Origin of the sequence: Rothia mucilaginosa ATCC 25296 (assembly GCF_000175615.1) — a bacterium.
Taxonomy (GTDB): domain Bacteria; phylum Actinomycetota; class Actinomycetes; order Actinomycetales; family Micrococcaceae; genus Rothia; species Rothia mucilaginosa.
The window spans coordinates 173015-230162 of sequence record NZ_ACVO01000015.1; the positions used below are offsets into that span (position 1 = coordinate 173015).

The following is a 57148-nucleotide window of genomic DNA, read 5'->3' on the forward strand; positions in this document are numbered from 1 at the left end:
CTGCTCTTTGCTGGTTTCACCTCCCTGATCTCGATTCTTGAGGTGATTATTGCCGGTATTCAGGATAAGTTCGCGACGTCCCGTCTGGCGTCTACCATTCTGGTGATTGTTCCGATGGCTCTGATTTCGCTGCTGCTGATGCCGACTACCACCGGCCTGTACGTGCTGGATATTCTCGATAACTTCGTGAACCTCTTCGGTATTCTGGCTGCCGGCCTGTGCGCCATTATCGTGGTTGCATACGTGGTGCGTGCTCTGCCCGCTCTGGCTGAGCACCTGAACCGCTACTCTTCCATCAAGGTCGGCAAGATCTGGATGGGTCTGCTGGCTGTCGTGACTCCGCTGGTTCTGGGTTACTCTCTGATTCAGAGCGTTATCAAGCTGATTGCGACCCCGTATGAGGGTTACCCTGCGGATCTGCTGGCGATTTTCGGTTGGGGTATGAGCGCACTGCTTCTGGTTGGTGCGATCGTTGTTTCTCTTCTGCCCTGGTCGAAGAAGTCTCGTGCGGCTGAAGAGCCGCCGGCACCTCCGGTGATTTCCGGTCAGGTGGAGCACGGCCACGTTGATTCGACTATTACCCGTTAGGAGCCCTCATGTCTATCTCCGCAATTGTGATGCTCATTGTGGCCATCCTGATTATCTGGGGTGGCCTGGGTTTGGCTCTGCTGAACCTGCACCGTCATCCTGATCTGGATGCTCTCGATGCTGCTGCTGAAGCTCAGGGTTCTGAGCTTTAGAGTGTGAACGCGATATAAAGTGATGCCCCGCCGGCTAACGCCTGCGGGGCATCACTGTGTTTTGTGCGGGACTGTGTTTTATCCGGGTTGGGGAGAGCTACTTGCTCTGCACGTCTTCAGCTTTTACGAGCGGGATCATGCCGGTTTCCGGGTCGGACAGCGCGGAGGCGCGGTAGGAGCGGGAGGCACGCACCGCATCCACGGTGAAAATGATGAGCGCAATCCAGATGAGGCTCAGACCCAGCACCTTATCGGCGCTCATCTGCTCGTGCAGAACGGTCAGCGCCAGAACAAACTGGATGGTCGGGCCCAGGTACTGCACCATGCCAATGACTGACAGTGGTAGAGCCTTGGTAGCCGCCGCAAAGAGCATGAGGGGCACAACGGTGACCACACCGGTGGACGTGAGAAGCCAGAAGTGCCCGGCACCTTCGCTGAAGAGGGTCATTTGTCCCTGAGCATTGAGCACAAAGAGGGCGGCAATGCCGAAGGGCGCCAGAATCAGAGTTTCGAGAGAGAGTGAAACGATGGGGCTCACGTCGTGGGCTACGCGTGCCTTGAGCAGGCCGTAGATGCCGAAGGAGAACGCCAGGCCCAGACCCGTCCAGGGCACCTGACCGTAGATGAGGCTCATCATCAGCACCGCGATACATGAAATCGCGACGGATACCCACTGCGCGGCGCGCAGGCGCTCCTGCAGGAAAATCACGCCCAGCACCACGGAGACCAGCGGGTTAATGAAATATCCCAGGGACGCATCAATCGTGTGACCGCTGGTTGTTGCCATCACGTAGATAAGCCAGTTCGCGCAGATGAGGAACGATGCCGCCGTCAGCACCAGCATGATGCGGCGGTCCTTGAGGGCACGGCGGAAGTCCGCGGTTGCCCGCACAATCGGCAGTAGCAGGGCGCAGAAAATGAGGGAGAAGACCACTCGCGCCACCACAATCTCAATCGGTCCTGCCGGCGCCATCACCACAAAATACAGGGGGAGCAGACCCCAAATGATGTAGGTTCCGATGATGGTGATAAACCCGTTGCGGGTGGTGTGCTTCTGCGTTTCTGACATGGTTTCGTCTGACCTGATTCTTGGGTTACGTTCTTCTAAGCTATTCATCGGGATGCGCCGGCTGGGTACCCACACAGGTTTCGATGCGCGCACACTACTGTACCCGATGTAGGTGCAGCATATGCTAGGGACGCCACAGGCGCGGGACCACGAGGATACCGCGCCTGAGGAGTGCTGCGTATTCGGTTTAGAGGCCGAAGAAGCGGGAGAAGAAGCCCTTCTTCTTGGGCTGCTCTGCCTCGCGGCGTGCAGTTTCTTCCTGCTCGCGGCGGGCTGCCTCTTCGTGCTCTGCCTGCAGGTCAGGAGCCGCGCCAGCGTTGCGGATGGGCTCCACGTGCTGCTCCTCGTACTCTGCTGCATCCTGCTCAACCTCGACGGGCTGCTCAGCTGCAGTCTCAGCGGCGACCGGCTCCTCAGCGTACTCTGCGGAAGCCTCAACGGTCTCGTACTCGGGCTGCTCGGCGCCGATGGACTCGTCGGTGTAGACGCGAGCCTGTTCGGTCTCTTCTGCCTCGTACTCGCCGGGCAGGGTCTCCACGGTGACCAGGCCGGGCTCTGCGTACTCTGCCGGCTCCTGATCGAAGGGAGCCTCGTCGGCGGGGTAGAGGTTCTCGGTGCTCTCGACGCCGGGTACCTCGGTCTCTGCGACCGGTGCGTGCTCGGCGATCTCGACGGCGCGCTCTGCCTCAGCCTCGGCACGTGCGGCGGCGCGTTCTGCTGCCTCCTGCTCGCGCTGTGCGTTCTGAGCGGCTGCCTCTGCGGCTGCCACGCGCTCAATCTCGGCGCGCAGTGCGGCGAGGGATTCGCGACGCTGTGCGGCAGCGGCTGCGCACTGCTCCAGAACCTCGGGGCCAACCTGAGGCTCAGCCTGCTCGATGCCGCTGATGTGACCCTCGTCGAACCACAGGCGCAGGGCACCGTCGGTTGCGGTCAGCACGGCGGTTGCCTCGGTGTCCCAGGCGATGTGGAAGCCGCGCTGCTGAGCGTAGGAGTCCACCGCCAGAACCTGGTTGTGGATTTCTTCGCTCTGCAGGGTCTTCGCAATGACGCGGCCAATACCCTTGTAAGTCGGTGCCTCGAGGGTCAGCTCGGCACCCTCCAGCAGGGTCCATGCGCGCACGCCAGCGCCCGCGGGCAGCGGGTAGTGTGCGTACAGGCCGCTGATGGTCTTGGTTGCCAGGGTCAGGCGGCGTGCCAGGGACTCGGAGAGGGGCAGCTCGTCGGTGGTCAGTTCGGCCAGGCCGTCACGCTCACCGGTTTCGCGCGCCTGAATAGCGGCGGAAACAACGGAGTCGGGGAAGTAGCCCAGCTGCTGCCAAGACCAAATCCAAGTACCGCGGTTCTCGGATTCGGTGCCCAGCAGGTGCGGCTTGAGCGAAAGCGGGGGAGTGGTCTCAAAATCCAGAGACTGGGAGGTGAAATCCACGTTCCACTCGGAGGTACCCACGAGCTCAGCGAGTCGAGCCTGGTACTCGGTGGAGATAAAGATCGATGCGTCGATAAGGTCCTGCAGAGAATTCGTCATGCTTCAAGATTATCAACCTTTTAGCGTTCACTATGCCGTGTATCCCCGGTTTTGGGGTGCGCTTTAGGCGTATTGGACGTTAAGAGGGTCGAATGGGCCGTCTAGAGAGGTACAGGGGAGAGGTAGAGCATATATCTTTCGGCGTAAACTATCTGCGTTGAGTGCCCGTGTTCGTTAGAATCGAAGAGACGGCTTCTTCCGGCACCCTGTAAGCCGACACTACGACCGAACACGGATGCCTCCAGCCGCGCCGTATTCACACTCAAGGATGTATGAACTATGACTGAACCCCGCCTTGCCGAGACGAGTAGCCGTGCCGCGCGCATCCAGGATGCGCTGAACAACATTGGAAGCTGGCTGCTGGACGTCGTTAGTGTTGACCCCGGCTGGAGCGAAATGGTGCTGGACGTCAAGCCTCTGGCAGGTCAGATTTTCGTGCGTGTGCGTGAATTCCGCGACGGTGAAGAGGTCATCGGCACTATCGGCCCGCTCAAGGACGGCTCGCCCATTATCGCGGAGGTCCGCAAGCTGCAGCGTGCCGCCTACGACGGTAACCGCGGCACCTGGTTCACCGCCTCCATCGTGGTGGCGGCAACCGGCTGGCCCAACCCGCAGTTCAGCGTGGGTGCCTCCTATAACCGTGACGATGAGCCCGCCAGCTGGAAGAATGAAGGCACCCTGACCGCAACTGACGTGCGTGAGCACCTGGCTGAGTTCCCTCGTGATGCTTCGCGTATCCCTCAGTGGGCTCGTGAGCGTATGGAGGGCCGTGCACGCCATTCTGCCGCAGAGTCACTGTCTTCGAGCGAGCATGAGATCCCGAACCCGTACCTGGTTGCTGCCTTGGAGACCTTCCGTAACGATGTGCAGGAGCGAACCCTCATTAACGTGGTCCGCACGATGCTCGGTGGTGACGTTCTACTGGATGCGACCGGTTCCCTGCTGATTCCGTCTGAGACCGACCTGATGGGCCCCGAGTCGGTGCTGACCCACCAGGTCATTCGTATGCCCGAGACCGGTATGCAGGCGCTGTGTGTGTTCTCCTCCTCCGAGCACATTGGCAAGAGCTACGTGCGTCAGGAGTCCGAGGGCGACGAGCTGATTCTGCGTGAACCGGCGATGAAGGTCTTTATCGATTTCCTCGGCAATGAGGCGCTGGACCTGATTGTGGTTGACCCCGGCACTGACCACGAGTGCTACATTGAGCGCGCTCAGGTGCAGTGGATTATCACTTCTCCCCGCAATGATGGCGCGAAAATGGCGCTGGTGCAGGACAACATGCAGATGCTGCTCGGCTCGTTGGTGTCCCCGGCGTCCGTGCTGCTGGTGGGTGTTGACCCTGCCGACCCGTCCGGTACCTCCTTCGTGTTTGATCCGGATGAGAACGGCAACCCGCAGAGCCTGCTGGTGTTCACCTCGGCCATTGAAATTGCGGCACTGGACCCGCATATTGAGGTGCGTTCGGCGAACGCCCTGGATATTCTGCGTTACGCCCTGGATATTGGTGCACCGAGCGTGAAGGTGAACGCGATTAACCCCTCCACGGTGCTGACCGCGGCGCAGATTCGCGAGCTGCTGGAGATTGTGGATTCGCAGCCCCGCATGGGTGCCTAAGTTCCTGCAGCGAATAACTTAAACCGTTGAGGCGGCGACACGAGTAGTGTCGCCGCCTCAACGGTTTAAAAGCTCTCATGACCGAGCCTGCCCGATTTCCCGAGCTCTATGGGGTTATGAAGCTAGGGCGCGTGTTGCCGCTTCCTGCTGGGTGCGGGCGAGTGCCGCCTCCTGCTCGGTCTGGCAGTCTACACATACGCCCTGGTAGAGCACGTCTGCGCTGAAGAGCGCCATGCCGTGAAAATCGCTGGGGGTCAGGCAGGGTGCGGAGCCGACCGCGCAGTCCACGTCTTCGACCTTGCCGCAGCGTACGCAGAAGGCATGGTGGTGGTTGTCGCCCGTGCGGGTTTCGTAGAGGGCGGGGGTTCCCGGCGGCTCAAATTTGCGCAGCAGATCGATATCGGTCAGGTCGGCAAGAATCACGTAGACTGACTGAACCGTAATGGCGGGGATGCGCTCGCGGACTGCCTGCACGATGATGTCGGCGGTGGAGTGCGGGTGCTCCTGTACTGCGTGGAGTACGGCGAGGCGCTGCTTGGTGACGCGGCGGCCCCTGGCGCGCAGTCCGGTGGTCCATGCTTCTTCGAGCTGTTCGGGGCTCATTGCGGAGAGCAGGGGCAGGCCGGTGGTGTGGGCGCAACCGGTATTGTGATGGTCTGGGTGCTGGGTCTTCTTCGTATCGGAGGTTGTCTTTGCGTCGGTCATAAGTTTAAGTCTACACATTATTATGAGAAATTCATCATTATTTTATGAAAAACTCATAATAAGCCGGTGGAGCGTCCCTTTCATCCACTCTGTGGCGCCCCTCCTCGTCCCGGCCTCGGGTGTGAAGAGATGCCGTACAATCAAAGAACCTAGAGTAACCCGTACCGGCGATCACCATCAAGGAGGATAGGGTCATGGTGTACGACTTCACAAACCCCATCTACATTCTGCTGATGATTCTGCTCTTCGGTGTGCCCATCGTGACCCCGGTGATTTACGGCCAGTACCGCAGTACTACCACCGGTTTTGATCTGGAGGGTCAGCTGATGCTCGGCCTGCTCTTCATCCTTTTTCTGGGCGCGTACGGCACGATTCTGCTGCTGGGTATTTTCCCCACTGCTACGGCGCAGGTGCTGGAGCAGGTGCCCCTGGTAAATATTCCGGGCGCTATTCCCTAATCCCTTTTGATCTTTCGGCGTATGGGTGACGCTCTGGGTGAATCCGCGCTCCAGAAGGTGCGCCCGCGGGTGCTTGCACGTATTCTATAGAGTCAAGTACACGCTGTACGCACTGACCTAATTGTTCAGGAGGATACCCATGCACAGCCATAACAACGGACTGAAAACTGCCCTGTTGATGGGCTCCATGGTGGGCATGATGCTGCTCATCGGTGGCCTGCTTTCGGCGACTTTCCGCACCTCCATTTTCATCTGGGTTATGGGCCTGTTTAGCTTGGGTTCGGTCGCGTACACCTACTGGAACTCCGATAAGCTCGCTCTGCGCTCCATGAACGCGTACCCGGTCAGCCGTGAAGAGGTTCCGGTGCTTTACGACATTGTGGAGGAGCTTTCCTCTCGTGCAGGTCAGCCCATGCCCGCCCTTTACGTGGCACCGACCATGACCCCGAATGCGTTTGCAACCGGTCGTAACCCGCAGAACGCGGCGGTGTGCTGCACCGAGGGTATTTTGCAGTTGCTGGATGAGCGCGAGATGCGCGGCGTGCTCGGCCACGAGCTGATGCACGTGTACAACCGCGATATCCTCACCTCTTCGGTGGCGGCGGGTATCGCCTCCATCATCGGTACGGTCGCGCAGTTCCTTTCGTTTGGCGCGATGTTCGGTGGTTCCAGTCGCGATGGTGAACGCTCGAACCCTCTTGCCATGTTTGTGATTGCGTTGCTGGCTCCTATTGCTACGCAGGTTATTCAGATGGCTATTAGCCGCACCCGCGAATTCGATGCCGACGAGGATGGTGCACGTCTGACTGGCGACCCGCTGGCTCTGGCTTCGGCACTGAACAAGCTGGAGAGCGGTGTGTCCATGTACCCGATGGATCCGAACAACCGCAATACTGAGGCGGCGAGCGCCATGATGATTGCGAACCCCTTCGGTTCGCTGAAGAATATGCTCTCTACTCACCCGCCGATGGATCAGCGTATTGCGCGTCTGCAGCAACAGGCTCGTGAGATGGGGCAGTACTAAGTCTTTTCTCTGCTGAACCATTCGGGTACGAATATGACCCCGTATAAATATGACTCAGGGTAACGATTGTGACCCGCGATGACGGGTTGGCAGACAAAAAATCCTCGGGGTGGCTACTGTGGAAGTAGTCACCCCGAGGATTTTGCATTTTGGCTTCTAACCGCCTCCCTCACCCATGGCGGGGGAGCGCCTGCGCTTAGCGGTAGTTGACGAACTGCAGGTCAACCTCAAGGTCAGCGGACTTGAGCATTGCAATAACTTCCTGCAGGTCATCGCGGGACTTGGAGGAGACGCGCAGCTCATCGCCCTGGATGTTCGCCTTCACGCCCTTGGGGCCCTCTTCGCGGATCATCTTGGAAATCTTCTTCGCCTGATCCTGCGCGATGCCTTCCTTGATGGAGCATTCGATGCGGGTTTCCTTGCCGGATGCGTAGGGCTTGCCGGAGTCCAGGGACTTCAGGGAGATGCCGCGCTTGACCAGCTTGGACTGGAAAACGTCGAGCACTGCCAGGGCGCGCTCTTCGGCGTTTGCCTTGATGAGGATCTTGTCGCCGGAGTAGTCGATTTCTGCACCTACGCCGCGGAAGTCGTAACGCTGGGAGATTTCCTTCTGCGCCTGGTGCAGTGCGTTGGAAACTTCCTGCTTGTCCACCTTGGACACAATGTCGAATGACGATTCGCTAGCCATGGGCTTTCCTTTCGTGAATGAGGTGCTACTGGCACCAGTTAGTACTAGCCTACCGGGTTGGGGCTCTTGTTCACAGCTAACTATCAGAATAACGAGCCTGTTTTACAGGCGTTACTAACCTTAAAAGAGGACAATAGAAATATGACCACTCCTAACCTGTCCGTAACGGACCTGCGCACGAGCGAGGAAGCTCGCGACCTGCAAACCCTGCTCTTCATTGACTTGCATACCTCTCTGGGTGCTGAGCCCGAGGGTATTCCTGAGGCGGAGCGTCTCAACGAATCTGACCACCACGAGATTCATCTTGATCTGCACGAGGAAGATGCTGAGCCTTCTCCCTTTGACGGTATCGGTATCACTCTGACGGAACCTTCGCTGGTGGCGCGTTTCCGTGGCGTTCGCCGTGACCTGGAGCGTGAGATTGCCGGCGACATGTGCACCGTAGAGCAGGCGCGCCGCTATCTGGAGCACCTGGAGATCGTGCTTCTGCTTGAGCAGGATGGCGATACTCCGTCCCGCTCCTTCTAAAGCTGCTGTAGGTGGTGGCTTTATTCACGGCTTTATTCATGAAGGTTTTATTCAATTAGGATGAGGGCGCGGGCGCTGCGATAGATATGGATGCGCGGTGAGCGTGTACCGGCGCTCTGATGTGACGAAAAGACGATAAATATAGCCAGATATATAACCTTCGTCACAAAACCCTGTGTGAAGTGTACAAGTCCCTAAAACTGCTGTAGAGTAGTCTCTGTTCGCTTGAGCGAGCAACTAGCACCTAGCTAGGCGGCAGGTTACCCGAGCGGCCAAAGGGGGCTGACTGTAAATCAGCTGGCACTGCCTACGGGGGTTCGAATCCCTCACCTGCCACAAATAGCCCGGTTACGAAAGTAACCGGGCTTTTGTGTATCTAAAACCAGTTTCAGGGTGGCTCCCGCAGCGGCCTTCCGTGGTTGCGCCCGTATTTTCCCGATGTCCGCGAGGGGCTTTCTTGCGGGAGGGGAGGGAGAGCTCACTCGGGGGGGCTTCGGTTGCCGAGTCGGGCGCCTCCAGCAGCAGATGCAGGGGCGTTCGTCAGGATGTTCGCGACACACCCGTGAACCGGCTGAAACTACCGTGTAAAGAGCCAACTATGACGGCAATTTGTCATATCTTTCACAATGTTTGAATCCCAGGGCGAACAATTAGCGATTGGGGTCTTGAGGGTGTAGCTTTATCTCATGGCTACTATTGAAATTACTCAGCAGAACCTGACTGCTACCGTCGAGAGCAATGACATCGTCTTCCTGGACTTCTGGGCAGATTGGTGCGGTCCCTGCAAGCAGTTCTCCCCCGTCTACGAGGCGGCTTCGGAGAAGCACAGCGACATCGTTTTCGGCAAGGTTGACACCGAGGACCAGGGCCAGCTCGCTCAGGCAGCTGGCATCACCTCCATCCCCACCATCATGGGCTTCCGTGGCGGTATCCTGGTTTACCAGCAGGCTGGCGCACTGCGCGAAGACCAGCTGGAGACCGTGATCGGTTCGATTCGCGAGCTCGACATGGACAAGGTCCGTGCAGAAATCGCAGCAGCAGAAGGCTCTGCAGAGAAGAAGTAAGCTCACCACCACAAAAGAGCTTGAACGGGGCGCACCCGCCGGCACAACCGGCAGGGGCGCCCCGTCCCCTTTTAACCTCGTGAGGGTGCGGGAGCGTTAGCGACCGCGGTGATCCTCAATGCTCATGCGTGCCCCGTAGCGCTGCTTCGAAAAGCCTGAAGCGTGCATGAGCCGCACCAGGCGCTGCCGATGCGGGCTGTAGGGCGCCAGCAGGGCGAGCATACCCGCATCATCGGTGCGCTGACCGGTGAATAACTCACCGACCGCGTGCGCCAGATGGTAGTCACCCACGCTGATGGCATCCGGGTGCCCGCACACGCGCTGTAGAGCCTCGGAAATACTCCACGGGCCCACGCCGCGCACACTGTGTAGGCTCCGTGCCAGTAGCGCGACGTCGCCTTCTGCCGCAATGTTTTTCAGAGACTCGGCGGAACGAGCGTAAGCGTACACGGCATCGTAGCGGCTTTTATCAACGCCCGCCCGATGCCAATCCCAGGTAGGAATCGTCGCCAGGGTCCGGGCTGTCGGGTAGACGCGCATCCCCTCCGGCTGATGCCCCAGGCCGGTCGAAGGGACGGGGGAGCCGTACTTTCGCAGAACCCAGCCCAGAGTTCTGAACGCTTCAGTCTGGGTGATGCGCTGCTCCACAATGGCGTTGAGCATCTGCCGATCCAGCTGCCCCGAGGCGCTGAGGCGGAGCCCCGGATTCTGCCGCCACGCCTGCTGAATACGCGGCGGAAGAGAAGCAAAAGAAGGCAGAGCGCCAAACTGCTCGGCGGGGTCGTGCAGACCCAGCCAGTACGTCATTTCCTGCGCCAACGCCTGAAGATCGGCTCGCGCCTGCATCTGCTGATCTGCGGCACTATAAGAAACCCAGGTGCGAATACGCACCGGGCGCATCAGCACACGATGCAGGGAGGGGAGAGACTCAGGAAGCTCGGCTGGCTGCGCCAAACGTTCGGCGTACAGCACCGCCGGGAACTCGTGAAACGGCGTGCGAGCCGTCACCCAGATTCGCTCGGCACCATCCGCGCGGCTCAGCGCACGATACGAAAGATCCTGAGCACCGCGGCGCAACGAACCCAAAGTCTGCGCCAACTGCACCGGAACATGCGGCTCAATTACAACCTCGCACGCCTCGGGAGCCAGAGCACCGGGAAGGGGCGAAGCGGCGGGGGATAGAGTACGAACCTGAACGCGCGGCTGGTGAAGAACGGTAGGCTCCTGAAGAACATCCGCAAGCGCCGGCGCATAGGGTACACCAGCGGCCGCCAAAGGATGCCGGGTGCGCCGTGCGCCCGCTACCGGGCGGCTACCGGGGAGTGCACCACCAGGGGGCGCGCCGCCGGGGGTTGAGGAAGGAATCGTACTCACCCCACCAGTCTATTCCCTCATCGACGACGCCTCACCAATCTACGCCCCCCAGCTAAAGCACCAGAAATACTCGGCAGGGCAGGCACGCCGCTAATGCGATACCCTAAAAGGTAGAGCGATAACGAACGCAAACTCCGCCACCGGCACAACACAGGCTATGCGTTCCGCCCGTTCACAAGGGCGCCCGTAGCCCGGACACACACCCCGAGAGAAGGACGCCTATGGCACCGGAAGCACATGACGCACCCTCGACGATTAACGCACCTGAAACGACGAGCGGCACCGCTACAGGCGCGCGCCGCCAGCGTGCCCAGAAACAGCCGCGTCAGTCCCTCACCGAGCGCGTCAAGAGCATCCGACCCCTTGAACTACTACCCGGTCTGCTGCTTGCCGCCGCCGTCATGGCGCTGTACACCTACTACTCGCTTCAGCAGATGAAGCACTGGGTGACCCCCTCCTGGGACCTGGCGATTTTCACCCAGATGGCGCAGGCGTACTCGCATTTCTCCGTGCCCATCGTGCCCATTAAGGGGCCCGACTTTAACCTCTGGGGTGACCACTTCCACCCGATTCTGGTGCTTCTGGGACCCATCTACGCGCTGTTCCCCTCGCCGACCACGCTACTGGTCGTGCAGAACGCCCTGGTCGCCTTCGCAAGCTTTGCCATTGTGCGCTTCACTCAGCGTGCCTTCGCGCTCGCCCAGAAAACTGAAGATGCACAGAAGACTGAGGACGCGCAGAAGAACGAACCTGCGCAGAATGCTCAGTCCGCAAAACTTCAGAGCGTCATCCCGACCATCACCGGTCTGCTACTCGGTGCCGGATTCGCCCTCAGCTTCGGCGTTCAGCAAGCTATCGCCGCCCAATTCCACGAAGTAGCCTTCGCCGTGCCGCTACTCGCCATGAGCCTCGGTTACCTGGTGCTCGCCTCGCGAGTGAGTGGCACCGAACGTGCCCGCTACCTCGCCTACGCCTGCTGGTGGTCCCTGCCCATCGCCTTCGTCAAAGAAGATATGGGTATTACTGTCGCAGCCATCGGCCTCATCATCTTTATCCGCACCGGCTGGCTGAGCATCGCCGTTGACATTCTGATGCCGCGCCTCTCCGCTGGTACTCCCGCTCCCATGCGCACCCGCATGCAGCAGCTCTACTCCTCGTGGGCACGCACCCCCGCCGTCGCAGAATCCACCATGGTCATGATGTGGGGTGTGTTCTGGTCGGTCGTCGCCGTCTACGTGATTCTGCCCTACTTCAATAGCGGCGGTAACTTCGATTACGCCGACAAGGTGAACTTCTCCGCAGCCCTGGGCGACCCCTTCGGCTCAGCGCTGCAGATGCTCAGCAACAACACCAAGCTGGCAACCCTCGGCCTGCTGCTCATTACCGGAGCGGTCCTCTGGGTGATCTCTCCGCTCGCGGCAATTGCCCTGCCGACCCTCGCCTGGCGTCTGCTCTCCACCATGGAATCCTACTGGGCAAGCACCTGGCACTACTCGCTCGTGCTCATGCCCGTCGTCTTCCTCGCCTTGCTGGATGCCGTCGTGCGTGTACGCTATGGCGTGGTTCCCGCCGCGATTCCGGTACGCTCGGCTGCGATTCCGGTACGCTCGGCTGCGATTCCGGTACGCTCGGCTGCGATTCCGGTACGCTCGGCTGCGCGAGTAGCCGATAGCGCCTCCGCCGAGGAGCCTCAGGCCAACACCGAGCCCGGCCGCCTCAGCGCCCTGGCACGCCGCATACCCGTATGGGCTCTGCCCGCCGTGGCGCTCTTCCTTGCGGTATCCCCGATCTTTGTGGCAGGCTCCCAGCAGCCCCTCGCATCCCTGAGTAATGCACAGTTCACCGCCTCCGCGCTGACCGCCACTGACCAGATGAAGCAGGATGCCGTGCAGAAGGTACCCGAAGGGGTGTCGGTCGCATCTGACCTGTCGATTCTGACTCAGCTGATTCCCGGTCGCACCGTCTACTGGATCGGTCACACCGGTGAGCCCGCACCCGACTACGTGGTCATCGACCGCAGGAGCAACTCCTGGGGCGGCAACCCGCCGACCAACGCCGCACAGTACGCGGCCGACCGCTACGGCCATTCCTACGCTAAGTATGCGACCGTCGGCACGATTGATATTGTGCGTCGCGTAGATTAATCCGAGGACTACGTAGGAACGATGCGTGCCCAAAAAGCGCCCGCCCTCCGGTTGTGAGGGTGGGCGCTCGCCGTTAAGAGATGAGGTTTTAAGCACCTTTTGGGGTTAAAAGGGCGCCGCTAAGGTAAACTAGGTAGAACACGGGAACCCCCGATGAAGGTCTTGTGCGCACCCGGCACCCAAGGTGGTGCTGGAATTGTAGGTGCGCCGTACTCACCATCACCGATTGATACGCCCCATAAACTTGCGGTTTACACCGTACACGCGGGCTTCTCTTAACGATCTCTGGTCCAGCGTCTTTGCTGCGTCTGCTGTAACAGACACACCACCGCCGTGTAAGCGGGAAGGCGAACCACCAGGAATACGTGACATTGCATGTGAGCATTACCCACCCTGTACACCCCTGATTCACAGGGACTACTGTGCGCCGAGCGCAGAGTACGAACGGGCGTGCGGATAATGTGCCGAGAAATTCAAGACCACCCCCAGCAAAAGCCGCTACCCGTAGCATCCGCAGAACACCTCTGCAGAATGCGCCGGTAACGGAGGACCCCTGGACGTTCTACTCCCCAGGGGATGATGTGTGGCTGGGCCGTGAAGGGGACACCCGGTAAGCGCCGAAAAGCGTGCGCTTCCACCCCTACCGTATAGAGGAAAAATTGACTGAGAATACTGCTACCCCGGCCGAACTGAACGCCGAGGCAGAGACCGTTGTGACCACCGAGAACATCGCCGAGAACACCGTTGAGAGCCCTGCTGTAGAAGCAGAAGAAACCACCGCAGAAGCTACTGCAGAAGCACCTGCCGAAGAAACCGCTGCAGAAGAAACCGCCGAGAAGGCTGAAGAAGAAGGCGTACGCTTCACCGACCTGGGCCTGGACGCCCGCGTCCTGGCAGCCCTGGAAGAGGTCGGCTACGAGAAGCCGTCCCCCATTCAGGAACAGACCATCCCGCTGCTGCTGGAAGGCCACGACGTGGTCGGTCTGGCACAGACCGGTACCGGTAAGACCGCAGCATTCGCCCTGCCGGCACTGTCCCGCATGGCTGAACTTGCTGACGTCAACGGCATCTCCCGCGACACCCAGGTTCTGGTCCTGGCACCCACCCGCGAGCTGGCTCTGCAGGTTGCAGAAGCCTTCTCCTCCTACGCAACCCACATGGAGGACTTCACCGTCCTGCCCATCTACGGTGGCTCCCCCTACGGCCCGCAGCTGGCCGGTCTGCGTCGCGGTGCGCAGGTCGTCGTCGGTACCCCCGGCCGCGTGATTGACCACCTCGAAAAGGGCTCCCTGGATCTGTCCAATCTGCAGTACCTGGTACTGGACGAGGCAGACGAAATGCTGCGCATGGGCTTCGCCGAAGACGTGGAAAAGATCCTCGAAGGCACCCCCGACAGCAAGCAGGTTGCCCTCTTCTCCGCAACCATGCCCAACTCGATCCGCAAGATCGCTCAGCAGTACCTGAACGACCCCACCGAGATCCGCGTCAAGGCTAAGACCACCACCAGCGCAAACATCTCCCAGCGCTACATGCAGGTCATGCACTCCCACAAGCTGGATGCAATGACCCGCGTGCTCGAGGTCGAAAACTATGACGGCATCATCGTCTTCGTGCGCACCAAGAAGGAAACCGAGGAAGTTGCCGACAAGCTGAAGGCACGCGGTTTCGCGGCAGCAGCGATTAACGGTGACATCCCCCAGCAGCTGCGTGAGCGCACCGTTGACGCCCTGCGTGACGGCCGCATCGACATCCTCGTAGCAACCGACGTGGCTGCACGCGGCCTGGACGTTGAGCGCATCTCCCTGGTCGTCAACTACGACATCCCCCACGACACCGAGTCCTACGTGCACCGCATTGGTCGTACCGGCCGTGCAGGTCGCGAAGGTGCCGCAATCCTCTTCGTCACCCCGCGTGAGAAGTACATGCTGCGTCAGATTGAGAAGGCAACCCGCCAGAAGGTCGAGCCGATGCACATGCCCACCGCAGAGGCAGTGAACGAGACCCGTAAGCAGCGCTTCGCACAGCAGATTACCGAGACCATCGAGTCTGAGGACCTGAGCTTCTTCCGCCAGATTATCGAGGACTACGAGAACGAGCACGACACCACCGCTGAGGACATTGCGGCTGCACTGGCTGTTATCGCCCAGCAGGGTCGCCCCTTCTTCCTCGATGAGAGCGAAGATATCGCCCACAAGTCCCGCCCCTTCTCCGATGAGGATTCGGACCGCGGCGGCCGCAAGGCAAAGCGCGCGCACAACGACGAGGGTATGGTCAACTACAAGCTGAACGTTGGCCGTTCCTCCCGCGTGACCGCAGGCGCTATTGTGGGTGCACTAGCTAACGAGGGTGGCATTAAGGGCTCCCAGATTGGCTCCATCGACATTCGCCAGCACTTCACCATTGTCGGCCTGCCCGAGGACCTGCCCCGCGACTTCTTCGACCGCCTGCGCGACACCAAGATTGCTGGCGAGTTCATCAACATCCGCAAGGACAACGGTCCCAAGGGCGGCGGCGGTGGCCGCGGCTTCGGTGGCGGCCGTCGTGAGGGTGGCTACCGCGGCAACCGTGAGGATGGTCGCGACTTTGGCGGTCGTGATAACCGCCGTGAGGGTGGCTACCGCGGTAACCGTGAGGGTGGCCGTGATTTCGGCGGTGACCGCGACTTCAAGCGTGGCGGCCGCGATTTCGGTGGCAAGCGCAATGACCGTGACTTCGGCGGTCGCGACTTCGGTGGTCGTGATAACCGCCGTGAGGGTGGCTACCGTGGCAACCGTGACGGTGGCCGCGACTTCGGCGGTCGCGACTTCGGTGGCCGTGATAACCGTCGTGATGGCGGCTACCGCGGTAACCGTGACGGCGGTCGTGATTTCGGTGGCCGCGGCAAGCGCTACTAAGATTTCGGCTAAGCCTGGATTAGCGGTATGAGGGGCTTGCTGAGGCTATCGGCTAGCAGCCTTGTCATCCGCATGTGATTCAAAGACCGGCAGGGGAGTGATGAGCTCTCCTGCCGGTCTTTTGTATTTGTGTGTTGATGTGTTTGCATCAGCTGTTGCGGCGGCGCCTGGTCATTGCTGGGAGCTCCTGATCATTACTGGGGCTCCTGGTCAAAGCTGGGTTCTCATGCGGCAGTGCGGAGAACAGGAAAACGTTAAATGTGGTGCATGCCATAGCTTCTCCGCTTGCGAGCATTCTTGAAGACCTGTATAGTTTTACCTGTTGCCCCGATAGCTCAGTGGTAGAGCGCCATCTTGGTAAGATGGAGGTCCCGGGATCGATTCCCGGTCGGGGCTCTCTCATTAATTCATGCGAGAGTACGTATTAATGATGTGGCGGTGTAGCTCAGCTGGTTAGAGCGCACGACTCATAATCGTGAGGTCGACGGATCGAGCCCGTCCACCGCTACGCCCCGATAGCTCAGTGGTAGAGCGCCATCTTGGTAAGATGGAGGTCCCGGGATCGATTCCCGGTCGGGGCTCAGATAAGCCTGTCTCTTCGGAGGCAGGCTTTTTTGTTTGCCAATTTTGTCTGCCTATTTTCTTTGCCTGAAGCCCGGTCTGCAGGCGCTCAATAGTACTCAGCCCTGCGGCTCGATACCGGGCATAGCGAAGCCCCCGAGAAAAATACTCGGGGGCTTCGTCTTTATGCTCTGATCAAAGCGTTAGGAGGCGCGGCGCACTACCGGCAGCTGGGACAGCAGCTCGTAGGAGCGCAGGCGGTCCTCATGTTCCCACGCCTCGGTCATAACGATGAGCTCATCAGCGCCCGTGCGCGCCACCAGGTCCTCAATGCGAGCCTGCGCGGTAGCGGGGGAGCCCACAATCGCCTCGGCGGTCATGCGTTCAATGTGCATTTTCTCCGTGCCGGTCCAGACGGCATCCATATCCTCCACGGGAGGTGCGAAAGACAGATTGCCGCGCACTACGCCCAGGAAATGCTGCTGCTGGCTCGTGTACAGGTAGCGTGCCCGCTCATCGGTATCGGCGAGCATTGCGGTTGCACCCACCATGACGTAGGGCTGTTCCAGGTGCTCCGAGGGCTTGAAGTTTGCGCGGTAGGTGTCTACCGCCTCCTGCAGCATTGCGGGCGCAAAATGCGAAGCGAACGCGTAGGGCAGACCCAGCTGCGCGGCAAGCTGCGCACCGAACAGGGAAGAACCCAGAATGTACAGGGGCACCTTCGAGCCCTGGCCGGGAATGGCGTGCACGCGGTGCATGGGGGAGGGCTCGCCCAGGAAGCGCTGCAGCTGCTGCACCTCGGCGGGGAAGCTCATGGCGGCAGAATCGTCGCGGCGCAGAGCGGCGGCGGTCATCGGGTCGGTGCCGGGCGCACGGCCCACACCCAGGTCAATGCGGCCGGGGTGGAATGCGTTGAGGGTACCGAACTGCTCCGCCACCACGTAGGGTGCGTGGTTGGGGAGCATAATGCCGCCCGAACCCACGCGAATACGCTCAGTTGCGGCGGCGATCTCCGCCATGACCACGACGGTCGCCGAGGACAGCAGGGAGCCGGCATTGTGGTGCTCGGCGACCCAGAAACGCTCGTAGCCGTAAGATTCAGCCGCGCGGGCGGCATCGATGGTGTTGAGCATGGTCTGGTGCTGGCTCTGGTCGGGGCGGTGCGGCATCAGGTCAAGCACCGAAATTTTTACGTTGGAAGACACAATTTTTCCTTCTTGATTGATTGCGGGTACCCGTCCAGCCTACGCCTGCTTGGGCTGGATGGGTAGGGGTGCGCCGGGCGCCTTCGCTAGCAGGTAAAAAATGCGACGAAATACTGCACGCCTGCATAGTGGTTGCCTGCATGCCGGTTACCTGCACGCCGGTTACCTGTACAGTGGTCTGTCCACTCTGTGCGTTTGAGCTGAACACTGTGCACAAGAACGGTAGACTGAAATCATGAGCATTAACCCTGAGATTGTGGGCAGGGTCTACCCGTCCGAGAACACCTACGTTGTCGGTCGTGAAAAGATCCGAGAATTTGCCCGAGCAGTTCACGCAGAAAACCCCCTCCACCACGACGTTGAGGCAGCCCGCGCGGCAGGGTACGCAGATGTGATTGCCCCGCCGACCTTCGCCATTATCCTGGCGCAGGCTGCCGACGCGGCACTCATCAACGACGATTCCGCCGGTATTGATTTCTCCCGCGTGGTGCACGCCGACCAGCGCTTCACCCATCACCGCCCCATTGTTGCCGGTGATGAGCTGCGCACCGAAGTTCACGTGGACTCCGTGCGTGTCATGGGTGCCGGCGCAATGCTGACCACCCGCGAAGAAATCGTTGACGCGCAGGACGAGCCGGTCACCACCTGCATTTCTTCCCTGCTGGTTCGTGCTGAGGAGGAGAACTAATGGTGCGTTTTGAAGATCTTGAAAAGGGCCAGGACATCGGTTCGCGTACCGTGGAGCTCTCCCGCGCTTCGCTGGTGCGTTACGCTGGCGCATCCGGTGACTTCAACCCGATTCACTGGAACGAGCGTTTTGCTCAGTCGGTGGGCCTGTCCGGCGTGATTGCTCACGGCATGCTGACCATGGGTACCGCCGTGCAGCTCGTGAGCGACTGGGTGGGCGACCCCGGCGCGATTGTGGACTACCAGACTCGATTCACCAAGCCCGTTCCCGTGGCGGATGCACCCGGCGGCGAAAACCCCGACACCCCCACGAACGCCCTGACCATCAGCGGTAAGGTGGGTGCCCTGAATGAGGAGGAACGCACCGCCCGCATTGACCTGACCGTCACTGCTCGTGATGAGGAAGGCAAGGAGCAGAAGGTTCTAATGAAGAGCCAGGCTGTGGTTCGTCTCTCGGCATAGTCTCTCGGCGTAGAGTTTTTGCGCTCGCAGATAGCTTGTGTGAAGGCCCCGGCGCTACCCGATGCGGTGGTGCCGGGGTTTTTGCATGCTCGGCTGCGCGCTCACCGACGCAGGTGGTGGCGCTTCTTTCTGCGGGAGGCGCGCCGGAAAATGAAGGCAAAATCACCATAAGGTTTTCGTGACTTTAACGTGTGGCGGGTGTTGACCCCGCACAACGACCGGTATTCTTAACCTATGACTGAAAAGCTGTTGAGCGAACTGACCACCGCCCAGGTAGGCGGCCCCGCTAAGACCTACGTCCGCGCCACCTCCGAAGCAGAAATTATCGAAGCAGTCTCCGCTGCAGACGCCGCAGGCGAACCCGTCCTCATCGTGGGCGGCGGCTCCAACCTGCTGGTTTCCGACGAAGGCTTCAACGGAACCGTCGTGCACATCGCCTCCGAAGGCGTAGAGGTTCTGCCCATCCCCGCATGCGGCGGCGCGAACGTGCGCGTGCAGGCGGGCACCATCTGGGACGACTTCGTGAAGCTCAGCATCGAGAACGAATGGGTTGGCCCCGCGGCTCTCTCCGGCATTCCCGGCACCGTGGGTGCAACCCCCGTGCAGAACGTCGGCGCATACGGCGTTGAGGTGGGCGAGTTCATCGCCTCCGTACGCACCTGGGACCGCGAAAAGAACACTCGGAAGACCTTCGCAAGCGCAGACCTGCGCTTCGGCTACCGCGACTCGGTGCTCAAGCGCGCAACCGTCAACGGCTCGCCCCGCTACGTGGTGCTGACCGTTGATTTCCAGTTCACCCTGGGCAGCCTGTCCTCCCCGATTCGTTACGCCGAGCTGGCGAAGAGCCTGGGCGTTGAGCCCGGTCAGCGCGCCGAATCCGCCCTGGTACGCGAAAAGGTGCTTCAGCTGCGCGGCTCCAAGGGCATGGTGCTCAACCCCGAGGACCGTGACACCTTCTCCACCGGTTCCTTCTTCACCAATCCGATCGTTCCGCGCTCGGCCCTGGATTCCCTGCCCGAGGGCGCCCCGAACTTCCCGGTGGTCGTGAAGACTTCCCCGTTCACCGCGGGTGTTGAGGATCCGGATCGCGTGAAGCTCTCGGCTGCTTGGCTGATTCAGCACGCCGGTTTCGAGAAGGGCTTTGGCCTGGAGGGTGAGTCTCGCGAGATTGCTCAGGGCCGTGCGAGCCTGTCGACCAAGCACACCCTGGCGATTACGAACCGCGGCGGCGCATCCGCTGAGGACATCTTCGCTATTGCCCGCGCTGTGCGCGACGGCGTGCGTGAACGTTTTGGTGTGACCCTGGTTCCTGAGCCTGTCGTGGTTAACGGCGAAATCTAAACGCTCAACTTCTCGCCTCTCGTAGCGCTAGGACGCATAGAATAAACGCTTCAGAATAAACGCTTCGGGCGGTCTCTGTATCAGAGGCCGCCCGAAGCGTTGTATTGACCCGCTAAGCTAGTGGCGAGGTGAGGAGATGCGCACCTGCCCCGGCAGGTAGGGCCTGCGCTTGGGCGCTGTGCGCGTTGCCGCAAGGGGAGCGGCGGGCAGGTGCTCCATCAGTACCTGAACCGCCAGGGGAAGCTTCTGCGGCGGGCTGGGGGCGTGGAAAATCGGCTTATGGCGCGTGGGTCGGTAGGGGTAGTATTCCGCGTCCTCGCTGTGTGACCAGACAAGGTTGCCGAACTCGCCGGGTACGGGGGAAAGCACGTTGGCGTAGTAGGCGCGCGTCTGCAGGTCGGCACGCTCGGAGGCGCCGGTAGTGGTGCCGGTGGATACGCCGCTGGGTACGCGGTCCTGTTCGATGATGAGGGCGCGGACCACGCCTCCTACGGTGCTAATCGCGTTTACGTGTAGGGCGAGCAGATCCCCGTCCTTGTGGTCGACCTGTACCTGCCCGTCCGCGAGGATTTGGGTGCCCATTGTGATGCTGCTGGCGATTCCTTCGCAGAGGGCGCGGATGAGCGCCATGCGTGCAGGGTAGAGGTCTGCGATATCCCAGCCGATGAGGGCGGGGGCGGCGGAATTGCCTGCGTATTCCTCGCAGGATTCGTAGGCTGCGACGTCCACGTAGCCGCGGGCGATGGGCTCGCGGTCGTAGGGGCGGCCGTCGCGCTGCTCCCAGAAGCTGAGGGCGGTTGCGGTGAAGACAGCCTGGCCGTCGCGTACGGCGACGCTGAGCGTAAAGTCCTGCGGGTAGCCGTTTTTGGTGCGCGGGCGCAGGGTGATTGCGCGGGTGTATTCGTTGAATTCCTCGGGCCAGTCCAGGTAGTAGCTCATTTTTGCCCCATCGCTACGGTGCACGGTGAGTTCGCCCGGCAGCAGCATGGCTTCGGGCACGCCGCCGGCACGTTCGGTGGCGTAGTGTTCGCTCACGGGCCAGGGGCTGAACTCTGTGCGGTAGGGGCTGGAGAGGAAGGAATCGAGCATAGAACGTATCCTCTCATAGTTTGAGGTTGTGGCGCATGGATAGGGGGGCTTAAATGACAAATGAGCTGTCCCTTCTGGCTACTCGGAAAAAGCGTTCAGGAGGGACAGCCCATCATGTAGGCTAGGCGGCTCGTTAGAGGGATTCGCCGCGGCGTTCAGGCAGCAGGAACACGGTGGTTGCCGCTACCAGGAACGCGGTGGAGAAGAGCGTAAAGAGCAGCGGGGTTCCACCGAATGCGACCAGCGGCGGCACAATGAGCGGCGCCGCGATGGAGGCGATACGACCAATGCCGGCGGCGGCACCGGTGCCGGTTCCGCGCAGGTGGGTCGGGAAGATTTCCGGGCTCAGGGCGTAGAGGGCACCCCACGCGCCGAGGTTGAAGAAGGAGAGCATGCAACCGGCGAGGATAATGAACACCTCGGCGTGCGCCATGCCGTAGCCAGCAGCCGCCAGTGCGGAGCCGAGCAGGAAGGTCGCCAGGGTTGCGCGTCGGCCCCACTTTTCGATGAGATAGGCGGCGACCGCGTAGCCGGGCAGCTGGGCGAGGGTCATGATGAGGGTGAATGCGAAGGACTTCACGAGGCTGAAGCCCTGGGCGTTCAGCAGTGCCGGAATCCAGATGAACGCGCCGTAGTAGGAGAGGTTGATGCAGAACCAGATGACGCACAGGGCGATGGTCTTGCGGCGCTGACCGGCAGCCCAGATGGAGCGGATTTTCGCGGATTCTGCGTTGTCGGCACTTTCTGCGGCACCGTGTACGGAAGCGTCTTCGGCCTGCTTCTTGGTTCGGGAGAAGAGCGCGGGGGAGGCCTCGAAACGTTCGACCACCTGGCGTGCCTGATCGTGCTTGCCGACCGACTCCAGGAAGCGCACCGACTCGGGGGTTCCCATACGGATTACGAGCGAGTAGATGGCGGGAATCAGACCGATGGCAAGCGCCCAGCGCCAGCCGTTCGCCTGCGGAACGATGAAGGTGCCGATGAGAGCGGCGAGGATCCAGCCCAGAGCCCAGAAAGCCTCCAGAGCGACCACGACGCGGCCGCGGATAGCGCGCGGCGAGAACTCAGAAATCAGGGTGGATGCCACGGGAAGTTCCGCGCCCAGACCCAGACCGACCAGGAAACGGAAGACGAGCAGCACGCCCAAGGAGGTCGCCAGGGCGGAGGCGCCGGTCGCCAGACCGTAAATCAGCAGGGTGAGTGCGAAGATGTAACGGCGGCCGAGCTTATCGGCGAGTAGGCCGCCGAAGGTTGCGCCGAGCGCCATGCCGACGAATCCGATGGAACCGAGCCAGGAGGCTTCGGTGGGGCTCAGATGCCATTCCTTGATGAGGGCCGCCATGACGAAGGAGATGAGGCCAACGTCCATGGCGTCTAGTGCCCAGCCGAGACCCGAGATACCCAGGAGCTTGCCGTGGGCGCGGGTGAAGGGCAGGTTTTCGAGGCGTTCGTTGAGGGTCGGTGCGGCGTTGCGTTCAGCAGCGGGTGCAGAGGTACCAGCGGGTGCAACAGCATTGGTGCGGGATGAGTCCGTTGATACGGGACGAGGGGAGGACACGGTAGTGGGTCGCTTCCTTAGTGTTTAGGCGTAGTGCCGGGCGAATTGTTCCCTTACAGTGTATAAAGGTACTTTCGACTTGAACACTATTGAAACGAAAAAATTTTGAAGATGACGGAAAAATCTCAACATGAAGAAATCTTTCACAGCCGCCGCCCAGCGGTAGGTGCTATTCTCTAACCACCGCCGCCCGGTGAAACTCACCTACGGCACGTTTGGAAGGACCACCCCTGAAAACCATTGAAGATGAAGTCAAGGAAAGCGAGACCAGCCGCTTTCACCGCTGGCTCGAAGCCCGCAAGGAGCGCATGCACGCGCATCCGGTCATGCGTCATCTCTACAAGCCCCTCGTCATCGGCGTGGGCGCCTTCTGCTTTATCGCCGGACTGATTATGCTCGTCACCCCCGGCCCCGGCTGGCTGTTCATTTTCATAGGCCTGGGCATTTGGGGTACCGAATTCACCTGGGCACGCCGCGCCAATATCTTCATGAAGCACGTGGTGCTCACCGCCTGGTACCGCTACCGCGCCTGGCGACAGCAGCGTAAGGAACGCAAAGCCGCACGCAAGGCAGAACGCAAAGCCGCCGCCGCAAACCAGCGCTAAACCAGCTCGCGCTAAGCCCACACGCGCTATACGCAGGCACAAAAAGCCCTCGCTCCCATCCGATAAGAATGGTAGCGAGGGTTTTCTTATAGCTTGTCAGTGAGCTTTAGAGCTTGCCAACAGCAATCTGCAACATGCGGCGAATCGGCTCAGCAGCACCCCAGAGCAGCTGGTCACCCACGGTGAACGCGCTAATGTACTCGGGGCCCATCGCGAGCTTACGCACGCGACCAACCGGAATCTCCAGAGAACCGGAAGCAGCCACGGGGGTCAGCTGCTCCATGGACTCCTCACGCTGGTTCGGCACGAAGCGAACCCAGGGGTTGTCCTCAGCGATGATGCGCTCAATCTCCTCGAGCGGCAGGTCCTTCTTAAGCTTGATGGTCAGCGCCTGAGAGTGCGAGCGCATCGCAGCGATACGGACGCACAGACCGTCCATGGTGATCTTGTCATCTTCGGAACGGCCCAGGATCTTGTTGGTCTCAACCTCAGCCTTCCACTCTTCGCGGGACTGACCGTTGCCCAGGTCCGAGTCGATCCAGGGAATCAGGGAGCCGGCGAGCGGCACACCGAACTGGGAAGAATCCAGCTCACCGGAGCGCTGCTTCGCGAGAACCTTGCGGTCGATGTCCAGAATTGCGGATGCGGGGTCGTTCAGCTCCTCGGAGACCTCATTGCCCAGGTCGCGGAACTGTGCGAGCACCTCGCGCATGTGGCGGGCACCGCCGCCGGATGCAGCCTGGTAGGTCATGGAGGTAGCCCACTCGACCAGGTCGTTCTTGAAGAGGCCGCCCAAGCCCATCAGCAAGCAGGAGACGGTGCAGTTACCGCCGACGAAGTCCTTCACGCCGGATGCCAGGCCGCGGTCGATGACGTCGCGGTTAATGGGGTCCAGCACGATGATGGAGTCATCGTTCATGCGAAGGGTGGAAGCGGCATCAATCCACAGGCCGTCCCAGCCGGCTGCACGCAGCTTCGGGTGCACAGCCTCGGTGTAGCCACCGCCCTGAGCGGTCACAATAATCGAGTGCTTACGCAGCTCATCAATGTCGTATGCGTCCTTCAGCTCGGACGGCTCAATTACGCCGTCGAAGGTGGGCGCAGCGCCACCAACATTAGAGGTAGTGAAGAAGACGGGGGTAATGCCCTCGAAGTCGCCTTCCTCAACCATGCGCTTCATGAGGACGGAGCCCACCATGCCGCGCCAGCCAACAAAACCTACAGAGTCACCGGGATTAAAGTTCATGGTTCCCAGTGTACTCTCAGGCTGGCGGGTGCGGACTAACACCGTACAAAAAATTTGATATTCGGAACGGAATACCGTGTGAAGAGGCGGGGTTTATTACCGGGGCACTGGGAGCCGCATTAAACACTCAAGCCCGCGGTACTCTGGGTGGAGCAGCCGCAGGCTTGAAATGCATGTCTATATCAGCGAGTGAACGAGGGAAGCTTGAACTAGATACGTTCGAGCCGCTGGAACGAGAAGTACATGGGGTTCTTCGTGCCCGACTCATCGAGCAGGTAACCCTTCTCGCTATTCTCCCAGGCACTCTCGGAGGTGACCCGCCAGCACCCGTTCGGTGAGCTGCCCTCGCAACTGCCCGCAGAATCTGCAAGCTGCAGTTCGGGCGCTCGCGTATCGCCGGTAATCTCGTTACCTTCCTGGCAGTAGAAGAGGGTCCGCTCCACCGTCTCCACCCGGCCGAAGGCGGGCAGGTCGGTGCGGGAGAGGGCCTCCGCGTAGACGGATCCGCCACCAATAATCCAAGCATCAACCGCGGCGGTATCTGCGGGGGTAGCTTCGACCGGCGCACCCGCAGCGTCACGAGCCGCGTACAGCGCCGCATCCAGCGAAGGAACCCACAGCGCACCGTCGCGTTCTTCCGCCTCGGTAACCGAACGACTAATCACAATGTTCGTACGGCCCGGCAGGGGGCGAAAACGCGGTGGGAACGACTCCCAGGTGCGGCGACCCATAATCACCGGAGCACCCAGCGTCACCTTCTTGAAATGCGCCAAATCCTCCGGAGCGTACCAGGGCATATCCCCATCACGACCAATGATGCCGGCATCAGTTTGAGCCCAAATAGCGCCCAGACGAAACATCATGCCTCCTCGTTACCTGCAATTAGACCGCAATCGGGGCGGCAATACCGGGGTGGTGCTTGTAATCCACCAGCTCAAAGTCTTCATACTCGTAATCGAAAATAGAAGGCTTCTTCGTCTTAATGACCAGCTTCGGGTACGGGTACGGCTCACGCGGCGGGTAGGGGTTACCCTCCGGGTCGGTGCCGTAACCCAGCTGCTTCTTCACCTGCTCCAGGTGGTTCGAGTAGATGTGGCAGTCGCCGCCGGTCCACACGAACTCGCCCGGCTCCATGCCTACCTCCTGCGCAATCAGGTAGGTCAGCAGCGCGTACGAGGCGATGTTGAAGGGCACGCCCAGGAACATGTCCGCGCTACGCTGGTACAGCTGGCAGGACAGCTCCTTCACACCGTCCGCGCGTTCGTGCACGTAGAACTGGAAGAGTGCGTGGCAGGGCGGAAGCGCCATATTGTCCACCTCGGCAGGGTTCCACGCCGACACAATATGACGGCGCGAGCCCGGGTTATTCTTCAACGAATCAATAACCTTCGCAATCTGGTCAATCGTGCCACCATCGGGGGTCGGCCACGAACGCCACTGCACGCCGTACACCGGGCCCAAATCGCCGTTCTCATCAGCCCACTCATCCCAAATGGTCACGCCGCGCTCCTGCAACCAACGCACATTCGAGGAACCGCGCAAGAACCACAGCAGCTCAATGGCAACAGACTTGAAGTGCACGCGCTTGGTGGTAATCAGCGGGAACGACTCACGCAGGTCAAAACGCATCTGACGGCCAAACACACCGAAGGTGCCGGTGCCGGTACGGTCGGAACGCTGCGCATCCGCCGCGATGGCGTCCTTGTTCTCCTCGAGGATTTCGCGCAGAAGATCTTCATAGGGAGTGGGGATTGCGTGAGTCATAAGAAAAACCTTGAATCCTGTCAGTAGACGTGAGAGACGGTCACAAATCAACCGCCCCTCTATTGTAAAACCCACGAATGGGCGCAGGTAGAGCAAACGCGCTGAGCATAAAGCCCAGCGCGCTCGCCGTTAGAAGATCAAAGTATATGGATGCTAGTCCAGAGCCGCGCGTACTCGCTCCACCGAGACAATACGCGGGTCATCGCCCTCGGTCACCTGCAGAACCAGGGCATCGCCAGGCTCCAGGTACGGGTCCTCAGTCGGAAGAACCTCCGCGGAACCCTCAAACAGGTACTCACGCAGAACATCCATCACCTGGGGCAGCACCGGGCGGTGAGTGCACAGCAACGAGGAAGAATCCTTATCGAACAGCGACGCCACGGTGCGGGCAACACGCGCCGGGTGACGCTGAGCGCCAGCCTCAGACAGGGACTTCTTCTCCTTCACCGACACACCATAATCCACCGAGTACGGGGTCACGGTCTGAACGCAACGCAGCCACGGGGAAGAAATAATACGGCTCGGAGCCCACGCCGCAAAGAGACGGCTAGAAGCCAGCGCCTGACGCTTGCCGGTCGCCGCGAGCGGGCGGTCATCCTCAGCGGCAGCCCAGTTCGAACGCGGCTTAGCCTTCGCGTGGCGGGCAATCAAAATCGGGCGGGTACGCAACGCATCCGCCTCAGCCAGAGCCTCCAGGGACTCCAGGGGTGCCAGGTCGTCCTCGTTGGTCAGCAGGGCGCGAGCAACCTCGGTGGATACCCAGCGCAGCTCATCCACTTCACCCTCATCCGCCAGGGCGCGGGAGCCTTCCGGAAGCTCAGCAGACCAGTAAAAAACATCCTTGGGACGTCCGCCCACCGGGTAGGAAGTCACAGCCAGGGGCACACCCAGAACAACCTGCAGGCCGACCTCTTCGCGAATCTCACGAATAGCAGTCTCAGCCAGGGACTCGCCCGGGTCCTGCTTGCCCTTAGGCCAGGACCAGTCGTCATAGCGGGGGCGGTGAATGATCAGGACCTCAAGCGCACCATCGCGCATGCGCCAAATCAGTGCGCCAGAAGCAACAATATCCGCAGTGTTTGAGGGGGCACGGTCAATGCTGTTGACCGCGTCAAAACGTCGTGCCGAGTAGTAGATGGAGGGGGAATCCAGCGGTGCCATATCTCTCTCTGATCCTCTTCGCTAGGCTGTGCACAATGCCAGAGGGCACCATGCTCCGCGTCTAATTGTAGGTGAGAGAGCGGTCAAGTTGTAATCTCAACGTAACCTGTTGTTCACTTTTGCTCTAAGTGCACTAGTCCACTGCACGTTTTTGCACGACACGCGGAAAACCCCGCCTGCCCCACGCCATAAAGCGCGAGAACAGACGGGGTTCACGACCAGAAATCACTGGCAGATCAGAGGCAAGTCCTTAGACCTTATCCACCACGTTCTTACGGGAACGCGAGCTCAGGTAGTACGACTGCACGTCCTGCAGCGGGTTGCCCTGATCGTCGGTGTCGTGGCGGGTCCAGTTGCCCTCAGAATCCAGGTGCCAGGTACGCGAAGAATCACTCATGTAGATGGTGAACATGTCACGCAGGTACTTCACGTGGCGCGGATCCTTCACCGGTACCAGAGCCTCAATGCGGCGGTCCAGGTTGCGGTGCATCATATCGGCAGAGCCAATGTAGACAATCGGATCGCCACCATTCTCAAACGCAAACACGCGCGAGTGCTCCAAGAAGCGGCCCAGCACCGAACGGACGCGAATATTCTCGCTCAGACCCTTAACGCCCGGGCGCAGCGCGCAGATACCGCGAACCACCACATCCACCGGCACACCAGCCTGCGAAGCGCGGTACAGCGAATCGATGACGGCCTCATCCACCATGGAGTTGCACTTGAACTGAATCTTCGCCGGACGACCCGCCTTATGGTTCTCAATCTCCTGGTCGATGCACTCAATCAGACCGCTACGCAGAGTACGCGGCGCCACCAGCAGCGACTGGTAGTTGGTCTTCGGCGCGTAACCGGACAGCTGGTTGAACAGGCGGGAGACGTCCTCACAAATCTGCTCATCGCAGGTGATGATACCCAAATCCTCGTAGAAACGAGCCGTCGACGGGTGGTAGTTACCGGTACCAATGTGCGCGTAACGGCGCAGATGGTTACCCTCGCGGCGCACCACCAACGACAGCTTGCAGTGAGTCTTCAAACCCACGATGCCGTACACCACGTGCACGCCAGCGCGCTCCAGCTTACGAGCCCACGAGATGTTGGCTTCCTCATCAAAGCGAGCCTTAATCTCGACCAGCGCCACAACCTGCTTGCCCGCCTCAGCCGCCTCAATCAGCGCATCCACGATGGGGGAGTCGCCACTGGTGCGGTACAGGGTCTGCTTAATCGCCTGAACACGCGGGTCAGCGGCAGCCTGCGCCAAGAACGCCTGCACACTGGTCGCAAACGAATCGTACGGGTGGTGTAGCAGCACGTCGTGGTCGCGGGCGGCAGCGAACACATCCGCAGCCTTCGCGGTCTCGGTGGCGTTGAGCCAACGGGAAGTGTGCGCAATGTGCTTGGGGTAGTGCAGCGCCGGACGGTTCGCACGAATAATCGCACTCATACCGCGCAAATCCAGCGGGGCCGGCAGACGGTACACCTCAGACTCGTTGATGTTCAACTCAGAAATCAGCAGATCCAGGATGGTCGGGTTGATGGTGTCCTCAACCTCCAGACGGACCGGCGGACCGAAACGACGGCGCAGAAGCTCCTTCTCTAGAGCCTTCAGCAGGTTCTCTGCATCGTCCTCTTCCACCTCAAGATCCTCATTACGGGTCACGCGGAAGACGTGGTGCTCCACAACCTCCATGCCAGGGAAGAGAGTGTCCAGGTGCTCAGCAATGATGTCTTCCAGAGCAATGTAGCGGCTCTCGCGGCCCGCAGTATTGGCGGCGCGGGAACCATCCACAGAGACCATACGGTCCAGCTGATCGGGCACCTTCACACGAGCGAACAGTTCCTTGCCGGTCTGCGGGTTACGCACCAGCACCGCAAGGTTCAGCGACAGACCCGAAATGTACGGGAAGGGGTGCGCCGGGTCAACAGCCAGAGGGGTCAGAATCGGGAAGATATCCTGCATGAACTCCTGGCGCAGGCGCTGCTTAGCGTCCGTATCCAGGTCGTTCCAACCCACAATGCGGATGTTCTGCTCCTCCAGAGCCGGAAGAACCTGGTTGTGGAACACATCAGCGTGGCGAGTCTGCAACTGGTGAGCGCGCTCAGCAATCTCTTCCATCTGCTCTTCGGGGCTCAGACCGGCAGCCGAAGGCACCGCCAGACCGGTCGCAATGCGGCGCTTCAGACCCGCCACACGCACCATGAAGAACTCATCCAGGTTAGACGCCACAATCGACAGGAAGTTCAGACGTTCCAACAGGAACAGGTTCGGGTCCTCCGCCAGCTCCAGCACGCGGGTGTTAAAGTCCAGCCAGCTGCTCTCACGGTCGAAGAAACGCTCCGGGCCGAACTCCTCTTCCAGACTGAAGTAGGAGCGCTTCTCGCCCTTCTCAATGCGGTCGCCGCGAGACTCGGCACGCTCAATCTTCGAAATATCGTGGCCGATATGAATGACACCGGTCATGGGTGCCGGCTCAGACGGCTTAGGCTTAGGCGCCTTATTCAGGCCATTGGGGGCGGGTACCATACTGTACTTGCCTTTCTAATCGGGGATAAGTCGTGAAGAAACACGCCAACTGTGGCGCACCAAAAACTAGGCGGCAGGTGCGTCCTGCTGGGCGGGGGCGTACATGCGGTCAACCGTCGCCACGCCGAAACCTAACGAAGTGTAGAGAGAATATGCGGTGGTGTTATCGGCGTCCACGTACAGGTCGATGGCGCGCAGCGGCTCGCCGTTCTCGTCCTCAGCGCATGCCAGGTACGCCAGCGCGCGCAGGGTGAGGGTTCGGCCCAGGCCGCCTCCCTGCGCCTGCGGGTTCACGCCCACCACGTAAATCTCACCGGAGGGGGACAGCTCGCCCTGCTCCTGACCGGTCGGAATCTTCGTCCAGGTGAATGCCGCAATGGCGGAGTCATCATCCACCTCGGAGGCGATGAAGAAACCCTCGGGACGGAACCAGGGGGAGCCGGTGCGCTCGCGCAAATCGGCAAGGGTGAGCTTGCCCTGCTCCGGGTGGTGCGCAAACGCTGCGGCATTCACGCGTAGCCAGGGGAACTCATCCGCGCCGGTGAAGGTGCGCATCCGCAGGTTCTCCGGCAGAGTGCGCGCGTCGGAGCGTTCCACGAGCTCTTCGCGGGTCTGAGCGTCCAAGGGCAGAACCATCTTGTACAGCACGCGCACCGGCTCAAAGCCGTGCAGGGTCGCGAACGCGTGGGCGGGGCTTTCAATGCCGGTGTCGGTGGCGCTACCGTGAACCCAAAGTCGGTATCGTACGGCGTCTTCACCCAGCTGGCGAACGGCGTGGTCGAAGAATGCGCTGCCGGCGCCTCGTCCGCGGTATTCGGAGGCGACGGCTGCCTCAATTACGCCGGTATCTTCGTCGTCTGCCGGGGTGAGCGCCACGAAGACGGCGGCGAGGGTCCCGTTATCCTCGGCGACAAAGAAACGCGGAGGGGTGAGGGTGCTTTCGCGCAATGCCTTGCTCAACTCAACGCGGGTCTGCTCAGAGAACGCCGAGACGCCGTCATGGCGGGCAACCTTCTGCGCAAAGGAGTCGAATCGTTCCAGCAGCTCTTCGGTGAGATGCGGTTCCGCGTAGACAAGGGAGCTTTCAGCGGGCAGGGTGGAGGGATTGGGTGTCTGACTGTGTACCATCATCGCCTTCTTTCGTAGCCTTCTGATTCAACTCTACCGGGGATAGTTGCTCTTTGAAGAGTTTGTTCTTCGTCCTGGGCGAATATGACAAGAACCGGAACATTTACACATTCTGGTACTCAGCTCAGCGGCGAGGCTACTTCATAACGGGGTACACCAAAATAGGGGTTGGAGCCCTAAAAATTTAGCGGGTGCTGTTGAAGGAATAGCCCACGTTACGCACGGTCGAAATCATCTGCTCGTATTCGGTACCGAGCTTGGAACGCAGACGACGCACGTGCACGTCCACGGTGCGGGTGCCGCCGTAGTAGGAGTCGTAACCCCACACCTCGGAGAGCAGCTGGGCGCGGGAGAAGACTCGTCCGGGGTGCTGAGCCATGAACTTGAGCAGTTCAAACTCTTTGAAGGTCAGGTTCAGCGCGGTGCCGGAGAGGTGCGCCGAGTACGCCTGGGTGTCAATGACGAGGTTACCCGCGCGCACGATGCGCTCTTCGGAGTTCTCTTCTTCTGCGGCTGCATCGCTCTTGATGGCGAGGCGCAGGCGCGCATCCATTTCGGAGGGGGACGCCTGGTCAGAAACAATATCGTCAACCTGCCAGGAGGCAGCAACCGCCGCCATACCGCCTTCATTCAGGAGTGCGATGAGCGGCAACTGTACGCCGGCGGCGCGCAATAGCTGGGCGCATTGGCGTGCTTTAACGAGTGCGGTGCGGGCGTCGACCATGAGCAGGTCGAAGGTCTCAGATTCGAGGGTGGTGTGGGCGGTATCGAGGGGGAAGACGTGTACCTTGTGGCTGAGGAGGCTCAGCGAGGGGATCATATCCTGCGCGGCGGTATCGCTCATGAGCGCAATACGGTACACACTCTCTCCTTTCCTGCATATTTCCCGTGTAAAACTTTTGGCTCTTTCTAGTGTACTCGCCCGGCTGTGATGCAGCTGTGGGAGCCAGCGCAGGCGGGGCGCAAATATCGTATTCCGGACTGTTCATATAGCCTTTTCAACCGATGACTGCGGGGGTTCTGGCATGCTGGCGCGGAACCGGGGTCTTGCCCGGCGCTAGGCGGGTCTTGCACCCGAGAAGCGGCTTGGGTGTCCACTATGTTTCCGCCGTTGATTCTGCGCCCTTTTGGGGTGGGTCTGTGGTAGGTTTAAGGCATGGAAAACAATCTTATGGCTCTTGAAGCTCTCTTCATGTCGCTGATGGCTATTATCTCCGTGTGCATCGGTATCGGTGCATTCGCAGTGTTGCGTGGCCTCTTCAGCGGACAGAAGTAGTCTTCCCGCACAGAGCAGAAGCATCGCCCACACAGGGCTTTAGGCGGTCGTACGGTTCGTACCGCCTCGCCAATGACGGCGTGAACCCCCACCCGGTCCCCTCCGGTTGGGGGTTTTTCTTTATGCTGCCCGCCGTACCGTTTACTCTGCAGACGGCAGTGCTGCCCCGTGCCGTGAGCGAACGAACAGGCTACCGTTGTACGCACGGGTACTAAAATGGAAAGTATGGCTATTGAAATCCCTACCAACCTAACCCCTGAACTTGTTCCCTTCGCATGGCTGCTTGGCACCTGGGAAGGCACCGGAACCATGTGGTACGAAGGCCAGGAAAACACCCCCTTCGGCCAGATTATTACTTTTGAGCAGGATGGTCTGCCCTTCATCGAATACCGCGCTGAGTCTTTCCTGCTCGATGACGAGGGTCAGAAGCTGCGCCCCATCACCGTTGAAACCGGTTTCTGGCAGATCGACCGCCCCCTGACCGACGCTGACGGCGGCTTCGGTATTGTCCCCAAGGACGTTGTTCCCGCCTTCGCTGACGCGGCAAGCGTAGAGACTCTCCGCAATGCCGACGACGGATTCTCTCTGCTGGCGACCATTGCGCACCCCGGCGGTATTAGCGAAAACTACGTGGGCATGGTCAAGGGCCCGGTCATTCGCATGCAGACCGGCAACCTGCTACGCGATGATATTTCCCACGACTACGCCGGCTCCGTGCGCCTGTGGGGCCTGGTCAACGGCAACCTCATGTGGGACTGGGAGGTCGCAGACGCCGAGGGTAAGCTGCACAAGCACGCCTCCGCTGAACTGCGCAAGACCTCCTCGATGACCGGTGATTCTCTGGGCACTTCGATGTTCGGTTCCTTGGATGGCGAAGAATCCACCGGTGAGCCCGGCTCCGAGCCCACCGCCTAATAACTAACTTGTGTCTGCCCCGCCGGTCGGCGGGGCAGACTCTTTGCGTGAAAGGTGCACCTTCCGTGACTGAATCTTCGCTTGAAGCGCCTCAGGCTGAGGCACCCCAGCCCGATGCCGCCCGCCCGGTGAGCCCCCTGCTGAGCCTGCACGGCGCTTTTGCCGCCTCCGGGCTGGATGCCGGCGTCGCCGCACACTACGGCAACCCCATGCTGGAGCAACGCGCCCTCAGCTTCGACCGCTCCGCCAGTGCGGACGAGCCGCTGGTGCTGGTGGACCGCTCCTCCCTGGGCGTGGTGCGCGTTGAGGGGCCGGACCGCCAGACCTGGCTGACGTCCATCGCCTCGCAGATTCTGACCGGCATGACCGTCGGGGAGAGCCGCGAGTTCCTGCTGCTTTCCCCTCAGGGCCGCGTGGAGTACGCACCCTCCGCAATTGAAGACGGCGAGGCGCTCTGGCTGATCGTTGAGGGCTACCAGGCTCAGCCGCTGACCGATTACCTAAACCGCATGAAGTTCATGATGCGCGTTGAGGTGCAGAACCTCAGTGACGAGTATGCGGTACTGGAGAGCGCCCGCAACCCGATCCTGCAGGACGGTTCGGTACATCCTGCGCTCGCTGAGGGTAAGCCGCTGGTGTGGGAGGACCCTTGGCACACTCCGGCACCGGGTAGCTACCGCTACGATGAGGCGGGCGATGCTCACCCGGGTGCGGACTACGTGCGTTTCTTGAGCATTGTGCCGCGCTCTGTTCTGCCCGCCCTAGCTGAGTCTTCGGACGCGCGTTTTGCGGGGCTGTGGGCTGCGGAGGCTCTGCGTATTGAGGCATGGCGCCCGCGCTACGGTACCGAGGCGGACGATAAGACGATCCCCCAGGAGCTGGATTACACCCGTACGGCGGTGCATTTTGATAAGGGCTGCTACAAGGGGCAAGAGACGGTGGCTCGCGTGCATAACCTGGGTCGCCCGCCGCGCCGCCTGGTGTTCTTGGATATTGACGGTTCGGAGCACACCCTGCCGGCGGCAGGTAGTGAGCTGTTCGTGGAGGGCAAGTCCCGCCCGGTCGGTCGTATTACCTCGGTGGCGCTACATTATGAGGCGGGCCCGATTGCTCTGGCTGTGATTAAGCGCGGTGTTGACCCGCAGGCGCCTTTGCGTGCGGTTGATGGCGGTGACTTCCTGCCCGATGGTTCGCCGGCGCCGGCGACCGAGTATGCGGTGGCTCAGACGACGGTGGTTTCGCCGGAGTCCGGTGAGGTGGCGCGTCGTTCTTTGGCGGGTCAGGACTTCCTGAAGCGCTAGGCGCTCCCCGACCCAAAACCGCCTGAACTAGAACCCACCCCAACTAAAACCGCGGAGGCGGGCACCCGTTACGGGTGCCCGCCTCCGCGGTTTTAGTATGAGTGCTCAGCGAGCTTGCTGAGCCTGCGGGGTTTAGCGGCCGAAGAGGACGGCTGCTTCTTCCCAACGTTCCTGAGGTACGGACTTCAGACCGTCCAGTGCCTCTTCGAGGGGTACGTACTTGATTTCGGTGCCCTGCACGGAGACCATCTTGCCCCACTGCTTCTGAGCGACCATGTCGACTGCGCCCATGCCCAGGCGGGTTGCGAGCACGCGGTCGTAGCCGGTGGGTGCGCCACCGCGCTGGATGTGGCCCAGGATGGTGTTACGGGTCTCGACGCCGGTCATCTTCTCGATCTCGTGGGTGATGTACTCACCGATGCCGCCGAGACGGGGACGACCGTCCTTTTCGGTACCCTTGTTTGCCATGACGTCGTCGAAGCCTTCGGGGATGAAGCCTTCAGCAACAACAACCAGGGGAGAGCGGCCGCGGTCGTGTACTTCCTTGACCCATTCAGCAACCTGCTCCATGGAGACCTTGACCTCGGGGATCAGGATTGCGTGTGCGCCTGCTGCCATACCGGAGTGCAGTGCAATCCAGCCGACGTGGCGGCCCATGACCTCTGCAACCATGCAGCGGTGGTGCGATTCACCGGTGGTGCGGATGCGGTCCATTGCCTCGGTTGCGATGGATACAGCGGTGTCGAAACCGAAGGTGTAGTCGGTTGCGCGCAGGTCGTTGTCAATGGTCTTGGGGACACCGATGACGGGCAGGCCTGCGTCTGCCAGACGCTTTGCGCCTGCGAGGGTGCCTTCACCGCCGATAGCAACGATTGCGTCGATGCCGTGGCGTTCCATCATAATTTCGATGTTTTCGGGGCCACCGTTGGGGCCGTCGAAGGGGTTGGTGCGGGAGGTACCGATGATGGTGCCGCCCTGGGCTGCCAGGCCGCGGACCTTCTGACGGGGCAGGTCCATGTAGTCGCCTTCAACGACGCCGCGCCAGCCATCACGGAAGCCGACGAACTCGTAGCCGTACTTCTTGACGCCGTTGAGGACAGCGCCGCGGATGACAGCGTTCAGGCCGGGGCAGTCGCCGCCGGAAGTAAGCAGACCGATCTTCATGGTTGGCTCCTAATGTCTGCGCGTTTTAGGTGTTGTGCGCGCGTGTATATAACTATGACCTCCACGAATTCGGCACGCGAATGTTCGCCGGTCGGGAGGTCGTTCTCTTGGTCTCTATTTTAGCGATGTTTGGGTTGTGTGGGTAGTGGTGGAAAGCCGTGGGAACGCCTGTTTTGGTGCTGAAAAGTTCAGGTTTTTAGTACCTGTATGTTTGGGTTTGAAACACAAATAGCCGCCCTTTCCCACCTATGGCACCGAAGAGGCGAATGAGGCTTCCTCACATCTGTAAAGATGCGGGAAGCCTCATTCGTTTTAAAAATATTTTTAAATATTTGTGGGATTCTCCGTTTTTAGGGCAAAAAACGGTCAATAGTCCTGTGATTGATCGTTTCGTACCGGTTTATCCCACGTCTGAACCGCTTCCCACGGGGTGAGTTGCAGGTTTAGCGGGCGCGCTCAGAGGGGGACGGAACTAGTCGCGTGCCTGACCGAGGAACTTCTGCAGGCGTGCCAGGCCCTCTGCCAGGTCCTCGTCACTCAGAGCGTAGGAGAGGCGCAGGTAGCCGCTGGGGCCGAATGCCTCGCCGGGAACTACGGCAACCTCAGCCTTTTCGAGGATGAGCTCGGCCAGCTCTGCGGTGGTCTGCGGGCGTACGCCTTCAATTTCCTTGCCGAGCAGTTCGCGTACGTCCGGGTATGCGTAGAACGCACCGGTGGGTACGGGGCAGTGCACGCCTTCAATAGCGTTCAGGCCGTCGACGATGGTGCGGCGGCGGCGGTCGAAGGCGGCGTGCATGATTTCCACGTCGTCCTGCGGACCGGTCAGAGCGGCAAGAGCTGCGCGCTGGGCGATGTTGTTGACGTTGGAGGTCATGTGGGATTGCAGGTTGGAAGCTGCGGCGATGACGTCGCGCGGGCCAATCATCCAGCCCACACGCCAACCGGTCATGGCGTAGGTCTTTGCCACACCGTTGAGGATGACGCACAGGTCAGCGAGTTCGGGCACCGCCTTCAGAATGGAGACAGCCTGAACACCGTCATAGGTGAGGTGCTCGTAGATTTCGTCGGTCAGAACGAAAATGCCCTTGGACAGAGCCCATTCGCCGATGGCGCGGGTTTCCTCTTCGGTGTAGACGGCACCGGTCGGGTTGGAGGGGGAGACGAAGATGAGCGCCTTGGTGGCGGGGGTGTAGGCTGCTTCGAGCTGCTCGACGGTGACCTTGTAGTGCTGGTCGCTACCGGCGAACACCTCGATGGGGTTGCCGCCGGCCAGGCGGATGCACTCGGGGTAGGTGGTCCAGTAGGGTGCGGGCAACAGGACGTCGTCGCCTTCGTCAATGACGGTTGCGAATGCCTGGTAGACCGCCTGCTTACCGCCGTTGGTGATGACAACCTGGGAGGGGTCAATCTCTACACCGGAGTCGCGCAGGGTCTTTTCGGCGATTGCCTTCTTCAGTTCGGGAAGACCGGAGGCGGGGGAGTAACGGAAGTTCTTGGGGTCGTTGAGCGCTTCGCGTGCGGCGTCCACAATGTGCGCGGGGGTGGGGAAGTCCGGTTCGCCTGCGCCGAAACCGATGACGGGGCGTCCCTGAGCCTTGAGTGCTTTTGCCTTTGCGTCGACGGCAAGGGTTGCGGAGGGTGCGATGGCACCGATGCGGCTTGAAATACGCGCCATGGGGCTCTCTTCTCTTTCTTCTTGTGCGCTGCCGGCGTGAAGTCGACAAGGAAATAGGTGATGGGAATGCACGTGTGGGACCAATCCGCGCGTGATGGGCGCGGGTGTGTGCGGCGTTCCTTGTACTAGGATACGGTCCACTAGTAGCGATACGGAACCCTTCGTCAAGGTATCTCAAGAGGTTTTTTGAAAAATATTACATTTTGAAGTTGCATCGGCCCCGAAAGATGGTTTACAGTTAGTTCTGCACCCGCAAGGGTGTAATTGTTTGCCCCTCTAAAGCCCACGGCTTGCGAGGCAATAGAGGAGTGAACGAGTGAGAAGCAACTCTCACACCTGAAGTGAAAACTTCAAAGGGTGGTGGCTCAATTGGTAGAGCAGCGGTCTCCAAAACCGCAGGTTGCAGGTTCGAGTCCTGTCCGCCCTGCTTTTATTGCCTCAATAAATAATTTGTACGCCCGCACCCCGGGCGTACTTTTTTAGACTCAGAAAGGGGCAGAAGAAATGGCATCGTCTGCTACCGCCGAGAAGGCTGTCCAGCCCGGCGCATCGTCGAAGAGCGATAAGAAGCTCGGTTTCTTCGGCCGTATTTTTGCATTCCTCCGTGAAGTTTTTGCGGAGTTGAAGAAGGTTACTACTCCCACCGGACGTGAACTGGTTGGTTACTTCTTCGGAGTTCTGTTCTTCGTCGTGGTGATGCTCCTTCTTATTTCTGGTCTGGATTATCTTTTCGGACAGGGAGCATTCTGGATTTTCGGTAACGGAACGATTCAGCGTAACTAGTACTGGTTGCATCCTTATCTGGGGTGCCCCATCAGTGATTTCCCTCAGCGCATTGGCGAGTGGAAGTCCCCTCTAGATGATTAACGATAGAAAGTAGGAGCGACGTGTCCGAGCAGGAACTGGTATCCGAGATTGAAGAGGTCGAGGTAGCCGCTGCTGAGGCTACTGAGGAGTCTGCAGCTATTGAGCAGCAGGCTGAGGAAGCTACCGAGGATGTCGAGGTGGCTGAAGCAGCTGCTGAGGCTGCTGAGGAAGTCGACGCTCTGGAAGAATTCAAGTCCAAGCTGCGCCGTCAGATGGGCGACTGGTACGTGGTTCACACCTACTCCGGCTACGAGAACAAGGTGAAGACCGGTATCGAGACCCGTATCCAGAACCTGGAAGCTGAAGATGAGATCTTCGAGGTTCAGGTTCCCATGGAGACCGTGGTTGAGTTCAAGAACACCGTGAAGAAAACCATCCGCCGCGTGCGTGTTCCCGGTTATGTTCTGGTTCGTATGGAACTGACCGACCACTCGTGGGGCGTTGTCCGCCACACCCCCGGTGTGACTGGCTTCGTGGGTCAGGATGCGTACAACCCGGTCCCGCTGCGCATGGACGAGGTCTTCGACATGCTCCTGCCGGTCTTCGAAGAGCAGCAGCAGAGCCAGGGTCTGCCTGTTTCCAAGCCCGTTATCGAGTCCGACTACACTGTGGGCGAGAATGTCCGCGTGAAGTCCGGTGCTTTCGAGGGCATGGACGCTACCGTTTCGGAGATCAAGGGCGAGTCCCAGCAGATTGTCGTGATGATTTCCGTCTTCGGCCGCGACACCCCGGTGACCTTGAGCTTCACCGAGATTGAAAAGATTTAACGCTTTGGCGTTGTGAATATGAGCCTCGCACTTTGGTGCGGGGCTCATATTTTGTGTCGGCTGTATAACCGGCGGCGGCTGTGCGGATGAGGTTTACTCTTTCTGCTAGCTGGCGCTGGATTAAGTCGCTGATTAACGCTAGAATGTTGGTTTGTGTATGCGCATGTCACGCTTTCATGCGGATGCACGGGTGACCGCGCCACGGTCACCGTCTTGCCGGCGTACGCTCCTGTGCGTCGGTTCCCAGCTAAGAAAAGGACCCTACATTGGCTCCCAAGAAGAAGGTCACTGGCCTCATCAAGCTGCAGATCCAGGCAGGCGCCGCTAACCCGGCTCCCCCCGTCGGCCCCGCACTGGGCTCGCACGGTGTGAACATCATGGAGTTCTGCAAGGCATACAACGCTGCAACCGAATCGCAGCGCGGTAACATCATCCCCGTTGAGATTACCGTCTACGAGGATCGCTCCTTCACCTTCATCACCAAGACCCCTCCGGCTTCCCAGCTGATCAAGAAGGCTGCTGGCGTTGCTAAGGGCTCCGCTGTTCCTCACACCACCAAGGTTGGTTCGCTGACCGAGGCTCAGGTGCGCGAGATCGCTGAGACCAAGATGCCCGACCTGAACGCAAACGACCTGGATGCTGCTTCCAAGATCATCGCAGGTACCGCTCGTTCCATGGGTATCACCGTCGAGTAATTTCGGTCCGCCGAATAGCCGAGTAATCGGCACCGTAGATTTTTCTACACAGAACTTGTAAATGCCCGTCGTATGGACGGGATGTGGCAGAGCCGAGCGCGGCTCACGAGACCACAACTGCATAAGGAGAAAAGCAGATGGCAAAGCGCAGCAAGGCGTACAAGGCAGCTGTAGCCAAGATTGAAGAGGGTAAGCTCTACACCCCCGCTGAGGCAGTTGCCCTGGCGAAGGAAACCTCTTCCACCAAGACCGACGCAACCGTTGAGGTTGCAATGCGTCTGTCCGTTGACCCCCGTAAGGCAGACCAGATGGTTCGCGGTACCGTGAACCTGCCCCACGGCACCGGTAAGACCGCTCGCGTGGTCGTTATCGCAGCAGGCCCCAAGGCTGCTGAGGCTGAGGCAGCTGGCGCTGACTACGTTGGTTCCGACGAGCTGATCGCAAAGATTGCTGGCGGCTGGACTGACTTCGACGCAGCGGTTGCAACCCCCGACATGATGGGCAAGGTCGGCCGCCTGGGTAAGATCCTGGGTCCCCGTAACCTGATGCCGAACCCCAAGACCGGTACCGTGACCATGGATGTTGCAAAGGCTGTTGCAGACATCAAGGGCGGTAAGATTGACTTCCGCGTTGACCGTAACTCCAACCTGCACTTCATCATCGGTAAGGCTTCCTTCACCGCTGAGCAGCTCGAGGAGAACTTCCAGGCAGCTCTGGAAGAGGTTAACCGTCTGAAGCCCTCTTCGGCTAAGGGTCGTTACATCTCCAAGGCAACCGTTGCTACCACCTTCGGCCCCGGCATCCCCGTTGATCCGGCTGCCGTTGCTGCCTAAGGTATGCACCTGTAGCTTCTAGCATTTAGCTAGTAGTCGCCCCCGACGTTTAGGCGTCGGGGGCGACTTTTTTGTACATGATTTTGTCTGTGTGAAGATTCAAAACACAGCGTGAAGATTCAAGACATTGCGCGACCGGAATCGGTTAAAGTACGTCACGGACTTCCAGCTTGTATAGGCTTAAAACATAGAATGATTTTCTGGTCCCTGGTTCCTATGGTGTTGCCCATGCCCCGGCACCGTCGAAACACATATTGGGGCTGCGTGCCCCCATCCTGCCCTACAACTATGAGAGGTAAAACCTAATGCCTTCTTCCCTTCAGAGCGAGCAGAGCGCCCGTCGCGGTCTCAGCGTGCCGGTCAATTATTTTGCGGTGGCGCTGGGTACCGGTGCTTTGGGTGCTGCCTGGCGTACCGGCGCGTCGAAGGGAATGGCACCTGATTGGGTGGGGGAGAGCATCTTGGCTTTTAACGCTGTGGTGTGGCTGCTCCTTGTGGGGTTTTTGGTTCATTCGGTGGTGAAGTACCGTGCGTGGGTGCGTAGTTTTTGGGAGCATCCGGCGCGTACCTGCTTCTTTTCGCTGATTCCGGCGACGACGGCGCAGGTTGGTGCGGCTCTCTACCCGTATGCTGAGGTTCCGGCTCTGACTTTGGTGGTGCTGGGAGCTGTAGGTCAGTTGTATTTTGCGTCTCATCGTATTGCCGGTACGTGGCGTGGTGGGTATGTGCCTGAGGCTGCCTCGCCGGTGCTGTATCTGCCGACTGTGGCGACAAATTTTGCGACCGCTACGGCGATGGGTTTTGTGGGGTGGCACGATATGGCGATGCTCTTCTTCGGTGCGGGTCTGATTTCGTGGTTCAGTATCGAGGCCGCGATTCTGAGCCGCCTGCGCACCCTGACTCCGCTACCTCAGGGGGAGCGCGGCATTATTGGTATTCAGATGGCACCGCCTTTTGTGGGTGGTAATGCGTACCTGGCGGCTAATGGCGGTACGGTGGACTGGTTCTTCCTGGTGCTGACCGGTTATGGCATTCTGCAGCTGTTCTTCTTGATGCGTTTGCTCCCGTGGACTCTTGAGGGTGGTTTCTCGATGAGCATGTGGGGTTTCTCGTTCGGTATGGCTTCCATGGCGGCGAGCGGTATTCGCTTGGCGGCTGCTGGCTCGCTGGGGTTGGTGGGTCCTGCGCTAACGGTGGCGGGTACGGCTTTCCTCATTTTCCTGTGGGTGGGTACGTTGCATCTGGGGCTGAAGGGGCGTTTGCTGGTACGACCGAGCTAGGGCGCTCACATGAGACTCTGGTGCGAGGCTCGCGCGCTGTTTTATGACGGTGCTTATCTTCTGCGCCCGTGCCGGGCACAAGTTTCGGCGATAATGGGGGAATGACTTCTGCATCCTACTCTTCTGCCGCGGCGGAGCCTTTTGAAGGCCTGCGTATTCGAGGTGTCGCTAAGACCTTTGGCACCGATACGACGGTTCTGAACGAGATTGACCTGGATGTGCACCCCGGCGAGTTGATTTCTCTGGTTGGTTCTTCGGGCACGGGTAAGTCGACCCTGCTGCGTATTATTGCCGGTCTGGAGGAGCCGAGCGCCGGTCGGGTGACCTACGCCGGTCAGCCTCTGGAACGCGGCTCGGTGGGTGTGGTGTTTCAGCGCCCTATTCTGTACCCGCATCTGAGTGTGAAGGATAATATTCTGTTCCCGACGCGGTTGGGTGCGTTCTCCGGCGCGGTCGATATGGACTACTACCGTGAGCTGCTGGAGGCTTTGAAGCTTGAGGGGCTGGAGTCCCGTAAGCCTTCGCAATTGTCGGGTGGCCAGGCTCAGCGTGTGGGTATTGCGCGTGCTTTGATTCGTCGTGCTCCGGTGGTTCTTTTTGATGAGCCGCTGGCGAGTGTGGATGAGGAGATGAGCGCGAGTATCCGTGCGGATATTGTGCGTCTGCACGAGCGCTACGGTTTTACCGGCCTGTACGTGACTCACGATCAGAATGAGGCGCTCATGCTGGGGCAGCGTGTGGCGGTCATGGATGCCGGTTACCTGGTGCAGGTGGATACTCCGGAGCGGTTGCTGGCGCATCCGCATACTCTGCAGGTGGCGAAGCTTTTGGCGGCGCCGGCGCTGAATCTTTTGGCTCTTGAGGATTCGGAGTCGCTTCCTGCCGGGTGCGAGTTGGCGATTCGTGCGACCGCTTTGTGCCCCGTGGCGGCAGACGCTGCTCATGCTCTGCCGGTGCAGGTGCTCGGCAGTCGCCATCTGGTGGGTGGCATGCTGTACCGCGCGCGTCTGTTGGAGGCGGTGTCCCTGCCTCTGGAATCTCGGCGGGCTTCGGCGGATTCTGAGCTGAGCACCCGAACGCGTGCCGGTCAGGAGCTTGAGTTCTTTATCTCGGATGCGCAGGGTGCCACCTTGAGCGGCACCTCCCCGAACAGTATTTTCCTGAGTGCGGGGGAGCGGGTGCACCTGGGGGTGGCGGCGGAGCGCTGCTTCTTGTTCTCAGGCGGAAAGCGCTTTTACCTCTAAAACGCATCTTTGTTGACTTGTGGCTGGGGAGAAAGCGGGGGGGGGGTAATCGGCTTAAGGAGGGGCTTTAAGTGATTAATCCCGCTTAATCACGTTTTTAACTTGCGACTCGGGCTTTAACCTGAGATGATGAATGAACCAAAGACCGCCGGTCTAGAACTATGTCCTTTATCGCCACCTCGATGGAGACGAAGAACAGAGTTCTGATAAGAGCAGATTTCACTAGAAATCGCCGCCCGCGTAGGTAACTCGAAGTGAATAGCCGTCGCCCTCATGCAGGGTTCCGTCTATCGTGCCTCGTACGCCTACGCGTCGGGGCATTTTTTATTGCTTGCAATAAATGCTTCGAGGCTCTACCGGCGACCTTACAAGAATCGGAAGAAGGAACTACCATGGCGACTCAGGAAAAGATCGCTGCAGTATCCGAGCTGAAGGAACTCTTCGAAGCTTCGAACGCAGTCATCCTGACCGAATACCGCGGTCTCACTGTTGCACAGCTCAAGGAGCTGCGCCGCGCACTCGGTGCAGAGACCGAATACGCCGTGGTGAAGAACACGCTGGCTGCTATCGCAGCTAAGGAAGCTGGCATCGACGCATTCGAAGGCCACCTCCAGGGTCCCTCCGCACTGGCATTCATCAAGGGCGACCTGATTGATGCTGCTAAGGGCCTGCGTGACTTTGCCAAGGCTAACCCCCAGCTGATCGTGAAGAACGGTTACTACGAAGGTGCCGCTCTGACCGAGGACGACGTCAAGCGCTACGCTGACCTGGAATCCCGCGAGGTTCTGCTGTCCAAGGTTGCAGGTGGTGCAAAGGCTACCATCGCACGCATCGCACAGGTTGTGGACGCACTGCGCGTCAAGCTGGAGGAGCAGGAAGGCGCAGCTCCCGCTGCAGCCGAGGAGGCTTCGGAAGAGGCATAAGCCCCTTTCGTGCTACTGCACCAGCGCTGAGATACTCAGCAGCGTGAACGCGAATAGCGTGTAACGCACCCTAAATTTGACCGACCCTTTCGGGGTAGGTACTGAAGATTTACACCGCGGGCGTCAGCCCGCACCAGATAGTGAAGGAGCCAAACAATGGCTAAGCTGTCCATCGAAGAACTCATTGCAGCATTCAAGGAACTGTCCCTCGTTGAGGTTTCCGAGTTCGTCAAGGCATTCGAGGAAGAGTTCGACGTCACCGCAGCTGCTCCCGTTGCAGTTGTAGCAGGCGGCGCAGCAGGCGAGGCTGCTGAAGAGAAGTCCGAGTTCGACGTTGTCCTGGAGTCCGCTGGCGACAAGAAGATCGCAGTGATCAAGGAAGTTCGTGCCCTGACCTCCCTCGGCCTGAAGGAAGCAAAGGACCTGGTTGACAGCGCTCCCAAGGCTCTGCTCGAGGGCGTTTCCAAGGAAGACGCTGAGAAGGCTAAGGAGCAGCTCGAGGCTGCTGGCGCAACCATCACCCTCAAGTAATCGACTTCTTCTCGATTCTTACGCGGGCGGTGCATCCATCGGATGTGCCGCCTCGCGGCATTTAACGGCCCCGAACCCGCCCGGTATGAAGACTGGGGAGGTTCAGGGCTTTGCCGTGTCCGCTCTTTTCTCCTGTAGCAAACGGGGTATGCGCTACATATTCGGCAGGTGGCGGTATAAGCCGCTGTGACCACCCTGTGCCCCGGGTGAGAGAGGCTGAGAGCACTGTGGTGCCACTCTCCTAGAGCCCGGCAACGGGGCAGAGGTGCCGTATGATGGGATGAGACAACCCAGACATTCCTTTGCACGAAAGCGGATAGACATGAGCGAGCAGAAGAAAAAGAAGAAGAGCGCAACCGAGCGACCCGCCCGCGACTTGGCGGCTGAAGCACAGCAGGTCCTGGACGCTTTCGGTGCCGGTGTTCGTGAAGACCGCGATTACCCGGCTCTACACCTGGCGCCTCCCGTGGGCCGTCTGAATGACCCGAACGGCCTGGTCTTCGATGGTAAGCGTTATCACGCCTTCTACCAGTACTCGCCCCTGCACCCGGAGCGTATGGTCTACTGGCGTCATGCGGTGAGCGAGGACCTGACCCACTGGACCGATGAGGGTACCGCGCTGGTTCCCGATAGCCGCTACGACTCGCACGGCTGCTACTCCGGCTCCGGTATTAAGGTTCCCGGCGGTTTCGAGTTCTTCTACACCGGTAACGTGAAGGACGAAAAGGGCAACCGCGAAACCTACCAGATTCTCGCAACTGCGGGTGAGGACGCGAAGCCGACCCGTCAGCTGCCCCCGCTGATTTCCGGCCCCGCAAAGGGCTACACTGCACACTACCGCGATCCGCACGTCTTTGAGCGTAACGGCGAATGGTGGATGGTTATTGGTGCTCAGCGTGAGGACCTGACCGGTGCTGTGGTCGTGTACACCTCCAAGGACCGCCGCGAGTGGACCTTCCGCGGCGAGCTGGGCATCAAGGACAAGACCCTCAAGGGCACCTACATGTATGAGTGCCCCTCCCTGCTGAGCATGCGCGATGAGCTGACCGGCGAAATCCGCGACGTGCTGATTTTCAGCCCGCAGGGCATAGAGCCCCTCGGCGAGAAGTACAACAACATTTTCCAGAGCGGCTACATTGTCGGTTCGCTGGATAATGAGACCCTCAAGTTCACCGTGGAGACCCCCTTCACCGAGCTGGATGCAGGTTTCGAGTTCTACGCTCCGCAGACCATCTCCGGTACCGGCCTGACTGCTGACCCGAAGGCACCGCACACCGTGAGCGGCGATGCCCCGGTGATGATTGCGTGGCTGGGTAACGCAGCCCAGGACGACCTGCCCTCGTGGAGTCACCGCTGGGTGCACATGTTCACCTACCCGCGTGAGCTGCACCTGCGTAACGGCAAGATTTTCCAGCGTCCGGTTCCGCAGCTGAATGACGCGATGGAGATGAAGCCTCTGTACCGTGAGGAGGAGAAGGGCAAGCTCGTAGAGCTGAAGAACGCCCTGACCTTCCGTCTGCGCGGCCGCGTGAACGTCTCTGATGAGAGCGTGAAGCTGAAGATTAAGGACACTCACGGCGTGGCTCTGAGCATTGTGCTGGATAAGGACTTTGTGCAGATGGACCGTGGCGGTACCCGCTACACCGAGGGTGGTAGCCTGCGCCGCCGTACCCTGAAGCGTTCGAAGATTCGCGAGTTTGATCTGCTGGTGGATGGCTCGGCTACCGAACTGTACGTGGGCGGCAAGTTGGTCGCGTCCATGGGTGCTGAGGTCATGACCGCTCGTACCTTCTTCAAGGGCGATAAGCGCCGTGTCCGCCTGACTGGTGGCGAGGTGTTGTCCCTAGAGTACGGCCGCCTCTAAGCCGTTTTCTAAGCGTTAGGAGCCGCCTGCACGGGTGGTTTCTGGTAATTTCTGAATATGTCTGAGGGCTCACTCTCCGTATGGAGGGTGGGCCCTCGCTTTTAAGAACTTTCCCGTGATACCATGTTTTACATCTGATATGTCAAACGTATGACATACATATGACATGCACACACAGACATGTCACCCCACCCCATTCACAAAGCATCATACGGTGGTGCTCCAAACAAAGGAGAGCGAGCGTGGACCACAAGTCAGTGGCACAGCGCGTGCTGAAGGACGTCGGTGGCGCCGGCAACATCGTTGCAGCCGCACACTGCGCAACCCGCCTTCGCCTCGTCCTGAAGAACCAGGACAAGGTCGACCAGGCAGCAATCGACAACGACGAAGACCTCAAGGGCAGCTTCCTCAACGCTGGCCAGTTCCAGATCATCGTCGGCCCCGGCGACGTCAACGAGGTCCACAAGCACCTCATCGCCGCTGGCGCGCCCGAGGCGTCTAAGGACGAGCTCAAGGAAATTGCCTCCAAGCAGGGCAACATTGTCTCCCGCTTCATCAAGACCATTGCTGACATCTTCGTGCCGCTCATCCCGGTGCTGGTCGGTGGCGGTATGCTGATGGCGCTCAATAGCCTCCTGACCTCTAAGGGTATTTTTGGCCCCCAGGCAGTTATTGAACTTTTCCCTGAGTGGGCTGACTTCGCGGATATCGTTAACCTGCTCTCCGCCGCTCCCTTCGCCTTCCTGCCCGTGCTGGTCGGCTTCTCCGCCACCAAGGTCTTCGGCGGTAACCCCTACCTGGGTATGACCATGGGTGCCGCAATGGTATCCCCGGCCCTGATGAATGGCTACAACGTCGCAGCATCCCTGGCAGGTGCTGAAGGCACCGACCCGATGAAGTACTGGAACCTCTTCGGTTTGCAGGTTCAGCAGGCGGGCTACCAGGGTACCGTGCTGCCCATCATGCTGGTCGCATTTATCCTGTCCCACCTCGAGAAGTTCTTCCACAAGGTCCTCAAGGGAACCATCGACTTCATCTTCACCCCGACCCTCACCATCCTGATCACCGGCTTCCTGACCTTCCTGTTGGTTGGACCCCCGATGTTCCAGCTGGGCACCTGGCTGGGTGAAAGCATCAACTGGCTCTACACCGTTGCCGGCCCGCTCGGCGGTCTGCTCTTCGGTACCTTCTACGCATTCATCGTGATGACCGGTATGCACCAGGCATTCCCGCCCATCGAGATGAGCCTGTGGGCTACCGGTGGTTCCTTCATCTTCGTCGTTGCCTCCATGTCTAACGTGGCTCAGGGTGGTGCTGCAGCCGGTGTCGCACTGACCACCAAGAACAAGAAGATTAAGGGTATTGCTTCTGCAGCCGCACCCTCCGCGTTCCTGGGCATTACCGAGCCCGCAATGTTCGGTGTGAACCTGGCTCTGCGCTGGCCCTTCTACATTGCAATCGTTTCCGCGGGTATTGGTTCGATGGTTACCTCTATTCTTGGAATTAAGGCGGGTAAGCTGGGCGCTGCTGGTTACCTTGGCTTCCCCTCGATTGAAGCAACCGTTGGTGCAGGTATCCCGGGCTTCTTGGGCTGCCTCGTCCTGACCACCGTCATCGCCTTCGTTGCCTCCTTCATCTGGGGTAAGAAGGTCGAGGCGGGCAACACTGAGGAAGCTGAGGCACCCGCTGCTGCGGCTCCCGTGGCAGCTGCCGCAGCCCCCTCTACTGCCGTAGCAGCTGAGGCTGGCGAGAGCGTCGAAATCGGCTCCCACATGGTCGGTTCCGTGGTTCTGCTGGCTGACGTCAAGGACCCCACCTTCTCCTCCGGCGCACTGGGTGCAGGCACTGCAGTGGAGCCCACCGAAGGTAAGCTCTACGCACCGGCTGACGGCAAGATTACCGTCGCATTCCCCACCGGCCACGCCTACGGTCTGCGCACCGAGGACGGCCTGGATCTGCTGATGCACATCGGCATGGACACCGTTGAGCTTGACGGCAAGCACTTCGAGCCCAAGGTTGCTAAGGGGGACACCGTCAAGCGCGGCGACGTAATCGCTGAGTTCGATATTCCCGCGATTAAGGCTGCTGGCTACCCGCTGGCAACCCCCATGGTGATCACCAACTCCAAGAAGGCAGCTGCTTCGGTTGAAGATGTCCAGGCTTCGGGCGCTTCTGTGACCAACGCGGATTCGCTCCTGAAGGTTGCACTGAAGGCAAAGGCTAACGCATAGTCTGCACTCTTGATGAGTAGATAACCTCAACGTGATGTGCACCCCGTACCGCTCTCCCTAGAGTTGGTGCGGGGTGTTCAATTTTTCCTGCAAGAGCGTGCAAAAAGTATGTGAATAAATATTCACTAAAATTATGCATATTGGTGCAATATAAGCTGGCACACATTGGTGCATAGCCATGAAAAATGTCTTGATAAGGAACAATTTATTAGCCAGGAGTGAATAATCCAGCTAATATTTATGTATAGTTTCAAGCTTTTGTAAAGGGTGAATATGACCTCAGCCTCCTATACCGTCCGCACCGCCGAGTCTCATGAATATGCAGATGCGCTCGAGGTGCTGATTGCCGCATTCGACGGAGACCCCGCCATGATGGCAGTCATTGCAGGTGGTAGCCGCCGACAGGAACTTGCCAAGCTCCGCGCAATCATGACCCTGCAGGTCTACGGTAACTTCCAGGGCCGCGGACGTATCGACATTGCTATTGACAACACCACCGGAAAAATCGTGGGTGTCTGCCTCTGGAACACCCCCGAATCCCAGGAAGGTTCCTTCGCTAACGAACTCAAGCAGATTGGCGCCTACTACAAGGCGCTCGGCTGCAAGACTCTGCTGAAGGCGATCCTAATGGAGCTACATCTGCTCAAGTACCGCCCCGCGTACAAGCACTGGTACCTCTTCAACATTGGTGTTCTCGAAGAGTATCGTAGCCGGGGCATTGGTTCCCAGCTACTCGACTACGGTACCGAACGCATTGGCGACTACCCCGCCTACCTCGAAGCATCGACCTACGACAGCGCACGCCTTTACGAGCGCCGCGGATTCTTCTCCCTCGGCCCGTTCCACGGCATCTTCTCCAAGGCGCACGCCGTCGGCATGGTCTACCCTGGAACCGGCCCGGCCGAGATTGTGCAGCGCAACTCCTAAAACTTCCGGACGCTCACAAAACCGATAAATGTATATACAAAATCCGCCCCACCGTGAGCACTCGCACGGTGGGGCGGATTTTTATTCTCAGAAGACGAGATTCTTATTGGAGCTCATCCGGAGCAGACATATCAGGCTGAATCTGATCCAGATCTGGGATGGAACGCACCGTAGCCCCCAGATGGAGCTCAACGGGGAGTACATCCTCAGGCTGGCTTATCGGGGGCTGGCTGTTTGGGGGAGCAGCTTCCTCCGCGGATTCTCCCTGCTGCAGCTCAACCAACTCCAGTAGACGCTGCGCGGTACGCTTCGCTATACCCTCAATCGGCTGAACCACGGTCGCTAGTTCCGGCATGAGTAACTGAACGCTCTGCGTGCCGTCATAGCCAATCACCTGGAAATCCTCAGGAACGCGAATGCCTCGAGCACGCGCCCACCCCAGGGTGAGTGCGGCGTAATTATCGTTGGAGGCGAAGACCGCGTCCACCGGCTCGGGGCTATCGGCACGCTCATCCAGGTAGCGGTAGAGCACCTCACGCTTAATGCCCAGCGAAGGGCGGAAGCCCAGCTCTACGAACTCCGGCATGAGCCCCGCCTCAAGCATTGCCTCACGGTAGCCGCGCTGACGCTCATTGTGCTCACCCATGGTAGAAGTTACGTGCACAATATTCTGCGCACCCGTGGCGATGAGGTGCTCCGTGGCGGCGCGGGCACCTCCGTAGTTATCAGAGCGAATATTCGGATAGAAACCGCTTTCGAGACGGTCTACGGTCACTAGGGGAGCCTGCGCATGCGGAATGTTAACCAGCGCGTCTGAGTGGGCGCCGCTGATGATGCCGTCCACCTGATTGGAGAAGAGCATCTCCAGGTAGCGCTTTTCTTGCTCGGGGTGATCGTCGCTATTGCAGAGAATGACCCGGTAGCCCTCTTCGGCGAGGTAGCTTTCGAGGCGGTACACCATCTCCCCGTAGAAGGGGTTTGCGACCGTGGGGAAGATGAGGCCCACCATCTGCGAGCGCTGACCCTGTAGGCTGCGAGCGATGGCATTGGGTCTGTAGCCGAGTTCCCGCATCGCCTCGTGGACCTTGGTGCGGGTATTTTCGCTCAGGTAGCCGCGGTTATTGAGTACGCGGGAGACCGTGGTGGGGGAGACGCCCGCTAGGGCTGCAACGTCGCTGAGTTTGGGCTTTGCCACGGGGGCTCCCTTCGATATGTTAAACGATTGACATATCTTTCTACTATACCTTCTTCACAGGAGCTAACGGGGCCTCAAAAACCAGAAAAAGCGCTTTCCCCTGTGCTGCCAACCGCACCGATTTGCAGTGCCGGTCTACAGCACCGGAATAACCGGAACGCGAGCCCCCACCTCATGCGCAGAACCTCGCACCGAAGAATCATCCAACACCGCGCAGTGAGTAGCCGCCGCCAACGAGGACAACATATGCGACGCCGACTTCGGTAGAGGATACGCCACACCGTCACGCACCGACACAGGAAGCAGACGAGCCTCTGCCGGCTTACGCAACGTATCAACAGGCTCACCCAGAACCGCCGAATCCAGCTCAGGCAGAGGCATATCCCTCATACCAGCCAAAAGCGGCGGCAAATACGAATATAAAGCCGTGTACGCAGCCAAAGGATTACCCGGCAGACCCAACACAAAACGCTCACGACCCGAATTCGGGCCCGTCTCCGGAACCGGCAAACGCGCAGCCAACGCAGGATGACCCGGACGCACATCCACCGACTCAAACAGGTACGTCGCACCCATATCGTTGAGCACCTTACGCACCAAATCAACACCCGAGGTGCTCGACCCGCCCGTAAACACCAGCACACGAGCCGTCGATGTGGACAAGAACGTGCGGAACTCAGACTCAACATCCGCCAGGCGAATCGACGGGCGCGCCTCGCAGCCTGCAGAAATAATCGCATGCTCCATGAAGCCGCCAAAGGCATCACGCACCTGACCCGGCGCAGGCACACCAAAGGTAATGACCTCATTACCCGTAAACGCGCAACGCACCGGAATCGGGGCATACACCGGCAACTCATCAAAACCATTCGTGCCCAAGAACGCCGCCATACGCGCAGACACACGGTCACCGTGGCGCGCCAACAGCTCGCCACGCTCCAGCTCAGCACCGGCATGGCGAATATCAGCACCCGGTGCCGGAGGCTCAAAACCCTCCGCCATATCCAGGTAATGAATGCTCGCCTGAGTCTCCAAATGGGAACCCACGCCCGGACGAGAAGAACCCTCCGCACCTTCATACAGACGCGAATGCTCCTCACGCACAATCGCCTCGGCACCCTCCGGGATTAAACCGCCCGTCAGAATCGGGGTCGCCTCACCCGGAGCAATCGGCACCGTTAGACGGTGAATATTCGCGCGAGAATCCTCCGGGTACGCAGGAGTCACCAGACGCCACGGAGGCACACCCGCCACAGCATAGCCGTCCATCGCCGAAGAACTGTAGTGGGGCACCGGCATCACCGAATAAATATCGGCCGCCAAGTAATGGCCAATCGTCGCCAACAGCGGCAAAGATTCCGTCTTAACATGGGGCGCAACCTGCTGGCCCTCCTCATGCAGAATCTGACGGGCCTGCTGCCACGAAACAGAAGGAATATGGTGAGACATCGTACCTCGTAAAAGTGTGTGCGGGACGCGCAACAGCGCGCGAGCTCAAAAACATCGCCCGGTCGGGCGTTAAGAACTGAGACCTACCACTAGGGTACTCGTAGCTTGGCAACTAGCGCTCCCGCGCGCCTCAGATGCTAATAACTCATGCTAATAACTCGACCAGAGCGAAGTCGTATAGCCAAGAGCCTGCGCCTGCTCCCACGTATCAACATCGGCGGTATCAGCGGCAGACATCTCCACCGTCGCGGGGTTCAAACGGCGCAAAAAAGAACGAACAGAAGCGTCAGTCGTGCCGGTCGAAAAGACCGAACGGATCGCCTCAAAACGGTAAATACCCACCAGCGGCTGATAGATGCCCTCAGCAACCCCCCAGAAACCTGCAGATGCTTCAGAATCGTTGGGCGCTTCAGAATCGGTGGGGGAGGGGATAGCGGTCGCGGCCTGCTCGGCAGCCCGCGCGGCGGTAAGTAACTGCTGAACCGCCGGAGCAATACGCGGAGTATCTACGCCTAAAATCAGGCACCAGCTCGGCAGCGGCGCCTGCGAGCGCTCGCAATCGGCTGCAATACACTCCAAGCCGGCATGAATCGCCGCAGCAGGACCCGAAAACGGCGGATCCTCACGAGTACGCAACACCCCCGACGGCAACGGCAAGCTCCCAGGACCCACCACCACGCGCGGGGATGCGCTCGCCACCGCCTCCAGGGCGCAATCCAGCAGGGTGCTCGTGCCGTCAGACAGGGACGCCTTCGGCACGTGGTTCAGGCGGCGAGAAGCGCCTCCGGCAACAACGACCGCGGCGCACGAAAAATCACCCTCAGCGGCAAGCTCAGAACCGGGTATCTTATCCGCCCGCATTATCCACCCGCAAAGGGAGGCAGAACGTCCACACGATCGGCATCCTGCAGGGGCGCCTGCGCATCAGAACGGGCACCATTGACCAGGAATGAGCACTGCTCCATGACCTGCGCAAGAGTCAGACCCGAAGGGGTCGTACCCTCCAAGCTCTGGCCCAGATGCTCAATCAGTGCGCCAAGAGTTGCAGACGGCAGCTCAACCAGGGGCACCGACAGTTGCGTGGTACCCGCCGCAGAACGCGCGGCAGCGAAAAAATGAACCTGCATAATGCTCCTCAATCCTTGATCAAACTCTGAGTAGGGTAGCCGAAAGCCAGGGGGTAAGGTGGCAGTAAAATACCTTGTCCAACGCATATTTGGCTGTATATCCGGCTAATAAATAGGGTAGCTTCCTTAGCCACCAATAGCGCTCATCGAGCGGCTCGCCTTGGCGAACTCCTCAATATCGAAGTCAGCATCTTCCTTGCCGTGAGCGCGCGGCTTAAACCACATGCCTTCACGCCAACGCAGAGCCAGTTGCTGATCGTCAGCACCGGAACGCAGAAGCTGCATCAGGTCAGTCTCAGTGTCAGAGAACAAACACGAGCGAATCTTGCCGTCCGCCGTCAGACGGGTGCGGGTGCACGCATTGCAGAACGACTCCGTCACCGAAGCGATAATGCCCACACGGCCCAGCGACTCGGTACCGTCAGCCGGGAAGCCCGCCTCATCCAGGGCAGTGCCGAGCGGGTACACCTCCCACAGCTGAGCGGGGGAATCGCCACGTGCCTCAGCCACCGAACCCAGAACGTACTCAGCCGATAGCTTCTGGCGAATCTCAGCGGCAGTAATCGTGCCCTCGCGGGTCCAACGGTTATCGGCATCCAGCGGCATCTGCTCAATAAAACGCAGCTGATAGCCACCCGCCAACGCCCAGCGCAGAAGCTCCGGAGCCTGATCATCATTCAGACCCGGCATCAGCACAGCATTAATTTTGATGGGCCACAGACCAGCCTCAGCAGCACCATCAATACCCTTGAGCACGGCATCGAGCTTATCGCGGCGGGTCAACTCGGCAAAGGTTTCACGGCAAATCGTATCCAGAGAAACATTGATGCGGGTCAGACCAGCCTCCGCCAGGGCGGCGGCACGCTTCTCCAAACCAATACCGTTCGTCGTAATAGCAAGCGGAACATCCGGATGCGCCTGATGGATACGGGAAATAATGTCCACCAAATCGGCGCGCACCAGCGGCTCGCCACCGGTAAAGCGGATCTCCTCAACGCCCAGCTCAGTAATCGCAATATCGGCAAGGCGCGCGATCTCCTCGGCGGAGAGCAGATTCTCCTTGGGAAGCCACTGCAAACCATCCGCCGGCATGCAATAAATGCAACGAAGATTACATTTATCGGTCAGAGAGATACGCAGATCCGTCGCCACGCGACCCCAACGGTCCAAGAGCGGACCGCTGTTTGTAATATTCGGGAGCTTATGCTCGACCTTTACGCCGCTCTCAGATTTTTCGGGCGTAATAAAAGCAGCCCCGTTACCCTCCGCAGAAGATAAGGTGCTTAACGTTGGGCCCGCAATGAGCTCAGAAGAGGCCGAATTTGCCGTGTACGCCATGTAAAACCTATGTGGAAAATTTGCATATTTCAGGTGACAATATGATTATTCCATGTTCCGGCGCCCCGTACATAGTGTGTGCAGGGTAAGTTACAACTGCGCCACGGCAGACAACCACGACGAAGTAACGCCGCGTGTACAAGCTAGGGACGTACACGGAACGTCATACAGAGCCCGCACATGGACGCACCTCACCTTCAATAGCAGTACGAACTAACCAAGGAAATACCTCATGAAGAGCCCCCTCGCAGCCCTCAGCGCGCTTGCCGCAGCAACCCTCGCCCTCACCGGATGCGGCGCCACCCAGAGCTCCTCTTCGTCCACTGCCTCCGCATCGAGCAGCCAGGCTACCTCCGGAAAGGTCGAAGTTTTTGCCGCCGCCTCCCTGAACAACGCAGGTGCAGACCTCGAAAAGGCATACGAAGCCGCCAACCCCGGCGTAGACGTCACCTTCGTCTTTGAAGGCTCCGCAAAGCTCGTCAACCAGATCGAACAGGGCGCAACCCCCGACCTGCTCATCACCGCAGACACCAAGAACATGGACAAAGCAAAGAAGCTCGACCAGTTCTCGGCTTCCGAAACCAACGTTCTGGTCACCAACAAGCTCGTACTCGTCACCGCCGAAGGCAACCCCGGCAAGATCAACAGCCTCGACGATCTCAAGACCACCGACGGCGTCGTCGCAGTCTGCAAAGAAGACGTCCCCTGCGGCACCATCGCCCACCAGGAACTGAAGAAGCACGACATCACCCTCAAGAACGCAACCACCGAAAGCAAGGTCACCGACGTAGCCACCAAGGTCACCACCGGTAACGCCGATGCGGGCTTCATCTATACCACCGACCTCGCCGCCGCCAAGAAAAAGGGCGTCAACCTCGGCTCCGTCGAGCTGACCGATGTGGAACGCAACGAATACCCCGCAGCGCTCAGCAAGACCGGCTCTTCCTCCGAAACCGCGAAGAAGTTCAACGAATGGCTGAAGAACTCCGACGAGGCGAAGAAAATCCTCACCGAGTACGGCTTCAACACCGCACAGTAATTCAGCACCGCCACAGTAGGGAACAACCCGCGTCTCATCACCCATGACAGACACTACCGCTACCCGCCGCAACGCCGGAACCTCACGCACACCCGGAAGTAGCCTCTTCGCCTCCGTGCCCGTGCTCTTCCTGGTTCCGGCGTCGCTGGGTGTTTTCCTCATTGCCGGACCGCTCCTCGGGCTCTTCCTCAACATCCCCTGGAGCCAGCTCGGCAGCATCTTCACCCCGCAGGTGCTCGGGGCGGCAAACCTCTCCCTCAGTACTGCCGCCGCCTCCACCCTCATCTGCGGGCTTCTCGGTGCACCCCTGGCGCTCGTGCTCTCCAAAGTGCTCAACCGCTCGCGGCTACACCGATTCGGGTCAGTTCTCTACGCCATCATCTACACCCCGGTGATTCTCTCCCCGGTCGTCTCCGGACTCGGTCTGCTCTTTTTCTGGGGACGCAAAGGCATGATCGGCACCTACCTCTACCAGGCAGGAATCTCTATCCCCTTCACCCCCAACGCGGTGATTATCGCCCAAGTCTTCGTTGCCCTACCCTTCTTCGTTGCCACCGCGGTCACCACCCTGCAGGCTATTCCCCGCGAATACGAAGAAATCGCCCTCGTCGAAGGCGCTAAACCCGCAGAAATCACCTTCAAAGTGCTCCTGCCCCTCGCCGCGCCCGGCCTCGCCACCGCCTTCCTTCTCTCCTTCGCCCGAGCGCTTGGTGAATACGGCGCAACCGTCACCTTCGCCGGCAATGTGCAAGGCAAAACCCAAACCATACCCCTCGCCATCGACCTAGCCATCAACAGCAGCGACATCCCCAGCGCCCTCGGAAGCGCCCTGATACTCATCAGCCTCTACCTAGGAATCTTCGGGGTCCTCGGCCTGATCCGTGCCCTCAAAAAACTACGCGAAAGCACCCGATAAGCCGCTTCGTCACTTGCCCCACATACCGGCCGGCACACACCGGTCCTTAGGCAAAACTGCATTTACCAGTCCACAAACACACACCTACACTAGTCATAACCGCCGCCGCACGATTGGAACCGCCATGATTTCCCCCGAATTCAATGGAACCCCTAGCACCGAAGAATACCGCGCCTACCTGGCGCTCCTGCTACGCGAAGTCTTCATCGGCACAGCAGAAACGGTTCCCCTCTACCACGCGGCAGGACGCATCCTCGCCCAAGACGTCACCGCACGCATGGACGTACCCAGCTTCGACAACTCCCAAATGGACGGCTACGCACTCACCGCCGAAGCTGCAGAACGCGAAGACCGCATCTTCACCGTCGGACGTGAAATCCCCGCAGGCCGCCCCCTGCAGCGTTCCCGCTCCTCCGACGACCTGACCTACCCC

General features: G+C 59.8%; 51 protein-coding genes and 5 tRNA genes (2 of these 56 cut by a window edge). 34 read left to right on the forward strand and 22 right to left on the reverse strand.

From position 1 onward, the window contains the following. Nucleotides 1–588, forward strand: partial view of a sodium-dependent transporter gene (locus tag ROTMU0001_RS04215; RefSeq protein WP_005508315.1) — the 3' portion only. Its footprint begins 996 nt before the window's first position; the window shows 588 of its 1584 coding nt (coding positions 997–1584); its start codon lies off the left edge, out of view; its stop codon occupies nt 586–588. Nucleotides 589–596: 8 nt separating this feature from the next. Further along, nucleotides 597–740, forward strand: coding sequence for a methionine/alanine import family NSS transporter small subunit (locus ROTMU0001_RS09020; protein WP_005508316.1), 144 nt, complete (start codon nt 597–599; stop codon nt 738–740). Nucleotides 741–837: 97 nt separating this feature from the next. Here the strand turns inward: ROTMU0001_RS09020 and rarD are convergent, their stop codons facing one another. Together rarD and ROTMU0001_RS04225 are read right to left on the reverse strand one after the other, a co-directional pair. After that, a complete protein-coding gene (gene rarD, locus ROTMU0001_RS04220; RefSeq protein WP_005508317.1) occupies nt 838–1809 on the reverse strand; it encodes an EamA family transporter RarD in 972 nt (323 codons plus the stop codon). A gap of 187 nt (nt 1810–1996) precedes the next feature. Next, the gene (locus ROTMU0001_RS04225) at nt 1997–3334 is read right to left on the reverse strand and encodes a DUF6882 domain-containing protein (protein ID WP_005508318.1); all 1338 of its coding nucleotides are present in this window, start codon (nt 3332–3334) and stop codon (nt 1997–1999) included. Between the two features lie 279 nt (nt 3335–3613). Between ROTMU0001_RS04225 and ROTMU0001_RS04230 the strand changes: the two genes are divergently transcribed. Then, complete coding sequence (locus ROTMU0001_RS04230) at nt 3614–4948, forward strand: SseB family protein (protein WP_005508319.1); 1335 nt, start codon at nt 3614–3616, stop codon at nt 4946–4948. A 114-nt stretch (nt 4949–5062) separates the two neighbouring features. Here ROTMU0001_RS04230 and ROTMU0001_RS04235 read toward each other — a convergent pair whose 3' ends face one another. Beyond that, a complete protein-coding gene (locus ROTMU0001_RS04235) occupies nt 5063–5653 on the reverse strand; it encodes a Fur family transcriptional regulator (RefSeq protein WP_005508320.1) in 591 nt (196 codons plus the stop codon). Nucleotides 5654–5847: 194 nt separating this feature from the next. Between ROTMU0001_RS04235 and ROTMU0001_RS04240 the strand changes: the two genes are divergently transcribed. Further along, entirely contained in the window at nt 5848–6111 is a 264-nt protein-coding gene (locus tag ROTMU0001_RS04240; RefSeq protein WP_005504804.1) for a hypothetical protein, read from the forward strand. A gap of 139 nt (nt 6112–6250) precedes the next feature. Beyond that, nucleotides 6251–7135, forward strand: a complete 885-nt coding sequence (gene htpX / locus ROTMU0001_RS04245; RefSeq protein ID WP_005508321.1) for a zinc metalloprotease HtpX — start codon at nt 6251–6253, stop codon at nt 7133–7135. A gap of 196 nt (nt 7136–7331) precedes the next feature. Here htpX and ROTMU0001_RS04250 read toward each other — a convergent pair whose 3' ends face one another. Continuing rightward, a complete protein-coding gene (locus ROTMU0001_RS04250) occupies nt 7332–7823 on the reverse strand; it encodes a YajQ family cyclic di-GMP-binding protein (RefSeq protein WP_005508322.1) in 492 nt (163 codons plus the stop codon). Nucleotides 7824–7964: 141 nt separating this feature from the next. Here ROTMU0001_RS04250 and ROTMU0001_RS04255 point away from each other — a divergent pair, with 141 nt between their 5' ends. The 3 genes from ROTMU0001_RS04255 (at nt 7965) to ROTMU0001_RS04265 (ending at nt 9415) form a co-directional block, all read left to right on the forward strand. After that, on the forward strand, nt 7965–8351 hold the full coding sequence (locus ROTMU0001_RS04255; RefSeq protein ID WP_005508323.1) for a hypothetical protein: 387 nt from the start codon (nt 7965–7967) through the stop codon (nt 8349–8351). A gap of 254 nt (nt 8352–8605) precedes the next feature. After that, nucleotides 8606–8687 (forward strand) — tRNA-Tyr (locus ROTMU0001_RS04260). Nucleotides 8688–9037: 350 nt separating this feature from the next. After that, a complete protein-coding gene (locus ROTMU0001_RS04265; RefSeq protein ID WP_005504813.1) occupies nt 9038–9415 on the forward strand; it encodes a thioredoxin family protein in 378 nt (125 codons plus the stop codon). 96 nt (nt 9416–9511) lie between these two features. On the opposite strand, the gene ROTMU0001_RS04270 is transcribed toward ROTMU0001_RS04265, so the two are convergent. Next, entirely contained in the window at nt 9512–10789 is a 1278-nt protein-coding gene (locus tag ROTMU0001_RS04270; protein WP_005508326.1) for a DNA-3-methyladenine glycosylase family protein, read from the reverse strand. A gap of 221 nt (nt 10790–11010) precedes the next feature. Here ROTMU0001_RS04270 and ROTMU0001_RS04275 point away from each other — a divergent pair, with 221 nt between their 5' ends. From ROTMU0001_RS04275 to ROTMU0001_RS04295, 5 genes are all read left to right on the forward strand, one after another. Then, on the forward strand, nt 11011–12933 hold the full coding sequence (locus ROTMU0001_RS04275) for a DUF2079 domain-containing protein (RefSeq protein ID WP_005508327.1): 1923 nt from the start codon (nt 11011–11013) through the stop codon (nt 12931–12933). A 659-nt stretch (nt 12934–13592) separates the two neighbouring features. Further along, the gene (locus ROTMU0001_RS04280) at nt 13593–15827 is read left to right on the forward strand and encodes a DEAD/DEAH box helicase (RefSeq protein ID WP_005508328.1); all 2235 of its coding nucleotides are present in this window, start codon (nt 13593–13595) and stop codon (nt 15825–15827) included. 324 nt (nt 15828–16151) lie between these two features. After that, nucleotides 16152–16223, forward strand: a tRNA-Thr gene (locus ROTMU0001_RS04285). 38 nt (nt 16224–16261) lie between these two features. Further along, nucleotides 16262–16335, forward strand: a tRNA-Met gene (locus ROTMU0001_RS04290). A gap of 1 nt (nt 16336) precedes the next feature. Continuing rightward, a tRNA-Thr gene (locus ROTMU0001_RS04295) sits at nt 16337–16408 on the forward strand. Between the two features lie 183 nt (nt 16409–16591). On the opposite strand, the gene ROTMU0001_RS04300 is transcribed toward ROTMU0001_RS04295, so the two are convergent. After that, nucleotides 16592–17593 carry an LLM class flavin-dependent oxidoreductase gene (locus tag ROTMU0001_RS04300; RefSeq protein ID WP_005508330.1) on the reverse strand — a complete coding sequence of 334 codons (1002 nt, stop codon included), beginning with the start codon at nt 17591–17593 and terminating at the stop codon, nt 16592–16594. Between the two features lie 235 nt (nt 17594–17828). Between ROTMU0001_RS04300 and ROTMU0001_RS04305 the strand changes: the two genes are divergently transcribed. From ROTMU0001_RS04305 to ROTMU0001_RS04315, 3 genes are all read left to right on the forward strand, one after another. Then, nucleotides 17829–18281 (forward strand): MaoC family dehydratase N-terminal domain-containing protein, encoded by a 453-nt coding sequence (locus ROTMU0001_RS04305; protein ID WP_005508332.1) that lies wholly within the window; start codon nt 17829–17831, stop codon nt 18279–18281. After that, complete coding sequence (locus ROTMU0001_RS04310; RefSeq protein WP_005508334.1) at nt 18281–18742, forward strand: MaoC family dehydratase; 462 nt, start codon at nt 18281–18283, stop codon at nt 18740–18742. The genes ROTMU0001_RS04305 and ROTMU0001_RS04310 overlap by 1 nt, the downstream gene beginning before the upstream one ends. Nucleotides 18743–18976: 234 nt before the next feature. Beyond that, entirely contained in the window at nt 18977–20083 is a 1107-nt protein-coding gene (locus tag ROTMU0001_RS04315) for a UDP-N-acetylmuramate dehydrogenase (RefSeq protein WP_005508335.1), read from the forward strand. 117 nt (nt 20084–20200) lie between these two features. On the opposite strand, the gene ROTMU0001_RS04320 is transcribed toward ROTMU0001_RS04315, so the two are convergent. Beyond that, entirely contained in the window at nt 20201–21172 is a 972-nt protein-coding gene (locus ROTMU0001_RS04320) for a hypothetical protein (RefSeq protein WP_005508336.1), read from the reverse strand. 133 nt (nt 21173–21305) lie between these two features. Further along, complete coding sequence (locus ROTMU0001_RS04325; protein WP_005508337.1) at nt 21306–22730, reverse strand: MFS transporter; 1425 nt, start codon at nt 22728–22730, stop codon at nt 21306–21308. A 215-nt stretch (nt 22731–22945) separates the two neighbouring features. Between ROTMU0001_RS04325 and ROTMU0001_RS04330 the strand changes: the two genes are divergently transcribed. Next, nucleotides 22946–23335 carry a PGPGW domain-containing protein gene (locus ROTMU0001_RS04330; protein ID WP_005508339.1) on the forward strand — a complete coding sequence of 130 codons (390 nt, stop codon included), beginning with the start codon at nt 22946–22948 and terminating at the stop codon, nt 23333–23335. Between the two features lie 106 nt (nt 23336–23441). On the opposite strand, the gene asd is transcribed toward ROTMU0001_RS04330, so the two are convergent. The 7 genes from asd to ROTMU0001_RS04365 all read right to left on the reverse strand — a co-directional run bounded on the left by asd (nt 23442) and on the right by ROTMU0001_RS04365 (nt 32020). After that, complete coding sequence (asd, locus tag ROTMU0001_RS04335; RefSeq protein WP_005508340.1) at nt 23442–24581, reverse strand: aspartate-semialdehyde dehydrogenase; 1140 nt, start codon at nt 24579–24581, stop codon at nt 23442–23444. 209 nt (nt 24582–24790) lie between these two features. After that, complete coding sequence (locus ROTMU0001_RS04340) at nt 24791–25441, reverse strand: dihydrofolate reductase (RefSeq protein WP_005508342.1); 651 nt, start codon at nt 25439–25441, stop codon at nt 24791–24793. A gap of 22 nt (nt 25442–25463) precedes the next feature. Next, entirely contained in the window at nt 25464–26345 is an 882-nt protein-coding gene (locus tag ROTMU0001_RS04345; protein WP_005508344.1) for a thymidylate synthase, read from the reverse strand. A gap of 153 nt (nt 26346–26498) precedes the next feature. Beyond that, nucleotides 26499–27506 carry an NUDIX hydrolase gene (locus ROTMU0001_RS04350; protein ID WP_005508345.1) on the reverse strand — a complete coding sequence of 336 codons (1008 nt, stop codon included), beginning with the start codon at nt 27504–27506 and terminating at the stop codon, nt 26499–26501. A gap of 250 nt (nt 27507–27756) precedes the next feature. Beyond that, nucleotides 27757–30030, reverse strand: coding sequence for an RNA degradosome polyphosphate kinase (locus ROTMU0001_RS04355; RefSeq protein ID WP_005508346.1), 2274 nt, complete (start codon nt 30028–30030; stop codon nt 27757–27759). Between the two features lie 66 nt (nt 30031–30096). Beyond that, entirely contained in the window at nt 30097–31161 is a 1065-nt protein-coding gene (gene mshD, locus ROTMU0001_RS04360) for a mycothiol synthase (protein WP_005508347.1), read from the reverse strand. Nucleotides 31162–31342: 181 nt separating this feature from the next. Continuing rightward, nucleotides 31343–32020, reverse strand: coding sequence for a winged helix-turn-helix transcriptional regulator (locus ROTMU0001_RS04365; RefSeq protein ID WP_005508348.1), 678 nt, complete (start codon nt 32018–32020; stop codon nt 31343–31345). A gap of 639 nt (nt 32021–32659) precedes the next feature. Here ROTMU0001_RS04365 and ROTMU0001_RS04370 point away from each other — a divergent pair. Both ROTMU0001_RS04370 and ygfZ read left to right on the forward strand, forming a co-directional pair. Next, nucleotides 32660–33349, forward strand: a complete 690-nt coding sequence (locus ROTMU0001_RS04370) for a nitrobindin family protein (RefSeq protein ID WP_005508349.1) — start codon at nt 32660–32662, stop codon at nt 33347–33349. 65 nt (nt 33350–33414) lie between these two features. Then, nucleotides 33415–34650 carry a CAF17-like 4Fe-4S cluster assembly/insertion protein YgfZ gene (gene ygfZ / locus ROTMU0001_RS04375; RefSeq protein WP_005508353.1) on the forward strand — a complete coding sequence of 412 codons (1236 nt, stop codon included), beginning with the start codon at nt 33415–33417 and terminating at the stop codon, nt 34648–34650. Between the two features lie 132 nt (nt 34651–34782). On the opposite strand, the gene ROTMU0001_RS04380 is transcribed toward ygfZ, so the two are convergent. Continuing rightward, nucleotides 34783–35814, reverse strand: a complete 1032-nt coding sequence (locus ROTMU0001_RS04380; RefSeq protein WP_005504866.1) for a 6-phosphofructokinase — start codon at nt 35812–35814, stop codon at nt 34783–34785. A gap of 472 nt (nt 35815–36286) precedes the next feature. Next, nucleotides 36287–37489: a pyridoxal phosphate-dependent aminotransferase gene (locus tag ROTMU0001_RS04385; RefSeq protein WP_005508355.1), complete on the reverse strand. Its 1203-nt coding sequence runs from the start codon at nt 37487–37489 to the stop codon at nt 36287–36289. 354 nt (nt 37490–37843) lie between these two features. Between ROTMU0001_RS04385 and ROTMU0001_RS04390 the strand changes: the two genes are divergently transcribed. The 12 genes from ROTMU0001_RS04390 to ROTMU0001_RS04445 all read left to right on the forward strand — a co-directional run bounded on the left by ROTMU0001_RS04390 (nt 37844) and on the right by ROTMU0001_RS04445 (nt 49651). Next, nucleotides 37844–37916: transfer RNA gene (locus ROTMU0001_RS04390), tRNA-Trp, on the forward strand. A gap of 77 nt (nt 37917–37993) precedes the next feature. Continuing rightward, nucleotides 37994–38272, forward strand: a complete 279-nt coding sequence (gene secE / locus ROTMU0001_RS04395) for a preprotein translocase subunit SecE (protein ID WP_005504868.1) — start codon at nt 37994–37996, stop codon at nt 38270–38272. Nucleotides 38273–38376: 104 nt separating this feature from the next. Then, complete coding sequence (nusG, locus tag ROTMU0001_RS04400) at nt 38377–39123, forward strand: transcription termination/antitermination protein NusG (protein ID WP_005508356.1); 747 nt, start codon at nt 38377–38379, stop codon at nt 39121–39123. A gap of 266 nt (nt 39124–39389) precedes the next feature. After that, nucleotides 39390–39818 carry a 50S ribosomal protein L11 gene (gene rplK / locus ROTMU0001_RS04405; protein ID WP_005504870.1) on the forward strand — a complete coding sequence of 143 codons (429 nt, stop codon included), beginning with the start codon at nt 39390–39392 and terminating at the stop codon, nt 39816–39818. Nucleotides 39819–39955: 137 nt separating this feature from the next. Continuing rightward, complete coding sequence (rplA, locus tag ROTMU0001_RS04410; protein ID WP_005504876.1) at nt 39956–40651, forward strand: 50S ribosomal protein L1; 696 nt, start codon at nt 39956–39958, stop codon at nt 40649–40651. Nucleotides 40652–40956: 305 nt separating this feature from the next. Further along, nucleotides 40957–41931 carry a TDT family transporter gene (locus tag ROTMU0001_RS04415; protein WP_005508358.1) on the forward strand — a complete coding sequence of 325 codons (975 nt, stop codon included), beginning with the start codon at nt 40957–40959 and terminating at the stop codon, nt 41929–41931. A 101-nt stretch (nt 41932–42032) separates the two neighbouring features. Continuing rightward, nucleotides 42033–43175: an ABC transporter ATP-binding protein gene (locus ROTMU0001_RS04420; protein WP_005508359.1), complete on the forward strand. Its 1143-nt coding sequence runs from the start codon at nt 42033–42035 to the stop codon at nt 43173–43175. Nucleotides 43176–43567: 392 nt separating this feature from the next. Further along, nucleotides 43568–44098, forward strand: a complete 531-nt coding sequence (rplJ, locus tag ROTMU0001_RS04425; protein WP_005504882.1) for a 50S ribosomal protein L10 — start codon at nt 43568–43570, stop codon at nt 44096–44098. Nucleotides 44099–44254: 156 nt separating this feature from the next. Beyond that, a complete protein-coding gene (gene rplL, locus ROTMU0001_RS04430; protein WP_005508362.1) occupies nt 44255–44629 on the forward strand; it encodes a 50S ribosomal protein L7/L12 in 375 nt (124 codons plus the stop codon). A 322-nt stretch (nt 44630–44951) separates the two neighbouring features. After that, nucleotides 44952–46493, forward strand: coding sequence for a glycoside hydrolase family 32 protein (locus ROTMU0001_RS04435; RefSeq protein WP_005508364.1), 1542 nt, complete (start codon nt 44952–44954; stop codon nt 46491–46493). Between the two features lie 242 nt (nt 46494–46735). Further along, complete coding sequence (locus tag ROTMU0001_RS04440; RefSeq protein WP_005508365.1) at nt 46736–48724, forward strand: PTS sucrose transporter subunit IIABC; 1989 nt, start codon at nt 46736–46738, stop codon at nt 48722–48724. Nucleotides 48725–48997: 273 nt separating this feature from the next. Beyond that, complete coding sequence (locus ROTMU0001_RS04445) at nt 48998–49651, forward strand: GNAT family N-acetyltransferase (RefSeq protein WP_005504890.1); 654 nt, start codon at nt 48998–49000, stop codon at nt 49649–49651. 103 nt (nt 49652–49754) lie between these two features. Here ROTMU0001_RS04445 and ROTMU0001_RS04450 read toward each other — a convergent pair whose 3' ends face one another. The 5 genes from ROTMU0001_RS04450 to moaA form a co-directional block, all read right to left on the reverse strand. Then, nucleotides 49755–50846 carry a LacI family DNA-binding transcriptional regulator gene (locus tag ROTMU0001_RS04450; RefSeq protein WP_005504892.1) on the reverse strand — a complete coding sequence of 364 codons (1092 nt, stop codon included), beginning with the start codon at nt 50844–50846 and terminating at the stop codon, nt 49755–49757. 135 nt (nt 50847–50981) lie between these two features. After that, complete coding sequence (locus ROTMU0001_RS04455; protein WP_005508367.1) at nt 50982–52295, reverse strand: molybdopterin molybdotransferase MoeA; 1314 nt, start codon at nt 52293–52295, stop codon at nt 50982–50984. Between the two features lie 150 nt (nt 52296–52445). Further along, complete coding sequence (gene mobA, locus ROTMU0001_RS04460; RefSeq protein WP_005508369.1) at nt 52446–53156, reverse strand: molybdenum cofactor guanylyltransferase; 711 nt, start codon at nt 53154–53156, stop codon at nt 52446–52448. Then, entirely contained in the window at nt 53156–53422 is a 267-nt protein-coding gene (locus ROTMU0001_RS04465; RefSeq protein WP_005508370.1) for a MoaD/ThiS family protein, read from the reverse strand. Before ROTMU0001_RS04465 ends, mobA begins: the two co-directional genes overlap by 1 nt. A gap of 126 nt (nt 53423–53548) precedes the next feature. Beyond that, entirely contained in the window at nt 53549–54760 is a 1212-nt protein-coding gene (gene moaA / locus ROTMU0001_RS04470; protein ID WP_005508371.1) for a GTP 3',8-cyclase MoaA, read from the reverse strand. A gap of 232 nt (nt 54761–54992) precedes the next feature. Between moaA and modA the strand changes: the two genes are divergently transcribed. The 3 genes from modA to ROTMU0001_RS04485 form a co-directional block, all read left to right on the forward strand. Continuing rightward, complete coding sequence (modA, locus tag ROTMU0001_RS04475; protein WP_005508373.1) at nt 54993–55799, forward strand: molybdate ABC transporter substrate-binding protein; 807 nt, start codon at nt 54993–54995, stop codon at nt 55797–55799. Between the two features lie 43 nt (nt 55800–55842). Then, nucleotides 55843–56715, forward strand: coding sequence for an ABC transporter permease (locus ROTMU0001_RS04480; RefSeq protein WP_005508374.1), 873 nt, complete (start codon nt 55843–55845; stop codon nt 56713–56715). A 124-nt stretch (nt 56716–56839) separates the two neighbouring features. Continuing rightward, nucleotides 56840–57148, forward strand: partial view of a molybdopterin molybdotransferase MoeA gene (locus ROTMU0001_RS04485; RefSeq protein WP_005508375.1) — the start only. 1071 nt of this gene lie beyond the right edge of the window; only the first 309 of its 1380 coding nucleotides appear in the window; the start codon lies at nt 56840–56842; the stop codon falls past the right edge of the window.

What these genes read in the sequence shown, in the direction of transcription:
- ROTMU0001_RS09020 (WP_005508316.1), top strand. Translation starts at nt 597, where the DNA reads ATGTCTATCTCCGCAATTGTGATGCTCATTGTGGCCATCCTGATTATC.
- rarD (WP_005508317.1), bottom strand. Translation starts at nt 1,809, where the DNA reads ATGTCAGAAACGCAGAAGCACACCACCCGCAACGGGTTTATCACCATC.
- ROTMU0001_RS04225 (WP_005508318.1), bottom strand. Translation starts at nt 3,334, where the DNA reads ATGACGAATTCTCTGCAGGACCTTATCGACGCATCGATCTTTATCTCC.
- ROTMU0001_RS04230 (WP_005508319.1), top strand. Translation starts at nt 3,614, where the DNA reads ATGACTGAACCCCGCCTTGCCGAGACGAGTAGCCGTGCCGCGCGCATC.
- ROTMU0001_RS04235 (WP_005508320.1), bottom strand. Translation starts at nt 5,653, where the DNA reads ATGACCGACGCAAAGACAACCTCCGATACGAAGAAGACCCAGCACCCA.
- ROTMU0001_RS04240 (WP_005504804.1), top strand. Translation starts at nt 5,848, where the DNA reads ATGGTGTACGACTTCACAAACCCCATCTACATTCTGCTGATGATTCTG.
- htpX (WP_005508321.1), top strand. Translation starts at nt 6,251, where the DNA reads ATGCACAGCCATAACAACGGACTGAAAACTGCCCTGTTGATGGGCTCC.
- ROTMU0001_RS04250 (WP_005508322.1), bottom strand. Translation starts at nt 7,823, where the DNA reads ATGGCTAGCGAATCGTCATTCGACATTGTGTCCAAGGTGGACAAGCAG.
- ROTMU0001_RS04255 (WP_005508323.1), top strand. Translation starts at nt 7,965, where the DNA reads ATGACCACTCCTAACCTGTCCGTAACGGACCTGCGCACGAGCGAGGAA.
- ROTMU0001_RS04265 (WP_005504813.1), top strand. Translation starts at nt 9,038, where the DNA reads ATGGCTACTATTGAAATTACTCAGCAGAACCTGACTGCTACCGTCGAG.
- ROTMU0001_RS04275 (WP_005508327.1), top strand. Translation starts at nt 11,011, where the DNA reads ATGGCACCGGAAGCACATGACGCACCCTCGACGATTAACGCACCTGAA.
- ROTMU0001_RS04305 (WP_005508332.1), top strand. Translation starts at nt 17,829, where the DNA reads ATGAGCATTAACCCTGAGATTGTGGGCAGGGTCTACCCGTCCGAGAAC.
- ROTMU0001_RS04310 (WP_005508334.1), top strand. Translation starts at nt 18,281, where the DNA reads ATGGTGCGTTTTGAAGATCTTGAAAAGGGCCAGGACATCGGTTCGCGT.
- ROTMU0001_RS04315 (WP_005508335.1), top strand. Translation starts at nt 18,977, where the DNA reads ATGACTGAAAAGCTGTTGAGCGAACTGACCACCGCCCAGGTAGGCGGC.
- ROTMU0001_RS04320 (WP_005508336.1), bottom strand. Translation starts at nt 21,172, where the DNA reads ATGCTCGATTCCTTCCTCTCCAGCCCCTACCGCACAGAGTTCAGCCCC.
- asd (WP_005508340.1), bottom strand. Translation starts at nt 24,581, where the DNA reads ATGAACTTTAATCCCGGTGACTCTGTAGGTTTTGTTGGCTGGCGCGGC.
- ROTMU0001_RS04340 (WP_005508342.1), bottom strand. Translation starts at nt 25,441, where the DNA reads ATGTTTCGTCTGGGCGCTATTTGGGCTCAAACTGATGCCGGCATCATT.
- ROTMU0001_RS04345 (WP_005508344.1), bottom strand. Translation starts at nt 26,345, where the DNA reads ATGACTCACGCAATCCCCACTCCCTATGAAGATCTTCTGCGCGAAATC.
- ROTMU0001_RS04350 (WP_005508345.1), bottom strand. Translation starts at nt 27,506, where the DNA reads ATGGCACCGCTGGATTCCCCCTCCATCTACTACTCGGCACGACGTTTT.
- ROTMU0001_RS04355 (WP_005508346.1), bottom strand. Translation starts at nt 30,030, where the DNA reads ATGGTACCCGCCCCCAATGGCCTGAATAAGGCGCCTAAGCCTAAGCCG.
- mshD (WP_005508347.1), bottom strand. Translation starts at nt 31,161, where the DNA reads ATGATGGTACACAGTCAGACACCCAATCCCTCCACCCTGCCCGCTGAA.
- ROTMU0001_RS04370 (WP_005508349.1), top strand. Translation starts at nt 32,660, where the DNA reads ATGGCTATTGAAATCCCTACCAACCTAACCCCTGAACTTGTTCCCTTC.
- ROTMU0001_RS04380 (WP_005504866.1), bottom strand. Translation starts at nt 35,814, where the DNA reads ATGAAGATCGGTCTGCTTACTTCCGGCGGCGACTGCCCCGGCCTGAAC.
- ROTMU0001_RS04385 (WP_005508355.1), bottom strand. Translation starts at nt 37,489, where the DNA reads ATGGCGCGTATTTCAAGCCGCATCGGTGCCATCGCACCCTCCGCAACC.
- secE (WP_005504868.1), top strand. Translation starts at nt 37,994, where the DNA reads ATGGCATCGTCTGCTACCGCCGAGAAGGCTGTCCAGCCCGGCGCATCG.
- rplA (WP_005504876.1), top strand. Translation starts at nt 39,956, where the DNA reads ATGGCAAAGCGCAGCAAGGCGTACAAGGCAGCTGTAGCCAAGATTGAA.
- ROTMU0001_RS04415 (WP_005508358.1), top strand. Translation starts at nt 40,957, where the DNA reads ATGCCTTCTTCCCTTCAGAGCGAGCAGAGCGCCCGTCGCGGTCTCAGC.
- ROTMU0001_RS04420 (WP_005508359.1), top strand. Translation starts at nt 42,033, where the DNA reads ATGACTTCTGCATCCTACTCTTCTGCCGCGGCGGAGCCTTTTGAAGGC.
- rplJ (WP_005504882.1), top strand. Translation starts at nt 43,568, where the DNA reads ATGGCGACTCAGGAAAAGATCGCTGCAGTATCCGAGCTGAAGGAACTC.
- rplL (WP_005508362.1), top strand. Translation starts at nt 44,255, where the DNA reads ATGGCTAAGCTGTCCATCGAAGAACTCATTGCAGCATTCAAGGAACTG.
- ROTMU0001_RS04435 (WP_005508364.1), top strand. Translation starts at nt 44,952, where the DNA reads ATGAGCGAGCAGAAGAAAAAGAAGAAGAGCGCAACCGAGCGACCCGCC.
- ROTMU0001_RS04445 (WP_005504890.1), top strand. Translation starts at nt 48,998, where the DNA reads ATGACCTCAGCCTCCTATACCGTCCGCACCGCCGAGTCTCATGAATAT.
- ROTMU0001_RS04455 (WP_005508367.1), bottom strand. Translation starts at nt 52,295, where the DNA reads ATGTCTCACCATATTCCTTCTGTTTCGTGGCAGCAGGCCCGTCAGATT.
- mobA (WP_005508369.1), bottom strand. Translation starts at nt 53,156, where the DNA reads ATGCGGGCGGATAAGATACCCGGTTCTGAGCTTGCCGCTGAGGGTGAT.
- ROTMU0001_RS04465 (WP_005508370.1), bottom strand. Translation starts at nt 53,422, where the DNA reads ATGCAGGTTCATTTTTTCGCTGCCGCGCGTTCTGCGGCGGGTACCACG.
- moaA (WP_005508371.1), bottom strand. Translation starts at nt 54,760, where the DNA reads ATGGCGTACACGGCAAATTCGGCCTCTTCTGAGCTCATTGCGGGCCCA.
- modA (WP_005508373.1), top strand. Translation starts at nt 54,993, where the DNA reads ATGAAGAGCCCCCTCGCAGCCCTCAGCGCGCTTGCCGCAGCAACCCTC.
- ROTMU0001_RS04480 (WP_005508374.1), top strand. Translation starts at nt 55,843, where the DNA reads ATGACAGACACTACCGCTACCCGCCGCAACGCCGGAACCTCACGCACA.